Below are 56,979 nucleotides of genomic sequence, written 5' to 3' on the forward strand. Positions count from 1 at the left end.
GAGTGTGGGCCCAAGGTGTGCACCTTGGGCCCGTCACCCGAATCAGCTCAACTCCAGCCAGATCGGCGCATGGTCCGACGGCTTTTCCATCCCGCGCAGCTCATAGTCCACGCCCGCTGCCTTGATGCGCGGCACCAGCGGCTGCGAGGCCATGATCAGGTCGATGCGCAGGCCGCGCTTGGGCTCGTCCTCAAAGCCGCGGCTTCGGTAGTCGAACCAGCTGAAACGGTCGGTCACCTCCGGGTACAGGTGGCGGAAGCTGTCTACCAACCCCCAGCCTTTCAAACGTTCCATCCACTCACGCTCCTCCGGCAGGAAGCTGCACTTGCCGGTCTTCAGCCAGCGTTTGGCGTTGTCCGGGCCAATGCCGATATCACAGTCTTGCGGCGAAATGTTCATGTCGCCCATCACCAGCACTGGCTGGTCGTTGCGGAACTGGCTTTCCAGCAGTGCCTGCAGGTCGCTGTAGAAGCGCTGCTTGGCCGGGAACTTGGTGGGGTGGTCGCGGCTTTCGCCCTGGGGGAAATAGCCGTTCATGATGGTGATCGGGCTGCCGTTGGCATCGGCAAAGGTACCCCAGATGAAGCGGCGCTGGGCATCTTCTTCGTCGGTGGCAAAGCCCTTGTGCAGGCTCAGCGGCGCCTGGCGCGACAGCAGGGCCACGCCGTAGTGGCCTTTCTGGCCATGGTAGTGCACGTGGTAACCCAGTGCCTGCACGTCGGCCAGCGGGAACTGATCGTCGCTGACCTTGGTTTCCTGCAGGCCGATCACGTCCGGCTGGTGCTTTTCGATCAGCGCCGCCAGCTGATGCGGGCGGGCCCGCAGGCCGTTGATGTTGAAACAGACGATCTTCATGGAAAGACAATCCCGGTAAAAGGCGCGATGCTAGCCGACATCGACCTGCATCACCAGCATGGCGGCCAGGCGAGCCTGCTGCTAACGTGCTGTTGGGGGTGAACGAAGCACGCTGGGGCACCTCCAAGGCACTGAACGCCCATTCCAGGAGGTCTGCCCGCAATGCCCGAAACCACAGCCGCCCCGGCCCGTGTCTGCCTGCTCGACGATGGTTACAGCCGCGAGGCACGTTCGCTGCTGTACAACGCCTACCGCCACGAGCCCACCTTCGCCTACATCTTCGAAGCCCAGCGCCCGGGGTATGAGCGGCGCCTGCGGGTGATGGTGCGCGAATGGGTGCGCCAGCACTTCTACCTGCAACTGCCCGCCATCGGCCTGCTGGTCGAGGACCGCCTGATTGCCCTGGCCCTGATCGTGCCACCGCAGCGCCGGCTGGGCGTGGCCGACAGCTGGGCCTGGCGCCTGCGCATGATGCTGGGTACCGGCCTGCGCTGTACGCGGCGCTACATGGACTACCAGGCTGCATTGGCCAGCTGTCTGCCCACTGACCAGGTGCATGTGTTGCCTTTGCTGGGGGTGCACCCGCAGTTTCAGGGCAAGCACTACGGCGAGCAATTGTTACAAGCTGTGCACGACTGGTGCGCGGAAGACCCAGGCACCCAAGGGGTGGTGCTGGACACCGGTAACGAGCACTACCTGGCTTTTTACCAGCGTCAGGGTTACGAGGAAATTGGCGAAGTGGCTGTAGGACCAATCCGAGAGAGGGTGTTCTTTCATCCTAATCCAGTCTCTTCAAAACCCGCTTTTGCCTGAACAGGCCGCCGGGCGGCTCCCTTGAGCGCCTGGCTCTGGTAGCATGCGCCGCATGACGTATTCAGGAAGATTGACCTGGGGCCTGGTTTTCTGGGTCGCCAGTTTCGCAGCATGGGGCCAGAGCGAGTTGTTGGTGAAGGTGAAGCCGGCCAACAAGGCGCTCAAGGCCAATGTCGAAGGCTATATAGGCACATTGGGTGACCGCGACGAAGAAGCTCTTTTACGCTTCAGTCGCGGGGCAGAGGAGCAGGCGCGCAAAGCGGCGCAGGCACTCGGCTACTATCAGGCGCAGATCGATACCGAGGTCAAGCCCGCCAGCGACGCAGACCATCCCCCACAACTGATCATCAGCATCAACCCGGGCGAACCGATTCGCCTGCGCAACGTGACCGTGCGCATCGAGGGCCCTGCCAGCGAGATGAAGGCCTTCCGCGTGCCTGACAGCAAGGCCCTGCGTGCGGGTGAACAACTCAATCACGGCCATTACGAGGATGCCAAGCGGCTGATCCAGAACCAGGCGTCGCGCTATGGCTTCTTCAGTGGGCGCTTCAGTAGCCAGCGCCTGGCCGTCGACCCGCAAGCCGGTGTGGCCGATATCGATCTGGTCTATCAGAGTGGCCCGCGTTATCGCCTGGGCGCCGTCACCTTCGGTGGCGACACACCGCTGGACGAGGACCTGCTGCAGCGCATGGTGTCGTTCAAGCCGGGTACCCCTTACGACTCGGAACTGGTCGCAGAGCTGAACAACGACCTGCAATCGAGCGGCTATTTCGAAGGCGTGCGTGTGGATGCGGCACCCACTGCTGCTGTGGGCGAAGAAGTCCCGGTGGATGTTCACCTGGAAACCCGTAAACCACGCACCATGGGCCTTGGCCTGGGCTTCTCGACCGACGTCGGGCCGCGCGGCAAGGCCAACTGGACCCGCCACTGGGTCAACCCGCAAGGCCACAGCTATGGCTGGGAAACCGAACTGTCGGCCCCGCGCCAGAACGTCGGCCTGTGGTATGACATTCCGCTTGATCCGCCGCTGACCGACAAGCTGCGCTTTGCCGGTGGCTACCAGAACGAGGAGCTTGCCGGCACCGACACGCTCAGCAAGTTGTTGACGGTCGGCCCCGAGTGGCACAGCAAGCTGCCCAGTGGCTGGCAGCGGGTGATTTCGCTCAAGTACCAACGCGAAGAATATCGCCTGGGTGATGACTCCGGATTGAGTAACCTGTTGATGCCTGGCATCAGCTATTCCTTCCTGCGCAGTGACAACCGCATCGATCCGCACAATGGCTATCGCCTGCAGTTCGATGTTCAAGGTGCCAAGGAAGGGCTGGTTTCCGACACCAACCTGCTGCACGGCAACGTATTGCTCAAAGGCCTGACCACGCTCGGCCACAACCATCGCTTTCTCGGGCGCGTACAGTTTGGTGGCAGTGCGACCAATGGCTTCAAGAACAACATTCCGCCGTCGCTGCGTTTCTTCGCGGGTGGCGACCAGAGTGTGCGCGGTTACGACTACCAGACCCTGTCGCCTAAGAACAGCGACGGTGACCGTATTGGCGGGCGCTACCTGGTGGCAGGCAGTGTCGAGTACCAGTATTCGCTGACCGAAAAATGGCGGGTTGCGACGTTCGTCGACCAAGGCAACTCGTTCAATGACCTGGAGCTGCCCAGCCTCAAGACCGGTGTCGGGTTTGGTGTGCGCTGGGTATCGCCGGTCGGGCCGCTGCGCCTGGACCTGGCCAAGGCGTTGGATGACGAAGGGGGCATTCGCCTGCACTTTTCCATGGGGCCCGAGCTGTGAAACGCGTAATCAAACTTACTTCACTGGGCCTGCTGGGGGGCGTCGCGAGCATGGGCCTGGTGCTCGGCTTGCTGCTGGGTACCCAGGCCGGCAGCCGCTGGGCACTGGGCAAGGTGCCCGGGCTTGAAGTGGCCGACTTCCAGGGTCGCCTGGCGGGCAGTTGGCAGGCCAGCCGGCTAACCTGGGCCGACGGCGGCAGCACGGTAGAGATGCAGGCGCCGTCGCTGGCCTGGTCGCCTGCCTGCTTGCTGCGCGCGACCTTGTGCATTGACCGGTTGCAGGCAGACCGCATTGACATGGCCTTTGCGCCAAGCACTGAACCCACCGAGAGCGCCCCGCTGCAATTGCCGACCCTGCGCTTGCCGCTGGCCATCGAACTGGGCGAGGTCAAGGTCGGGCAGCTGCGCCTGGATGGCAGTGATCTGCTTGGCGATTTGCAACTGGCTGCGCACTGGACCAATAGCGGGATACGCATCGACAGCCTGCGGCTGCTGCGCGACGACCTGCAATTGAGCCTACAGGGCGACCTGCAACCCGAAGGCGACTGGCCGGTAACACTACAGGCGCAATTGCAGTTGCCTGCGGTAGACGAAAAACCCTGGCAACTGGCACTGACGGCCAATGGCCAATTGCAGAAGACGCTGGAGCTCGCCGGCACCAGCAGTGGTTACCTCGATGCCACATTGAGCGGGCAGTTGCAGGCATTGGCCGAGCACCTGCCGGCGACCTTGCACATCCGCTCCGAGGCGTTCAAGCCGGCTGGTGCGTTGCCTGACACCCTGCAATTGAACGCGCTCGAGCTCGATGCCAAGGGCGATCTGCTCGATGGCTATCAACTGTCTGGCAGGGCCAGCCTGCCGGCCGAGCAGTCACCGATCGCCTTGGTCCTGTCCGGTCTGGTCGACAGTAAAGGCGCCAGGCTCGATGCCCTGGACCTGACCGCCAGCGACAGCCAACGGGTCAAGCTGCAAGCCACGGCTGACTGGCAGCAAGGCCTGAGCGCCGATGCGCAGCTGGACTGGCAGGACTTCCCGTGGTTGCGTCTGTACCCACTGGAGACACCGCCCGAGGTCACCCTCAAGCGCTTCAATACCCAGGTGCATTATCGTGATGGCAATTACCAGGGGACTTTCACGGGGGACCTGGACGGCCCGGCAGGAGCGTTCAGCCTGGCCAGCCCGTTCGAAGGTGACCTCACCCAGGTGAAACTGCCGCAGTTGGCGCTGACCGCCGGCCAGGGCAAGGCAGCCGGCAGTGTCGCCGTCCGTTTTGCCGACACCCTGGCCTGGGATGTCGACCTGCAGCTCTCCGCGCTCGACCCTGCCTATTGGCTGGCCGAGCTGCCCGGTACCCTGGCGGGGCCACTGCGCAGCAAAGGCGAACTGAAAGGCGATGCACTTACCCTCGATGCCCAGCTTGACCTCAAAGGCCGCCTGCGTGGCCAGCCAGCCATGCTCAAGGCCGAGGCCCAAGGGGCAGGGCAAAGCTGGACCCTGGGCGCACTGGCTATCCAGCTGGGTGACAACCGCATCAACGGCAGTGGCAGCTTGCAACAGCGCCTGGCTGGGCGAATCGACCTTGACTTGCCGCGCCTCGGCCAGTTGTGGCCAAGGCTGCAAGGCCGGGTCAAGGGCCGGCTGGATGTCGCCGGCACCTTGCAGGCCCCGCAAGGTACGCTCACCCTGCAGGGCCAGCGCTTGGCTCAGGGCGAAAACCGCCTGCAGCAGTTGGACCTGGATGCCCGCCTGGACAACGCGCAACGCGGTGTAGTCGGGCTCAAGGCAACCGGTATCCACCTGGGTGATACCGCGTTGGGCACGTTGCAGGCCAACGGCAAAGGCGACATTCGCCAACAGGCCTTGACCCTGGCGCTGGATGGCCCGCAGCTCAAGCTCGACCTTGGCCTGGATGGGCAGTTGAACAAAGGTGACTGGCGCGGGCGCCTGGCCACTGGCCGCATCCAGGCCGGTGGCCAGGACTGGCAGTTGCAGGCGCCCGCACGCCTGCAGCGGCTGGCCAGCGGCCAGCTTGACTTCGGGGCCCACTGCTGGCGCTCCGGCCAGGCAAGCCTGTGTGGCGACGACCAGCGGCTGGCCCCCGAACCGCGCCTGCGCTACCACCTCAAGCAGTTCCCGCTGGGCAGCCTGGCCCAGTGGCTGCCGAAGGACTTTGCCTGGCAAGGCCTGCTCAATGCCGATATCAACCTGGACATCCCGGCCAGCGGCCCCAAGGGCACTGTCGTTGTCGATGCCAGTGGCGGCACCTTGCGCGTACGCGACAAAGGCCGTTGGGTCGATTTCCCTTACCAGGCCCTGCGGCTGGACAGCACGCTGGCACCGCGGCGCATCGATACGCGCCTGGCATTTCGCGGTGAGCGCCTGGGTGAGCTGAACGTCAACGCCCGGCTCGATCCGCTGGGCAAGAACAAACCGTTGTCGGGTGATTTCCGCCTGGCCGGGCTGGACCTGTCGGTGGCCCGCCCATTCGTGCCCATGGTCGAACGCCTGGCCGGGCAGCTCAATGGCAGTGGTCGGCTTTCAGGCACCTTGCTGGCACCTCAGGTCAACGGCAACCTGATGCTCAGCGGTGGCGAAGTCAGTGGCGCCGAGCTGCCGGCCAGCCTTCAGGACCTGTCATTGCAGGCGCTGATTGCCGGCGAGCAAGTGCAGCTCAACGGTAACTGGCGCAGTGGCGAGGCGGGACGTGGCCAGTTGAGCGGCAACCTCACCTGGGGGCAGGCACTGGGCATGGACGTGCGTCTGCAAGGCCAGCAACTACCGGTCGCGGTCGAGCCCTACGCCACACTGGAAGTTGCCCCGGACCTGACCTTGCGCCTGATCGATGACAAGCTGGCGGTGACCGGCAAGGTGCAGGTGCCCAAGGGCAAGATCACTGTACGAGAGCTGCCGCCGTCCACGGTCAAGGTGTCGGATGACACGGTAATCGTCGGTCACCAGACCGAGGAAGGCAAACCACCCATGGCAATGGCCATGGACATCGATGTCGAAGTCGGCCGCGACAAGCTGTCGTTCAGCGGCTTCGGGCTGACTGCCAACCTGCTGGGTCATGTGCACATCGGCGATAACCTCGATACCCGTGGCGAACTGAGCCTGGCAGACGGCCGCTACCGTGCCTACGGCCAGCGCCTCACCATACGCCGGGCGCGTCTGCTGTTCGCCGGCCCGATTGACCAGCCATACCTGGACATCGAAGCGATCCGCAAGGTTGACGATGTGATAGCCGGCATCCGCCTGAGCGGCAGCGCCGAGCAGCCGACGACCAAAGTGTTCTCGGAGCCGGCCATGAGCCAGGAGCAGGCGCTTTCGTACCTGGTATTGGGGCGGCCATTGGGCAATACCGGCGAAGATAACAACATGCTCGCCGAGGCGGCCCTGGGCCTGGGCCTTGCCGGGAGCGCCGGCATAACCGGCAGCCTGGCGTCGAGCCTGGGGATCGACGACTTTCAGCTGGATACCGAAGGTTCTGGCAACAGCACCAGCGTGGTCGCCAGCGGTAACCTTACCGAGAAACTCAGCCTTCGTTACGGGGTGGGCGTGTTCGAACCGGCCAACACGATCGCGTTGCGTTACAAGCTGAGCAAGAAGGTTTACCTCGAGGCCGCCAGTGGGCTGGCAAGCTCTCTGGACATCTTCTACAAGCGCGACTTCTAGGCCCGTAGCGTGGCGGCCATCAACGGACGGTGGCCGCCTCGATGAACTCGTTGGTGTCGGGTGAGGGCGATGGAGTGGTGGCGCGTACCGGGACGATCAGGTTGGTGTATTCCTCGATCAACCGGTTCAGGGCCTCTGGCGGTTCGCTCGCCTGGAACTGCATGCGGATCTGCACTTCGTCGGGGTCGCGGTTTTCGCCCTGGCGGCCTTGGCCACCAATGGTGACCTTGAAGCTCGCGGCCTTGCTCTCGCTCGCGGTCAGCAGTGCCTGCTGCGCCTCGGTGCCTTTGACCCTTACCGACAGGTCGACCTGCATGCGCTCAAGGGCCAGGCCTTTCGGTGACACCAGCGCAAACAGGGGGACGCGCATGATGTGCTGCCCATCCATGGCCACCTCGACCATCTTGGCTTTCATGGGGGCGCCCAGCGCTTCTGTGTCGCACTCGAAAAACTGGTCGAACAGGTTGATGTACTGTTGGGCAATCAGGCTGTTGGTGGCACTGGCGGCTTCTTGCAGGCCGCGGGTAATTTCACGCAGGTCAATGGAGGTCATGGGGGCGGGGGGCTTTTGCAACGATTCGACTCCTCAGGCCAGGGTGTGCCCCTCCGGCTACCGGCAGGAGGGGCTATGGGTCAAGCGCTAGCGTTTTACGGGGTCGGTAGGTTTGCAGGCGCGGCCCGTTTCAAGGTGTCCGCCTGGGATATTTCGTCGGGGCTTTCCAGTGCGGCGGTTCGGACAATGGTTGGCTTGGTTGCGGCGTCAGTGAGGAACTCGATTACCCTCATCATCGCTTCGGGCGGTTCCTGACGCTTCAGGGTCGTGTTGAAGGCATAGCGGGCACGGGTGTCTGTTTTACGGGTTTGTGTGGATTTGTGGCTCACGCTGCCTTTCACGTTAAGCCTGAACGGCCCCCATCCCAGTGAGCCGGTAGCTTCTGCACTCATGTCCTTGTTGGAAACATCTTCCGACATCTGGTTGATAACCAGCTCGAACTCTACATTACCCTCTTCGATGGAAATGTTCGGGTGGGTAATGGCCGCCATCAGCGGCACTTTCATGGTCTTGCTGACCACCCCTTTGTATTCGCCCTGTTCGTCGACGATGGTTTCGTCGTAGTCGAACTGAATGGCTACTGCCTTGCCATCCTGGACGCATACCTGCATCAGGAAGTCGGCGTAGGATTTGCTGGCGGTGACCTGCGCCTGGACCATGGCCTGCAAGGGACCGGCGATCATGCGGTCCATCGGCAGGGCATTGATCACGGAGCCTATAAGGCTGTTATCTAACGACATATCGGGAAGCTCGCTTTATCTAGTGGGGTAAGGCCGCCGCGAATAGCAGCCAAGGTGTCCGGACGTCAGCGCGTGCAAAGCTCCTGGCGCCGGATGTTGCCGATCTGTCGCAGGCTCAGGCCGTACTTGTTGGCCAGCAGGCTGCGGGACAAACCGTTGGCGCTTTCCTTCTGGATCTGCTGGTTGCGCAGCTGACGCAGAAAGTGGTCAGCCTTGGGGATCTCCAGGGCGACCCCGGCAAAGCGCTTGATCAGTGCGTCGAGCGCTTCGGCCGGCAGCACGTCAGCGAGCTTGGTGCGCTCGCGGTGCTTGGGGATGTACTTGGGCCTGCCGCCGTAGGCGCAGGTCAGTTGGTAGGCGTTTTCGATGCCGATACAGTCGATCAGTGCCTGCAGCGAGTGGGGCAGTTGGCTGATATCGATCTGGCTCAAATCTGGCATTTGCATATGGCGCTCCTTCGGGGTAGATGGGATGTGCGACCCGATCACCCGCGGCGTTATGTCGAAGGTGTGAGCAAATTCTGTGCGACAGCCGAGGCGCGTCGCTAGGCGGCATATGGGTTGGGGGTTGTAGCTTCGGTGAACAGGATTTGCAGGCAGCGATATCTGGCGCTGTAGGAAATGGCGTCGACATCTGGCTGTGCTTCCTGGTTTCCTGTCGGGTCGCTCGCGATGATGCGGAGCGGGTGCGGCACCCCTCAATCGCACGGGTAGCTGCTCAGCAAGCTGGCGCTACCCAGATAGGCTTGAGGGGTGGCGCGCATGCCCGGCGGCAACGTGCGCCAATCGACCAGCAGGCACAGCGCGTGCAACGGCTGGCCGTTGCGCTGGCCGATGACCTGGTCGGCAAAGTGGCGGCGGTACAGTACCTGGGTCTGATTCAGAGGCTGTGCCTGGTCGGCCTGCGCCAGCGTTTGTCGGGCCAGGTCGGGCAAGCGGGCTGTGGGCACGCTGAAATGTACCGGTGCGGCGTCGGTCTGCAGGTAGCCGGCCTGGCGTACGCGTTGCCACAGTTGTTGCCATTGGCTGGCACCGGCATGGGTGGCCAACTCACGGCCCAGTTCGAGCAGGTGTTCGGTTGGCGTCTGCTGGGTGTCCAGTGCATGAAGGGAGAGCGGGGTCAGTAACAGCGATGCGAACAACAGGGGTTTGTACATGGTGCCTCCGGCGTGGGTGCTAGGAAGCCCCATGCTTTCAGGCTGACGTCACCCCACCCAGCAGGAAATCCAGCGCCGGGGGCGGTGACCGTTGTATCATTGCCGCGGCTCGTTGCGAGCCATTTGCCCCTGATGTTGCAAGGAACATTCGATGACACACGTGCAGCGCCTCAAATATTCACTTCTGATCATCCTGGTGGTACTGGGCCTGATGCTGGGCCTGTCCCACCTGCAGAAGCAGGGCACGATCAGTGAGCAGACCTTCCAGATGCTGGCCATCGCCATTGCCGTGGTGGTCGTGGTGATCAACGGCATTCTGCGGCGCAAGGTCAAGCCCTGATCTGCGCGGGCCGGCCAGGTATGGCCGGCCATGCGCTCAGCGCGAGGGTGTTTGCTCCAGTACGGCGCGCGCCTGGGGGTTGAGCCTGTAGCACTTGTCGCTACCCAGTTGTATGACGCCTTCGGTGCACAGGCGCTTGAGCACTTCACGCACACTGAGGAACGACAGCGGGATATCCAGTTGTTCCAGTTGTGCGTGCACCCCGCGTACGCCAATACTGCGGCCATTGCGGTCGGCGGCGTGCAAGGCATCGATAACCTTGAGGCGGATCAGGCTGGTGCGCAGGCCGAAGGTGCGCAACAGTTCGCGGATCTGTTCGTTGCCGATTCGTTCTTCAGCAAATACGTCCTGTCCCTTGGACGTTTTGCCTGGCGCGCGCCCGGCCTGGATCGAGGTTTGCGGGTTGTACATGCGAATGCTCCTTTTCGTGGACGAACCCGAAATGTGGGTGGCTCACTTACTAGGACGAATGAGCACGCAAAAACTGCAACCCATTCGTGAAAAAAATGCCTGTTTCTCATCAAGACGTTCCATCGCCTTGTAATACGTAAAATATTCATCTGGCCATTCGTCTGATCGGGATGACCCCCGAACCCGAGGAGTGCCCGTGTTTCCACTTTGCCGTCCCATGACTTGCGTCGGCCTGGCCGCTGCCCTGGTGGCCTTCAGCGTCGGTGTGCAGGCGCAGCCCGCGCCAGCCGACGCCAGTGCCCAGATCCGCTATACCCGATACGGCGTACCGCATATCGTGGCCAAGGATGAGCGTGGCCTGGGCTATGGCGTCGGCTATGCCTACGCCCAGGACAACCTATGCCTGCTCGCCAATGAAGTGCTGACCGTGAGCGGTGAGCGCTCACGCTATTTCGGCGCCAAGGGCAAGACCCTGGAGCAGCGTGACAACCTGACCAGCGACCTGTTCTTCACCTGGCTCAATAGCCCAGCGGCGGTCGATGCCTTCCTGCAGGCGCAACCCGCGCCGGTGCAGGCGTTGCTGGCGGGTTACGCCAGCGGCTACAACCGGGCGTTGGTCGAACGCCGTCGTCAAGGGCTGCCCGCCGAGTGTGGCGATGGTGAGTGGGTGCGGCCCATCAGCAGCCAGGATCTGGTCAAACTGACCCGCCGTTTACTGGCCGAGGGCGGTGCCGGGCAGTTCGTCGAGGCGTTGGCAGGGGCGCAACCGCCAACGCTGGCCCGTGCGCAATCGTCAGCGGGCTTTGCCAGCGCGTTGGCCCGGCAGGAGCGGTTCGCCGCGGAGCGCGGCAGCAATGCGGTGGCAGTAGGCGCGCAGCGTTCAGCCAATGGCCGCGGCCTGTTGCTGGCCAACCCGCACTTCCCGTGGATGGGCGGCATGCGCTTCTACCAGATGCAACTGACCATTCCTGGTCAGCTTGATGTGATGGGCGCGGCGCTACCGGGACTGCCGGTGGTCAACATCGGTTTCAACCAGCACCTGGCGTGGACGCACACCGTCGACACTTCCAAGCACTTCACGCTCTACCGCCTGCAACTCGACCCCAAAGACCCGACGCGCTATATGTTTGATGGCAAGTCGCTGCCGATGGCCCGGCAAACCATCCGTGTGGCGGTCAAGGGCACGGATGGCAGCCTGAGCCAGATTGAGCGGCCGGTCTACAGTTCGCAGTTCGGCCCGGTGGTGCAATGGCCAGGCCGCCTGGACTGGGATGCGCAGGCGGCCTACAGCGTGCGAGACGCCAACCTTGAGAACTCGCGGGTGTTGCAGCAGTGGTACCAGATCAACCGAGCCGACAGCCTGGCGGCATTGAAGGGATCGGTCGAGCAGTTGCAAGGTATCCCTTGGGTCAACACGCTGGCCGTGGACGAGGGAGGGCGGGCCTTGTACCTGAACCAGTCGGTAGTGCCCTATGTTGACCAGCAACTGTTGGATACCTGCAGCAGCCCGCAGGCACAAGGGCGCCTGGTGGTGCTGGATGGCTCGCGTAGCGCCTGCCAGTGGAAGGTTGACGCGCAGGCGGCGCAACCGGGCATCTTCCCGGCGCGGCTGCTGCCAAGCCTGGAGCGTGAAGACTTCGTTCAGAATTCCAACGACCCGGCCTGGATGGCCAACCCGGCGCAGCCGCTGACCGGCTACTCTCCACTGATCAGCCTCAATGATCAGCCGCTGGGCATGCGTGGCCGCTTTGCCTTGCAGCGCCTGCAGGGCAAAGCCCGGTTAGGTGCTGATGAACTGCAGCGCATGGTCACCGATGATGAGGTGTACCTGGCCAGCCTGGTGTTGCCGGACCTGCTGCAATGGTGCAAGGGTGCCAGCGCAGATGTGCAGGGCGTGTGCAGCAGTCTGGCCGCCTGGAACGGCAAGGCCGACCTCGACAGTGGCATGGGCCTGGTGCACTTCCAGAACCTGTTCAATGCGCTGGCCGAGCACCCGGAAAGCTGGCGAGTGGCATTCAACCCGGCCGACCCGCAGCACACCCCGCGCGGCCTGGCTGTCGAGCAGGCGGTGGTGAGCAGGTTGGTACATCAGGCAGCACTGGCGTCGCTCAAGCAGGTCAGTGAAAGTGGCGTTGCCGGGGAAGCGCGCTGGGGGCAGGTGCAACAGGCCCTTGATGGTACGCCGGTACCAGGTGGCCCGCAGGCGCTAGGGGTGTACAACGCGATCTACAGCGTGCCGCACGGGCAGGGCAAGCGGCTGGTGGTGAGTGGCACCAGCTACCTGCAACTGGTCAGCTTTACCGACAAGGGGCCAGAAGCCCGTGGCCTGCTTGCGTTTTCCCAGTCGAGTGAAAAGTCTTCGGCGCATGCCAGTGACCAGACCAAGGCATTTGCGGCCAAGCAACTGGCGGTGATTCCGTTTACCGAGGCGCAGATCAAGGCAGACCCGGCGTATCGGGAAGTGGTGATCAGTGAGCGGGACAAGGGGGTGGTAGTCAGCCAGCCCTGAAGCGTCAGCCTGCGCCGGCCCATTCGCGGGTAAACCCGCTCTCACAGGAATCGCTCCGCTTGCAGCGTTGATGCGGAGCCTGTGGGAGCGGGTTTACCCGCGAAGAAGGCGACCCGCCGGGTCAGGAAAACTCGAACGGCGCCAGCTGAAAGCCCTGCTCGTCAACCTGCAAGGCCCAACCGCGGCGGTCCCAGTCGCCCAGTACGATACGCCGTGCCGGCTGGCCATCGACCACCAGCTTGTGAATCGCTGGCCGATGGGTATGGCCATGCACCAAGGTGCGCACGCCATGCGCCGCCATTACCTTGGGGACTTCCTCTGGCGTGACGTCGACGATTTCGGTGGACTTCATCCGCACTTGCGTGCGGCTTTCGCTGCGCAGCTTGCGTGCCAGCTTGTAGCGGGCCGACAGCGGCAGGTGGCGCAGGATCCACAAGCTCAGCGGATTGCGCAGCAGGCGGCGCATCTTCATGTAGCCCAGGTCGCGGGTGCACAGGGTGTCGCCATGCATCAGCAGCACCTGTTCACCGCCCAGCTCGATCACGCTGGGGTCGCTCAACAAGGTGCAACCAGCGGCATCGCAGAAGGCCTGGCCAATCAGGAAGTCACGGTTGCCATGCATCAGGTAGATGGCCGTGCCACTGTCGCTCAGCCGGCGCATGGCCTGGCAGATCGACTGCTGGAAGGGCGTCATGGCATCGTCGCCAATCCACGCTTCGAAGAAGTCACCAAGGATGTACAGGGCCTTTGCGTGGCGGGCGCGGCCATCGAGCAGATCAAGAAACGCCCGGGAAATATCCGGGCGTTCTTCTTGCAGGTGCAGATCAGAGATCAGCAGAATCACTCAATGATCTCGGCTTTCTCGATGATCACGTCGTCCTTCGGTACGTCCTGGTGGCCAGCTTTGGAGCCGGTGGCCACTTTTTCGATGGCGTCGACCACTTCACGGCCTTCGATCACTTCGCCGAATACGGCATAACCCCAGCCTTGCACGTTCTTGCCGCTGTGGTTGAGGAAGTCGTTGTCGGAGGCGTTGATGAAGAACTGCGCCGAGGCGGAGTGCGGCTCCATGGTACGGGCCATGGCAATGCTGTACTTCTTGTTCTTCAGGCCGTTGTCGGCTTCGTTCTGGATGCTGGCGCGGGTTTTCTTCTGGCTCATGCCGGCCTCGAAGCCGCCGCCCTGGATCATGAAGCCTTTGATCACACGGTGGAACACGGTGCCATTGTAGTGGCCGTCCTTGACGTACTGAACGAAGTTTTCGGTAGTCAGTGGCGCTTTCTCGGCGTCCAGTTGCAGGACGATGTCGCCGTGGTTGGTGCTCAGTTTGACTTTGGACATGCTGAAACTCGCTCTTTCAAGGCAATCAGAAATTAGGGTGCGCAGGGCGCCGGTTATCACCTGACGTATGTTCAGGCGATCACGACACATGGCGCGCACTGGCCATTTTGCCAGGCTGCGGCAAAAAGCCGTGATAAATCACATCAGTTTGTCCGGGCGCGGCTGTCAGCAGCTTGACTGCTTCGGCTATGATAGGCCCTTTGATTCAATCGGCCTACCCAGGCTGGACACACGCATTCAAGGATCCTATGAGCAAGCCCACTGCCGACAACGCGCCCAACGCCGCTGCCAAAGGCGCCCCCGCTGTCCCTGCGAACTTCCTGCGGCCGATCATCCAGGCCGACCTGGACTCGGGCAAGCACAGCAGTATCGTCACCCGTTTCCCGCCGGAGCCCAATGGTTATCTGCACATTGGCCACGCCAAGTCGATCTGCGTCAACTTCGGCCTGGCCAAGGAATTCGGCGGCGTCTGCCACCTGCGCTTCGACGATACCAACCCGGCCAAGGAAGACCAGGAGTACATCGACGCCATCCAGAGCGATGTGAAGTGGCTGGGCTTCGACTGGGCCGGCGACGTGCGCTATGCCTCCGACTATTTCGACCAGTTGCACGACTGGGCGGTCGAGCTGATCAAGCGCGGCAAGGCCTACGTCTGCGACCTCACCCCTGAGCAAGCCAAGGAATACCGCGGCAACCTCAAGGAGCCGGGCAAGAACAGCCCGTTCCGCGAGCGTAGCGTGGAAGAAAACCTCGACCTGTTCGCCCGCATGAAGGCTGGCGAATTCCAGGACGGCGAGCGTGTGCTGCGGGCCAAGATCGACATGGCCTCGCCAAACATGAACCTGCGCGACCCTATCCTGTACCGCATTCGCCATGCCCACCACCACCAGACCGGCGACAAGTGGTGCATCTACCCCAACTACGACTTCACCCACGGCCAGTCGGACGCCATCGAGGGCATTACCCACTCGATCTGCACCCTGGAGTTCGAAGGTCATCGTCCGCTGTACGACTGGTTCCTCGACAACCTGCCGGTGCCGGCACACCCGCGCCAGTACGAGTTCAGCCGCCTGAACCTGAACTACACCATTACCTCCAAGCGCAAGCTCAAGCAGCTTGTGGACGAAAAGCACGTCGATGCCTGGGACGACCCACGCATGTCGACCTTGTCCGGCTTCCGTCGCCGTGGCTACACGCCGGCTTCGATCCGCAACTTCTGCGAAATGATCGGCACCAACCGCTCCGACGGTGTGGTCGACATGTCGATGCTCGAGTTCAGCATCCGTGACGACCTGGACCGCACCGCGCCACGCGCGATGTGTGTGCTGCGCCCGCTGAAAGTGGTCATCACCAACTACCCTGAAGGCCAGGTCGAGCAGCTTGAGCTGCCACGTCACCCGAAGGAAGACATGGGCGTGCGTGTGCTGCCGTTCTCCCGCGAGCTGTACATCGACCGCGACGACTTCATGGAAGAACCGCCGAAGGGCTACAAGCGCCTGGAACCGGCCGGTGAAGTGCGCCTGCGCGGCAGCTACGTGATTCGTGCTGACGAAGCCATCAAGGACGCCGACGGCAATATCGTCGAACTGCGCTGCTCGTACGACCCGGACACCCTCGGCAAGAACCCGGAAGGCCGCAAGGTCAAAGGTGTGATCCACTGGGTTCCGGCTGAAGGCAGCGTCGAATGCGAAGTGCGCCTGTACGACCGCCTGTTCCGCTCGCCCAACCCGGAAAAGACCGAGGAGGGCGGTAGCTTCCTGGACAACATCAACCCGGCTTCGCTGCAAGTGCTCAGCGGTTGCCGTGCCGAGCCGTCGCTGGCACAGGCGCAGCCCGAGGACCGCTTCCAGTTCGAACGCGAAGGCTACTTCTGCGCCGACCTGAAAGACAGCCAGCCGGGTCGCCCGGTGTTCAACCGCACTGTCACCCTGCGTGACTCCTGGGGCAGCTGAGGAACCGCCGTGCTTACCATCTACAACACCCTGAGCAAAACCAAGGAAGTCTTCAAGCCGCTGGATGGCAACAAGGTGCGCATGTACGTGTGCGGCATGACCGTGTACGACTACTGCCACCTTGGTCATGGCCGCAGCATGGTGGCGTTCGACCTGGTCACCCGCTGGCTGCGCAAGAGCGGCTACGAGTTGACCTATGTGCGCAACATCACCGACATCGATGACAAGATCATCAATCGGGCCAACGAGAACGGCGAAACCTTCGACGCCCTCACTGCCCGCATGATCGACGCGATGCACGAAGACGAGCGCCGCCTGAACATTTTGCCGCCGGACCAGGAGCCGCGTGCCACCGACCATATCGCTGGCATGCACGCGATGATCCAGACCCTGATCGACAAAGGGTACGCCTACGCGCCAGGCAATGGCGATGTGTACTACCGGGTCGGCAAGTTCGTCGGCTACGGCAAGCTGTCGCGCAAGAAGATCGAAGACTTGCGTATCGGTGCACGCATCGAGGTCGACGAAGCCAAGCAGGACCCGCTCGACTTCGTCCTGTGGAAGGGTGTCAAGCCGGGCGAGCCAAGCTGGGAATCGCCATGGGGCCCGGGTCGCCCGGGCTGGCACATCGAGTGCTCGGTCATGTCCACCTGCTGCCTGGGCGAGAGCTTCGACATTCACGGCGGCGGCAGCGACCTGGAGTTCCCGCACCACGAGAACGAGATTGCCCAGAGCGAGGCGGCCACTGGCAAGCAGTACGCCAACGCCTGGATGCATTGCGGCATGATCCGTATCAACGGCGAGAAGATGTCCAAGTCGTTGAACAACTTCTTCACCATCCGCGACGTGCTCGAGAAGTACCACCCGGAGGTGGTGCGCTACCTGCTGGTGGCCAGCCACTACCGCAGCGCGATCAACTACTCGGAAGACAGCCTGCGTGACGCCAAGGGCGCGCTGGAGCGCTTCTACCACGCGCTGCGCGGCCTGCCACGGGTGGCGGCCAAGGGTGGCGAAGCGTTTGTCGAGCGCTTCAGCGTGGCGATGAACGACGACTTCGGCACCCCGGAAGCCTGTGCCGTTCTGTTCGACCTGGTGCGCGAGATCAACCGCCTGCGCGACAGCGACCCGGAAGCGGCTGCCGGTCTGGCCGGTCGACTGCGCGAGCTGGGGGATGTGCTGGGTGTGCTGCAGCTGGAGGCCGATGACTTCCTGCGTGCCGGTGCCGAAGGCAAGGTCGATGCGGCTGAAGTCGAGGGCTTGATCCAGGCGCGCCTGCAGGCGCGTGCGGACAAGAACTGGGCTGAGTCCGACCGCATTCGCGATCAGCTGACCGCCATGGGTGTAGTGCTGGAAGACAGCAAGGGCACGACGACCTGGCGCCTGGCTGACTAAAGCAACTGGGGCTGCGCTGCAGCCCTTCGCGGGCACGCCCGCTCCCACAGGGATAGCGCACACTTGAGATGTCGCGCCAACCAGTGGGAGCGGGCGTGCCCGCGAAGGGCCGCAAGGCGGCCCCCGCTTTTACTTCGCTAGACCCGCAAGCGGGCAGTGCAATACCAGCCTGGCCCACAGGGATAGCGCACACTTGAGATGTCGCGCCAACCAGTGGGAGCGGGCGTGCCCGCGAAGGGCCGCAAAGCGGCCCCAGCTTTTGTTTACCTAGACCCGCAAGCGGGCAGTGCAATACCAGCCTGGCCCACAGGGATAGCGCACACTTGAAATGTCGCGCCAATCCTGTGGGAGCGGGCGTGCCCGCGAAGGGCCGCAAAGCGGCCCCAGCTTTTATTTGCCTAGCCCCGCAAGCGGGCAGTGCAATACCAGCCTGGCCCCACCCAATTCGCTTTCGCCAATCTCCAGCCCGAACCCATGCAGGTCGACAATTGCCGCCACGATCGACAACCCCAGCCCGAAGCCGGCATGGCGGTGGCCTTCATCGCTGCGATAGAACCGTTTCAGTACGGCCGTCCGCTCTTCTTCGGGAATACCTGGCCCGCTATCCTCGATCGCCATGTGCACGCCGTTGTCATCCAGCGTGGCGCTTATGCGCACCCGACCACCCTCGGGCGTAAACTTGATCGCGTTGCCCACCAGATTCGCCAACGCCTCGAACAGCAGTTCGCGATCACCGTGCAGTGCCGGTAGCTGCGCAGGTTGGTGCAATTGCAGTTGAATGCCGCCATCCTCGGCCAATGGCAGGTAAAAATCGTGCAGCTCTACCAGCAGTTCATGCGGGTCAAGCTGGACGAAGCCGGCGCGGCGCTGGCGGTCTTCCAGCTCGCTGATGCGTAACAACCCGCGAAAGCGCGCCATCAAGGTGTCGGTTTCGCCAATGGCTTGGTCCAGCGCTTCGGCTTGCGCAGAATCCACGTCGCTTTGCTGGCGAATACGGTACAGCTGGGCGCGCAGGCGGGTCAGCGGTGTGCGCAGGTCATGGGCAATGTTGTCGCATACACCCTTGACCTCATGCATCAGCCGTTCGATACGGTCAAGCATGGCATTGACGATCGCCGCAAGCATGTCCAGCTCGTCGCGGCGGGCCGACAGTGGCAGGCGGTGGGTCAGGTCGCCGGCGACGATCAGTTCGGCCTGGGCCTGGATCGCCCGTATACGCTTGAGCGGCCTGCGCCGTAGCAGGTACCAACCGGCAAAACCCGGGATCAGGGTCAGCGAGATGCCCCAGAGCAGGGCGTGCAGGATGATCCGGGTAACCACGAACAGCGAGCCATTGTCACGCACCAGCACCAGCCACCGGCCATCCTGTACCTTGATTGCCACCGCGTCGCAGCTGTCGCGGGGCATGCGTGGGTCGTCGGCATCCAGGCAGCGTTCCAACTCATGGATCTTGCCGTCCAGTCTGAGTTCTGGGGGCAAGGCCCGCACGGTGCCGCCAATCGGGTTGAGCTGGCTATCGAACAGGCCGTAGGCGTCAAAGCTGCGCTCCTCGAAGGCCTGGCTGGCAATCAGGGCGTCGTCCAGTTGCTTGCCGCTCATGTGGGCGAACAGGTGCTGGCGCTGCAGCATGGAGTGACGGGTGAGTTTGTTCAGGTAGCTGGATACCTCGAAGTACAGCACCCCCATGAGGATGCTGCTCCAGGCCACGAACAGAAAGCTGTACAGCGCCAGCAGGCGGCTGGTAGAAGAGCTCCAGCCTTTAGACGGGTTCAGCAATGGCATAGCCGGAGCCCCGTACCGTACGGATCAGCGGCGACTGGCCGGGTGAGTCGATCTTCTTGCGCAGGCGGCCGATGTGCACGTCGATCAGGTTGGTGCCCGGGTCGAAGTGATAGCCCCAGACCTCCTCGAAAATCATCATCCGCGTGATCACCTGGCCGCTGTGGCGCATCAGGTACTCCAGCAGCTTGTACTCGGTGGGCAACAAGTTGAGGGTGTTGTCACCGCGGCGTGCCTCGTGGCTGATAAGGTCCAGCTGCAGATCGGCAACCTGCAAGCGGGTCTGAGTCGTGGGTACGCTGTTACGGCGCAGCAATACCTCGACTCGCGCGGCCATTTCGTCGGAGGCGAACGGCTTGGTCAGGTAGTCGTCCCCGCCTGCACGCAGGCCGCGCACCCGCTCATCGACGTCGGAGAGGGCGCTGATCATCAGGATCGGCGTAGCGATCTTGAGGTTGCGCAGGGTGGTGACGATGGTCAGGCCGTCGACCTCGGGCAGCATGCGGTCCAGGGTGATCAGGTCGTAGCCGCCCGCAATGGCTTTGGCCAGGCCTTCGCGGCCATTGTCGGCCCAATCCACTTCCAGACCGTGGCTGGTCAGTTCGGCGACGATTTCCTGGCCGGTGACGGCGTCGTCTTCGATGGTCAGTACGCGAGGCATGCTGGTTCCTGGGCATCTAATGGAGATCTGATTGTGCCAAAGAATAGACAACCGGCGATTTAAGAAAAATTCATCTAGCGGGCACCGATGCCTTCGGCATGCATGATCTGCGCAATGATCGGTACCGGTGTCATCAGGTGCGAGCGCATCATGGCGCTGGCAGTTTTGGCATCCCGGGCGAGGATCACCTCGACCAGTGCCGCATGCTCCTGGCGCTTGAGCGCCAGCGCCTGTTCGGAAAACACCGTCTGCGTCAGCCACAGGTGGCGGTAGCGCTCGGCCTGATCGAACAGGTAGGTGCGTGCCTGCAGCAGGTGCTTGGAGCCGCAGCCCGAGGCAATGGCAGTATGGAACGCCTTGTGCCGCTCGTCCCACACATCCAGCCGCTGCTCGCGAGTTTTCACTTCCACCACCTTGGCCAAGGTATGCGAGTGGGCCAGCACCGACGCCTCCCAGGCATCGTCACCGCGCTCGATGGCCAGGGCAATGATCATCGCTTCCAGGTTGGCGCGGGCGTCGTAGATGTCGTTCATCTCATCCAGCGACATGGGCGCTACCCGGTAGCCTTTCTGGCTGATCGCGTTGACCAGGTGCTCGGCCACCAGTTGCGACAGTGCTTCGCGCAGCGGGCCCACACCCAGGTCGTAGCGTTCCTTGAGGGTGCTCATCAACAGCTTTTCACCGGGCTTGAACACCCCGCGGATGATGTCCTTCTTGAGCCTCTCATACCCGCTGAATGCTGAGTTTTGTCGGGGGGCGAGCGCTTCCAAGATCCTGTTCCTCAAAACGTTTTGCCGATCATACCGAAACCCTCTGCCGACGAAAAACAATGGACAAACGTGGTTATTGTCGTTGAAATATAAAAATGTAGACATTTTTAGTTAGTAGCGATATTTTTACCTCGCCCGCACTGATCCAGGTCATGACCGGACGGCGCCACCTACTTTTTTAGCCAGGACACTGCCATGAACGCCTTTACGCAGATCGACGAACTTGTCATGCCACTGCCTCTCGAACCGCAGGGCTACACCATCGCCCCCTCGAAACAGTCGCCGCGCCTGCTGGAACTGACCTTTGCCCGGGAAACCGTCGAAGCGTTCGTGCAGGCCGTTGCCCAATGGCCGGTGCAGGCATTGGAGTACAAGTCGTTCCTGCGTTTTCGTGTAGGCGAAATCCTTGACGAGCTGTGCCAGGGCACGCTGCGTCCGGTGCTGCTCAACACCATCCTCGACCGTGCCACAGGCGGTATGCTGATCACCCCGATCGGCCTGGATGACGTGAGCCAGGCCGAGGACATGGTCAAGTTCACCACCGCCTGCGCTCACCTGATCGGCCGTTCCAACTATGACGCCATGAGTGGCCAGTTCTATGCGCGCTTCGTGGTGGTCAACAGCGACAACTCCGACAGCTACCTGCGCCAGCCGCACCGGGTCATGGAGCTGCACAACGACGGCACGTTCGTGAACCAGATCACCGACTACGTGCTGATGTTGAAGATCGACGAAAAGAACATGGAAGGCGGCAACTCGCTGCTGCTGCACCTGGACGACTGGGAGCAGTGCGAGGCGTTCTTCCGTCACCCTTTGGCCCGCCGCGAAATGCGCTGGACCGCACCGCCGAGCAAAAAGGTTGCCGAAGATGTGTTCCATTCGGTATTCGACACTGATGCCGAAGGCCGGCCGACCATGCGCTACATTGACCAGTTCGTGCAGCCGGAAAACTACGAGGAAGGTATCTGGCTGAACGCCTTGTCCGAGTCGCTGGAAGGCAGCGGCAAGAAGGTCTCGGTACCGGTAGGCGTAGGCAGTTTCCTGCTGATCAACAACCTGTTCTGGCTGCATGGCCGCGATCGCTTCACCCCGCACGAGGGCCTGCGCCGCGAACTGATGCGCCAGCGTGGTTACGTCGCCTTCCCCAAGCCGCTGTACCAGCGCGGGCAATAATGACAGGGCGCGGGGCGGGCGCCCGCCCACGCGTTTTTGCACAAAACTATGCCACCAGGCCCCGTGCGGGCTTTGGTGAGCCTGCCAGGCAATGCCTGCGTGTGAGGTAAGGCTGTGTACGATTTCATCATTATTGGCGGCGGGATTGTGGGCATGTCCACGGCCATGCACCTGATCAAGGTCTACCCGGACGCGAAGATGCTCCTGCTGGAGAAAGAGTCTGGCCCGGCCCGCCATCAGACCGGCCATAACAGCGGCGTGATCCACGCCGGCGTGTATTACACCCCCGGCAGCCTGAAGGCGCGCTTCTGCCTGGAAGGCAACAAGGCGACCAAAGCCTTCTGCACCCAGCACGGCATTCGCTTCGATGAGTGCGGCAAGCTGCTGGTAGCCACCAACGATCTGGAAATGCAGCGCATGAAGGCGCTGTGGGAGCGTACGGCGGCCAATGGCCTGGAACGCTACTGGCTGTCGGCCGACGAGTTGCGCGAGCGTGAGCCCAACATCGTCGGTATGGGGGGCATCTTCGTGCCGTCCAGCGGTATCGTCAATTACGCCCAGGTGACGGCTGCGATGGCCGCTGAGTTCCAGCGTGCCGGTGGCGAAATCCGCTATGGCGCCGAAGTGGTCGGCCTGCAGGAGCAGGCAAATGAAGTGATCGTGCGCACCCAGCGTGATGAACTGCACAGCCGTTTCCTGGTGACCTGCTCGGGGCTGATGGCTGACCGCGTGGTGGGCATGCTCGGGCTGCGTACCGAGTTCGTGATCTGCCCGTTCCGTGGCGAATACTACTTGCTGCCCAAGCAGCACAATCAGATCGTCAACCACCTGATCTACCCGATTCCCGACCCGTCGATGCCCTTCCTGGGGGTGCACCTGACCCGCATGATCGATGGCACCGTCACCGTAGGCCCCAACGCTGTGCTGGCGATGAAGCGCGAGGGCTACCGCAAGACCGATGTCAGCCCCAGCGACCTGTTCCAGACCCTGACCACGCCCGGCATCCTCAAGGTGCTGGCGAAGAACTTCCGCCCGGGCCTGATCGAGATGAAGAACTCGCTGTTCAAGGGTGGGTACCTCAAGCAGGTGCAGAAGTACTGCCCGAGCATAACCAAAGCCGACCTCACGCCTTACCCGGCCGGCGTGCGTGCCCAGGCGGTGTCGCGCGACGGCAAGCTGATCGACGATTTCCTGTTCGTCAACACCGCGCGCAGTGTCAACGTGTGCAACGCACCGTCGCCAGCCGCGACCTCGGCCATACCGATCGGCGCCTACATCGTCGAGAAAGTGTGCGAGCAGGTTGGCCTGCAGGGCGGCAGCTTCCCCAAGGCCGACCGGTCGGCCAACCATAGGGCCGCCAGCTGACCCCCCGGTAACACCTTCTGCGGTTTCGTTTTACTCAACCCGTACTGCCCTGCTCACCATTCAGGGCAGGGCGGGCTTTTTTCGCGCCTGCGTCGGTGACGTGCAGCCGGCGGCCCCTGCGTGGGCATGACAAAAACAACAAGGTAGCGCCATGCAAACCCACAAGAACAATTTGAGTCATGGATTGAAATCCCGGCATGTCACCATGCTGTCCATTGCCGGCGTGATCGGCGCCGGGCTGTTTGTCGGCTCTGGCCGCGCCATCGCCGAAGCGGGGCCTGCCACCATCCTGGCCTATATCCTGGCGGGCGGCCTGGTGGTGCTGGTCATGCGAATGCTGGCTGAAATGGCTGTTGCCTCCCCGGACACCGGCTCGTTTTCAACCTACGCTGACCTCGCCATCGGCAAATGGGCCGGTTACACCATCGGTTGGCTGTACTGGTGGTTCTGGGTGCTGATCATTCCGATCGAGGCCAATATCGCCGCTACCATCATCAACTCCTGGGTCCCGCAGCTGGAGATCTGGGTGTTGTCGTTGGTGATCACGTTGCTGCTGACGGCCACCAACCTGTTCAGCGTGAAGAATTACGGTGAGTTCGAGTTCTGGTTGGCACTGGTCAAGGTGGTGGCCATCGTCAGCTTCATCGCCCTGGGTGTTTGCGCCATTTTCGGCCTGTTGCCGGGGTCCGGCGTCAGCGGCGTCTCGCGTTTGTGGGATACGGGGGGCTTCATGCCCAACGGCTTTGGTGCGGTGCTGAGCGCGATGCTGATCACCATGTTCTCGTTCCTCGGGGCCGAGGTGGTGACCATTGCTGCGGCTGAATCCGACGAGGCGGGCAAGCATATTTCCAAGGCCACCAATTCGGTGATCTGGCGGATAACGCTGTTCTACATCCTGTCGATCTTCATCGTCATCGCACTGGTACCGTGGACCGACCCACGCCTGGCGACCGAAGGCTCTTATGTCACGGTGCTGGACACCCTCGGCGTGCCAAATGCCAAGGCCATCATCGACTTCGTGGTGCTGACGTCGGTGACCAGCTGCCTCAACTCGTCGCTGTACACCGCCTCGCGCATGGTCTATTCGCTTAGCCGCCGTGGTGATGCCCCGGCCTGTGCCCAGATAACCAGCCGCAGTGGTACACCCGTGGTGGCAGTCTTGTTGTCGACGGGGGCTGCATTCCTGGCGGTGATCGCCAACTACCTGGTGCCGGCCCAGGTATTTGGCTTCCTCATGGCAAGCTCCGGTGCCATTGCCTTGCTGGTGTATCTGGTCATCGCCATTTCCCAGCTGCGCCTGCGCCAGCGCCTGACGGCACAGGGCAAGACACTGGGTTATCGCATGTGGCTGTTCCCGTGGCTGACCTGGGGGGTGATCCTGTTCATCAGCGGTGTACTGGTATTGATGCTGTTCCGCCCGGATCATCGCCTGGAAGTGGTCTCGACGATGGTGCTGGCGGTGTTGGTGGTGTGCTCGGGGGTGCTGGTGACCCGGCGCCGGGCGCGTGGCGGGGCCGTGGCTGGCGTAGGGCAGGGCGCCTGATTCGTCCGGCCTGAAGACAGACGAGCAAGACGCATCAGGCTGTGAGAGGATGTCCGCCAACAAAGCCAGGACCCTGAACGCAGCCTGATGAAGACACCTAAAAGAATCGAACCGTTGATCGAAGACGGCCTTGTCGACGAAGTACTACGGCCGTTGATGAGTGGCAAGGAAGCCGCTGTGTACGTGGTGCGCTGTGGCAGCGAGGTACGCTGCGCCAAGGTCTATAAAGAAGCCAACAAGCGCAGTTTCCGCCAGGCCGCCGAATACCAGGAGGGCCGCAAGGTACGCAACAGCCGTCAGGCCCGGGCCATGGCCAAGGGCAGCAAGTACGGCCGCAAAGAAGCCGAAGATGCATGGCAGAACGCCGAAGTGGCAGCGCTGTTCCGTTTGGCCGCCGCCGGGGTGAGGGTGCCCAAGCCTTACGACTTCCAGGACGGCGTGCTCCTGATGGAGCTGGTCACCGATGCCGATGGCGATGCGGCCCCACGGCTGAACGACGTACACCTCGAAGCGGAGGATGCCCGCGCGTTCCACGCCTTCGTCATTCGCCAGGTCGTGCTGATGCTGTGTGCCGGAATGGTGCATGGCGACCTGTCCGAGTTCAACGTGCTGCTCGGCCCGGACGGGCCGGTGATCATCGACCTGCCGCAGGCAGTGGATGCAGCCGCCAACAACCACGCCTTCAGCATGCTGCAGCGCGATGTGGACAACATGGCCCATTATTTCGGGCGCTTTGCCCCGGAGCTGAAAAGCACCCGCTATGCGCAGGAGATGTGGGCGTTGTACGAGGCCGGCGAGTTGCTGCCCGACAGCCCGTTGACCGGGGTGTTCGAGGATGACGAACATGAAGCTGACGTAACCGGGGTGATGCGCGAGATCGACGCCGCCCGGATGGACGACGCTCGCCGCCGTGCAGCACGCGCCGAGGCCGAGCATGGGCCGGCCAAGGCAGAGGAGGTAACGCCGCCCTGGCTGCAGTAGTTTATTCCTGTACCGCCTCTTCGCGGGTTTACCCGCGAAGAGGCCAACACAGGCAAACCCCGGCCGTTGCCATTGACGCAAGACACAATCTCGTCATTTAGCCTTTTCACTGGCGCGCGACAGGCATAAGGTATACGCCGTTCAAATTCCCTGGAGCTGTCATGTCCAACCAATTCCCGTCCGTTCGTCCCCGCCGCCTGCGGCAGAACGAGTCCCTGCGCACGATCTTCCAGGAAACCGAGTTCCGCCTTGAAGACCTGATCCTGCCGATCTTCGTCGAAGAGGGCATCGATGATTTCGTGCCGATCACCAGCATGCCTGGTGTCAACCGTATCCCCGAGAAGCTGTTGGCCCAGGAAATCGAGCGCTATGCCCGCGCCGGTATCAAGTCGGTGATGACCTTTGGCGTATCGCACCACCTGGATGCCGATGGCAGCGACACCTGGAACGAAAACGGCCTGGTTGCGCGCATGTCGCGTATCTGCAAGGACACCGTGCCGGAAATGGTGGTGATGTCCGACACCTGCTTCTGCGAATACACCAGCCACGGCCACTGCGGCGTGCTGCATGACCATGGCGTGGACAACGACGCCACCCTGGCCAACCTGGGCAGGCAGGCAGTCATCGCCGCTGCTGCCGGTGCCGACTTCATTGCCCCCTCGGCGGCGATGGACGGCCAGGTGCAGGCTATCCGCAGTGCCCTGGACGGTGCTGGCTTCCACGACACCGCGATCATGGCCTACTCGACCAAGTTCGCCTCGTCGTTGTATGGCCCCTTCCGTGAGGCCGGCGGCACCGCACTGAAGGGCGACCGCAAAAGCTACCAGATGAACCCGATGAACCGCCGCGAAGCGGTGCGCGAGTCGCTGCTCGACGAGCAGGAAGGGGCGGACGTGCTGATGGTCAAGCCGGCCGGTGCCTATCTTGATGTGATCGCCGACATCCGCGCCGCTTCGCGCCTGCCACTGGCGGCGTACCAGGTGAGTGGCGAGTATGCGATGATCAAGTTCGGTGGGCTGGCCGGTGCCATCGACGAAGGCCGGGTGGTGCGCGAAAGCATTGGCGCAATCAAGCGTGCCGGTGCCGACCTGATCCTGACCTACTTCGCCATGGACCTTGCGCGCGAAGGTATCTGAAGCCAGGCCTTGGTCATGAAAGCCGCTGCCATTGCAGCGGCTTTTCTTTGGGCGCCGTTGAATAGTGCCGCAAACGCACAAAAAAACAGTAAGCGCTGAATTATTTAGTGTCCTGTTGTATCTGATCCCTTAGAGCATTCATCGACAGGGATACGGGTATGAAACCTCGCAAGAAAAGCGTCCAGCCAATCGGCCTGAAGGACATTACCATCGTCGACGACGCCAAGATGAAGAAGGCGATCACAGCCGCCGCGCTGGGCAACGCCATGGAGTGGTTCGACTTTGGGGTATATGGCTTCGTCGCTTATGCCTTGGGCAAGGTGTTTTTCCCCAACGCCGACCCCAGCGTGCAAATGATCGCGGCCTTGGCCACCTTCTCGGTGCCGTTCCTGATCCGGCCTCTTGGCGGGTTGTTCTTCGGCGCCTTGGGCGACAGGTTCGGGCGGCAGAAAATCCTCGCCGCGACCATCGTGATCATGTCCCTGAGCACCTTCGCCATCGGCCTGATACCGTCCTATGCAAGCATTGGTATCTGGGCGCCGATCCTGTTGCTGCTGGCCAAGATGGCCCAGGGCTTTTCGGTGGGTGGCGAATACACCGGTGCCTCGATCTTCGTTGCCGAGTACGCGCCTGACCGCAAGCGCGGCTTTCTCGGCAGCTGGCTGGATTTCGGTTCGATTGCCGGCTTTGTCCTGGGCGCAGGGGTGGTGGTGCTCATTTCCACGGTGCTGGGTGAAGAAAAGTTCCTCGAATGGGGCTGGCGCCTGCCGTTCTTCCTGGCCCTGCCGCTGGGCATCATCGGCCTTTACCTGCGCAATGCGCTGGAAGAAACACCTGCGTTCCAGCAGCACGTCGACAAGCTGGAGCAGGGCGATCGTGAAGGCCTGGCGTCCGGGCCCAAGGTGTCGTTCAAGGAGGTGGCCACCCAGCACTGGCGCAGCCTGGTGACCTGCATCGGCGTGGTGATTGCCACCAACGTCACCTACTACATGCTGCTTACCTACATGCCCAGCTACCTGTCGCACAACCTGCACTATAGCGAAGACCATGGCGTGCTGATCATCATCGCGATCATGGTCGGCATGCTGTTCGTGCAGCCGATCATCGGCCTGCTCAGCGACAAGTTTGGCCGACGGCCGTTCATCATCGTCGGCAGTGTCGGCCTGCTGGCCTTGGCCATTCCGGCATTCATGCTGATCAACAGTGGGGTGCTTGGGCTTATTTTCGCCGGCCTGCTGATCATTGCCGTGCTGCTGAACTTCTTCATCGGCGTGATGGCCTCGACGCTGCCGGCCATGTTCCCCACGCACATCCGTTACAGCGCCCTGGCCAGCGCCTTCAACATCTCGGTGCTGATCGCCGGCCTTACCCCAACCCTCGCTGCGTGGCTGGTGGAGACCACAAACGACCTGTACATGCCTGCCTATTACTTGATGGTGATCGCTGCTGTCGGCCTGGTCACCGGCCTGACCATGAAGGAAACCGCCAACAAGCCCCTGCGCGGCGCCGCACCCGCGGCGTCAGACATCGAAGAGGCGCGTGAACTGCTGCAGGAGCACCACGACAACATCGAGCAGAAGATCGAGGACATCGATGCGCAGATCGCCGAGTTGGAAGCCAAGCGCGAAAAACTGGCACAGCAGCACCCGCGTATCGAATGATCAGCGCGGCATGTAGCCACGCTGCCAGGAACGCGGTATGAACCGCGATACCAGTGCCAGCACGCAGGCCAGCGCACAGCTGCCGGCCAGCGCCTGCAGGCCCAGGTGTTGTTGCAACCAGGCGCCGAGCGCGGCGCCCAGCAACATCCCGGCCCAAGGTACCAACTGCACCCGCCAGCCATTGCGCCGCTCGCCCAGCAGCCAACGCCCCAGGCCGCGGCCGAAACGCGACAGGGCGCCCGTTACGTAAGTCAGGCCGATGGGCAGGCCATTCACCTGCTCGACTACTGCATTGATCATGCCCATGGCCAGCGTGGCCGCCAACAGCGCAGGGAAGGTGGCCGGCAGCGGCCACGCTGCCGCGAAAGCCAGCAGTGCGGCAACCACCAACAACACCGGCCAGGCTCGACGGCGCAATCCGTGAGCCAGGAGCACACCCAGCGCATTGCCCGCGACAAAGCCCAGTACCGCGCCACTGAGGCGTAGCACCAGGGCCAGGTCTGCTTCACTGATGGCCACCGCCAGGCGTGTGGTGTTGCCACTCATGAACGACACGAAATCGCCCAGTGCCAGCAAGCCGATGGCATCGGTCATGCCGGCCAGCACCGACAGGGCGGCGACCAGGCCGAGGCCGACGCGACCACGCATTACCTGCAGGCGCAAACGCCTGGCTGAGCGCGCGGGGAGGGCGTTAGGGAGCATGTGCAGGCCTCAGGGCAGCAGTTTTTCGCGGGCCAGGGTACCTTTGATGGTGCGCTCTACCACATCGACCAGCACCATGGTCTGATGGTCGACCTCGATGTTGAGCAGCTCACCTGGGTGGTAGCTGGCGAAGGTGGTCTGCCGCAGGGTTTCCGGGATCAGGTTGATGGTGATCACGTTGTCCTCCACGTCAGCGACCGTCAGGCTGCAGCCATTGACCCCGATGAAACCACGCGGGAACACGTACTTGCCCCATTGCGGCGGCATGCGGAACTTGATGAAGGCGCCGGTTTCCTTGATCGACAGCTCGACGATCTCGGCGGTGGTGGCGATGTGGCCAGCCATCAGGTGGCCGCCGACTTCGGCGTTCATCTTCGCCGAACGTTCGATGTTCACGCTCCGGCCAGGCTTGAAGCTGCTCAGATTGGTGCGTTCGAGGGTAGCGGTCATGGCGTCGAACCTGACTTGGCTGCCGTTGATTTCGGTCACGGACAGGCAGGTACCTTCGACACTGACGCTGGCACCGATTTTCAGCTCGTCGAGCAGTTCCGGGGTGAGGTCGATGGTGAACTGGTTGTGGCCCGGGTAGGTGGTCACATCAAGCAGAGGGCGGACGGCCTGGACGATGCCGGTGTACATGGAGTTGCTCCTGGGCACGGAAAAGAAAACTTCCGAACGCTATGCCCGTAGCGCAGTAAATGCAAGACCGGCTTCCTGGCTGGCAAGCCGGCTTGCGAGTCTGGCGCCTGCGCGGGGCAGGCGGCGTGCTTGTGGGCGAAACCGGTTTGCCGACGGCAGGGCCACTGCAGATTCAAACATGCCCGCTGCTGTTGACGATCCGCAGGCACAGCGCCTCGTACGGATCCAGGTTCACCATCAGGCGCCCGTCCTCGGTCAAATCGCCTTCGACCGTCTCGTTGATCATGTCGACCACCGGCCCAGGTGTGAACCCGGTCAACAGCAGTTCCTCGGCAATCGCGTCCTGGCCGAAGTTCAGCGCAGTGATCTGGATACCGCGCCCGGCTGGCAGCTCGTGCACCATCACCAGCAGCCCCGGGCTGCTCACCTCAGGTACCAGCACCTGACGGCTGGTGGCGATGCCGTAGGCCTGGCGCACAGCCAGCAGTTTCTTCACCTTGCAGGCAAATGAATCACTCTCGTCCAGCTGCCTGTCCAGGCTGCCGTACAGCGCCCGGGCACGCGGCATGCCCCGCACAGAAGCCTCTGCCTGTGGGTCAAGCCCGGCCAGGTCATAGCCGCCCCGGTGAATCCAGCGGGTATCGCCATCGAGCATGCGTTCGGCAACCGCTTCGGCGGGCAAGGGCAGGGCACCGACCAGGTCCCAGCCGGACAAGGCGACCACCCCCGGCTGCATGGCGTTGTACATGACCAGCAGCAGGTGCACCTTCTTGATCAGTTCGATATCCGCTACGCCAATCTGTTCGAGGTCGCGAATACCCAGTGCAGCAGCGATCAGGCTGGCGGTGGTGCAGGCAATGCCGTTGGTCACGAAGCGCAGGTTGTACGGCGCATGTTCCCCCGACAGCCGTTCGTAGATTTCTTCGCGGATATGTTCACGCAGGATGCTGCCAGGCAGGGTCTGGCCCTTGTACAGGTACATGTCGTGCGCGTGCAGTGTCCAGAAGTGCACCAGCTCCACGGTCAGCTCGTCATGGTTTTGCAGGGCATGGATCAGCGAGGCCGGGTCGATGCCGAAGGCGTGCATCTCCTTGAGCATCAGGCGCAGGAACTCGGTGTCGCCCGTCAGCAGCGCATGCTGGTAGGCCGGCCGGGTAATGAAATCGTAGGACAGGTCGGCACCACCCTTGGACATCTGCGCAATGTCATCGAGGGTCAGGTTCAGCTCCTGGAAGCTGAAACCGCCGGCCTTGCGGATCATGCCACCGATCAGCTGGTTGCCGACGAGCGACAGCGGGTGGCTTTCTGACCAGGCGGTGCCGCTGGCGCGGGTTTCCACGCCGAGAAAGCCGTTGGCGTCCAGGCGCAGGCCGCGTGCACCCAGGCAGTCTAGGGCGTGCAGCGCGTCACCAATGATCATCTGTTCGGCGGCGAAGGTAGGGTCCAGCCAGTTCAATGAGGGCTGGCCTTCTTTGAAGTAGTGCAGGTACACCCAGCGGCGGGTCTTGCCGTCGACGCCTGTGATCGGCGGCGTGGCGCTCCAGTCGGTTTCCTTCACGCCCGGCTCGAAGAAGATTACCCGTTGCAACTGGCCAACGATGTAATGGCGCGCCTTCAGCTCGTCACACTGCGCTGGCAGGAGATTGACCGCATCGCGCCCGGCGGGCACCTCGGGCAGCAGCGTCCAGTCTTCTTCACGGATCTCGACCATGTGGTACAGCCCCGGGTAGGGGCCATGGGCGAGCTCGGCCAGGCGGAAGTCGGCGCCCTTGCCGGTGTGCGAGGGGATCAGGTCGTCGATGGTCACGGCATTGTGCGCAGCGGCCATGCGGCTCATCTGGATCAGTTCCTGCTCGCTGCCGTACAGTGGGTCGATGTCGAAGCTGATGCGGTCGAAGTTGCCGTCCACGCTGGGGGTGAGTTCGCGGCCGCGGATGCCACCGGACAGTTTGATCGGGCCGGTGTGCAGGCCCTGTACGCCGATCTCCGACAGTCGCTTCCACAACGCTTCGTGGGCCAGGGCACCGAGCACCGAGCAACCCTCGGGCGCGATGATGGCGTCGGGGTAGACCGTCAGCCACACCGAGGCGATTTCGGTGGCGCGGCGGGGCTGGGCCTCGGCATAGGGTTGCTGCCACAGGCGCGACTGGCCTGAGTACAGGCTGGCGCGCGCCTGGGAGGCCTTGAGCATGGCGCGGTCTTCGAGCCATTTGACGTACGACGGGTCGGGCTGGGTCATTTCGCGTCCTCTTTGCGTGTCGGCACCGGCTCAGGTTATGACGGCGCTGCGGCCTGAACGTTCGGCTCGAGATGGGTGTTGGTTTCTTCGCGGGCTTGCCCGCTCCCACAGGCTGTCATACCGCTGAAGATTTGCGCTGCACCTGTGGGAGCGGGCGCGCCCGCGAAGAGGCCGGGCCTGCAAAGGCAGGATCAGCGCCGGGCCGACAACTGCTGCGGTGCCAGAAACGCATCATGGAAGTAATTGCGCACCGCCTGCATCGCCGGGCTGAATGCCCGTTCCCGGTGCCAGGCCAACCCCACGCTCATCGGTGTGACCGGGTCGCTGATGGTCACCGTCTCGATGCGCTTGCCCTCCAGCGACCACGGCCGGTGCACCAGGTCCGACAGGATCGCCACTCCGCTGCCATTGGCGACCATGCTGCGCACGGCCTCCACCGAACTGGTCCGCACCCTTACGCTTGGTCGTTGCCCGGCCTGCTCCCAGTAGCGCATGGCACTTTGCTCGGCCTCATCCACGGTCAACAGGATGAACGGCTCACAGGCCACCTCGGCCAGGCTCACGGCCGAGCGCTCGCACAGCGGGTGATGCCCGGGCAGCCACAGCCGGCGCTCGGAGTTGAACAGGGTTTCCGAGACGATGTCGGGGTGGGTGAGGTTGGCGGTGAGCACCACCGCCATGTCAAAACGCCCCTCCAGCAGGCCTTGCTCGATGGCGCTGCGCTCCTGCTCGTACAGCTCCAGGGTCACGCCTGGATGCCAGTGCTCCAGGCGCTGCAAGTGGTGTGGCAGGAAGTAGCCGATCACCGTGTAACTCGCCGCCAGGCGCAACAGGCCACTGGCACGCACGTCCGGTAGCGGGCTGTTCAACGCATCGTCGACACTGCGCAGGATGACGTAGGCACGGTTCAAGAAGTGGCGGCCGGCTTCGGTCAGGCTCATGCCTTGGGCCGAGCGCTGGAACAACAGCACGCCGAGCATCGCTTCCAGCTCCTTGATGGCTGTGGTCACTGCCGACTGGGAGATGTTCAGGTGGATCGCCGCTTGGGAGATCTGGCCGATTTCAGCGGTGGCAACGAAGTAGCGGACCTGGCGCAGGGTGAGTGACACGGTAGGCTCCCGGGGTATCTGTTTTTCAGAAGGTACCCCATCTGTTTATAGATCTTCCCAAGGGGGTGCAGAGAATCTAACGTGGCTTGCATGCAGTCACAAGTGCCAGGAGACGCGGTCATGCAAGCAGTGGATTTCAACTCGGACATGGGGGAGGGCTTTGGCCCGTGGACCATTGGCGATGGCGTCGATCACGAACTGATGGGCTACATCAGCAGCGCCAACATCGCCACCGGTTTCCACGCCGGCGACCCCGGCACCATGCGCCGCACCGTCGAGCGCGCCAAGGCACTGGGCGTTGCTGTGGGGGCACACCCGGGGTTCCGTGACCTGGTCGGCTTTGGCCGCCGGCATATCAATGCCTCGGCGCAGGAACTGGTGGACGACATGCTCTATCAATTGGGCGCGTTGCGTGAAATCGCCCGTGCCCAGGGCGTGCGTTTGCAGCACATCAAACCGCACGGGGCGTTGTACATGCACCTGGCGCGTGACGAAGAAGCCGCGCGCTTGCTGGTGGAAAACCTGCGGGTGATCGAGCCGGAACTGCTGCTGTTCTGCATGCCAGGTTCGGTGATCTGTCGCATTGCCCAGGAACTGGGGCAGCCGGTGATTCGCGAGTTCTATGCCGACCGCGAGTACGACCTGAGCGGGTCGATCGTGTTTACCCGCAATGTGCGTGGCTACGAGCCCCAGGCCGTTGCCGAGCGGGTGCTGCGTGCTTGCCGGCAAGGCGTGGTGCGCACGGTCGAAGGCCAGGACCTGGCGATCGAATTCGATTCCATTTGCCTGCACAGTGACACCCCGGGCGCGCTGGACCTGGTCGAGGCCACGCGCAGGGCACTGGATGCGGCCGGCATCGTGGTGCGGGCACCGCGCTGAACCCGTCAGGCATCCGGCAAACCGACACGCCGGAGCCCGTGCATCTTGTTTTCGCCTGCCTTTCTATAAAGATTTCAAGAAAAGGAACTGTCATGGCCGAACCGCTTGCTACAACCCCGATCCGTTACAGCTTCGGCGCCGACGAGCACCTGTTTGCCGAAGTCAGCGAAAGCATGTCGCTGGAGGCCTTTTTCAAGGGTATGGCCGTCACCCGTGCGGTGGAGCGCATGGCCCTGGATGGCGTACTTGATGTGTGCCTGGCCAATGCGTCGTTCCAGGTCCGCTTCGACCCGGACCGTATCGCCCCCGAGGCACTGCTCGAAGCCGTGCGCGGCGCCGAGGCGCAGGCGGAGGCCGAGCGTTCGTTGCAGACGCGGATCATCGAGATCCCGGTGCTGTACAACGACCCCTGGACCCATGAAACCCTGATGCGCTTTCGGGATCGCCACCAGGACCCGACCAGCACTGACCTGGAGTACGCCGCGCGCATCAACGGCCTGGCCGATGTCGAGGCCTTCATCGCCGCCCACAGGGGCGCGCCATGGTTCGTGTCGATGGTGGGCTTTGTCGCCGGCCTGCCGTTCATGTTCCAGATGGTCGAGCGCGAGCGGCAGCTGCAGGTGCCCAAGTACCTGCGACCCCGTACCGACACGCCCAAGCTCACCCTGGGCCATGGCGGCTGCTTTGGTTGCATCTACTCGGTGCGCGGGGCGGGGGGCTACCAGATGTTCGGCGTCACCCCGGCACCGATCTACGACCCGCAGCAGACCTTGAATTACCTGAAAGAGCACATGGTGTTCTTCCGCCCGGGTGACATCGTGCAGTTCAAGCCTATCGACCGCCGCACCTACGACCGGGCGGTGGCGGAGGTGGAGGATGGCTGCTTCGACCTGCGCATTCGCCCGGTGACGTTTTCCCTGGACGCCTTCCTCGCCGACCCGGTCGGCTACCCCAAATCGTTGCAGGAGGTGCTGGCATGATCAAGGTACTCAAACCGGGCTTGGCCACTTCTGTACAGGACCTGGGCCGCGAAGGTTACTACCACCTGGGCATTCCACCGTCCGGCGCACTCGACCAGTACGCCTTGAGCGCAGCCAACCACCTGGTGGGCAACCCGGCCGGCGCTGCGGGCCTGGAGTGCGCGCTGGTGGGGCCGGAGCTGGAGTTTCGGCAGGACGCACTGGTCGCTGTGTGCGGCGCGCAGATGCCAGCGTTGCTCGATGGCCGCGAGCAGCGCCCGGACACTGCGTTTGCCGTGCGGGCCGGACAAGTGTTGCGTTTCGGCTTTCCAACAGCGGGCGCCCGGGCCTACCTGGCAGTGGCCGGAGGCATCGATGTGCCCGAGGTACTGGGTAGCCGGTCCACCTACGCGCTGGGCGCGTTGGGTGGCTTTCATGGGCGCAAACTGATGGCGGGCGACCTGCTGCCGGTCGGCGTGCCCAGCGGCAAGACCCGTGCCGGTGCAAGCTTGCCCATGGCCCTGCGTCAGGCCTTGGGGGGCGAGGTGGTGTTGCGGGTGGTGCCTGGGCTGTACTTCCACCGCCTGACCGAAGCTGCAGCGCAACGTTTCTTCACCGACGCCTGGACCGTTGGCTCCGAAGCGGACCGCATCGGTTATCGCTACAAAGGCGGCAGCGCCTTGAGTTTCCAACCGCGCGAGCAGCCGTTCGGTGCGGGGTCGGACCCGTCCAATATCGTCGACAGCTGCTACCCGATCGGATCGATCCAGGTGCCGGCAGGGTTGGAACCGATCATCCTGCATCGCGATGCAGTGTCGGGGGGCGGCTACGCCATGATCGGCACGGTGATCAGTGCCGACCTCGACCTGATCGGGCAGATGCAGCCCAACCAGCAGGCGCGGTTCCTGCCGGTGAGCCTGGAGCAGGCACTGGAGGCGCGGCGTTCGTACAAGAAGAAGCTGGCCTGCCTGGCCAGGCTCTTCAGTTGAGCATGATGTTTTCGCTGTAGCAGCGGCCTTGTGCCCGACGGGGCCGCAACGGGCTCCGCGGCTACGCCGAGCGCGCAGGTTTGCTGATGGTCTTGCCGGTTTGCGAGGCCACCTCAGGGGCTTGGCCGTCCCGCTGTTTGCCTTGGCGCGCCAGGCCTTCAAGTTGCGGTATCAGCATGCCTTCCGGCAAATGCCGCCAGAACCGCCCAGGCATGTGCAGGCGCAAGGCGTCCGGGTTGAGGCGGGCCGGGTTGAAGGTGTGGCGGTAGTAGGTGCGCCAGAGTTCGGCGCCGGGGTCTTCGGCGTTGCGGGCCCACTGGCGCCAGGGCTCGGGGCACTGTCGCTGGTAGTCGAACGACTGGCCGTCGAAGCGAATGCCATCCTGTGGCGTGGCAATCAACCAGCGCAAACGCCCCAGGCGGTCGGCAAAATGCGCGCTGGCACTGTGCAGAATGTCGTGTGCCGGCTCGTGATAGGCCACCAGCTCCAGTTGCAAGTGCTCAGCCAGTTCATCAGGCAGCGGCACGAAGCGTACAAACGCGTGCAAGTGATGTGCCTCGCGGGTTACCTGCTTGATGCGCCGTTGCAGCTCACTGCCCAGCCGGTCACCGGCCAGCATTGCCGTGCGGTCGCCATGGGCGACGCGCCACAGCACTTCATACAGCAGGTTCCAGCGCTGTTCGCCACGGTAGCGCGAGGCCTGCTCCAACTGGCTCAGCAGTGCGGCCGGGACTTTGGCCCGGAAAGGGCCAGGCCCTTCAGGCGGCGCTGCCGGCACGGCCAGCAGGTCCGCCATCGGGCCTTGCGACCAGGTGACTTCCGACGGGTCGATGCCATGGCTCAACAACACCCGGGCCTGGTCGCGCCAGGTGGCGAACAGGTCGTCGCAGTCGAGTGCGATCACCCCCATAACCCCATCTGCACGGGCGCTGGCGGCTCACTCAAGCGCGCGCGCAGCAAGCCGCTGCGCAGCTCGGCCTGGGCGGGGCGGTAGTCGCTGGTGACGATGAACGGCCGTGCCTTGTCCAGCACGCAGCGCAGCTGGATCAGGTCGTCATAACGGATGCGCCGCTCCCGCCGCAGGGCGACCAGGCGCTGTACGCTGCGCAGGCCGATGCCGGGGATACGCGCCAGTAGCGCCGGCTCGGCGCGGTTCACGTCCAGCGGGAAGACTTCGCGGTTGGCCAGCGCCCAGGCCAGCTTGGGGTCGATGTCCAGTGCCAGGTTACCGCTGTGGCCCAGCAGCTCGCCAGCCTTGTAGCCATAGCCACGCAGCAGGAAGTCGGCCTGATACAGGCGGTGTTCGCGTAGCAGCGGTGGTGCGGCGAGGGGCACGCTGCCGGGGCTGTCGGGGATCGGGCTGAAGGCGGAGTAGTACACGCGCTTGAGGCCGTAGCCCTGGTACAGCGACTCGGCATTGCGCAGCAAGGTACTGTCGTCGGTGCTGTCGGCGCCGACGATGACTTGGGTGCTCTGCCCGGCTGGGGTAAAGCGCGGCGCCCTGGGCTCGTTGGCCACGGCCTGCTGGCCCTGATGAATCACGCCCATGGCCTGGCGAATGGTGCGCCCTTGCTTTTCCGGCGCCAGGCGCTTGAGGCTGGCGTCGGTGGGCAGTTCGATGTTGACGCTGAGGCGGTCGGCCAGGCGCCCGGCCTCTTCGATCAGCAGCGGGTCGGCATCGGGGATGGCCTTGAGGTGGATGTAGCCGCGGAAGCTGTGCTCTTCGCGCAACAGCCGGGCCACACGGATCAGCTGCTCCATGGTGTAGTCCGCCGAGCGGATGATGCCGGAGCTGAGGAACAGGCCGCTGATGCAGTTGCGCCGGTAGAAGTCCAGGGTCAGGCGTACCACTTCCTCGGGGCTGAAGCGCGCGCGTGGCACGTTGCTGGAGCGGCGGTTGACGCAGTACTGGCAGTCGTACAGGCAGAAGTTGGTCAGCAGTACCTTGAGCAGTGATACGCAGCGGCCGTCGGGGGTGTAGCTGTGACAGATACCCATGCCATTGGTAGCACCCAGGCCGTCAGCGCCGCGCGAGTTACGCTTGGGCGCGCCGCTGCTGGCGCAAGATGCGTCGTACTTGGCGGCATCGGCCAAGATGCCGAGTTTGGCGATGAGTTGCATGGCGCTGTCTCGCAATACTGAATATTCATACAGTATTTTGAGATTTGATGGATTGCAAGCAGTTTGCGCCAGCCATGCCCGACCCTAACCGTCAGCTAAGCTTTGGCTGAGTCTTGCAGGGCAACGAGGCATGGGAGAGGTTATGAAGATCACCATCAAGCCAACATTGGCGCTGGCCGGTCTGGCGTGGGCAATCGCTATGCTCAATGCCCAGGCTGCAGAAACCCGAAAGGTCGATGTGCTGCTGGTAGGCGGCGGCATCATGAGTTCCACCTTGGCTGTGTGGCTCAACGAACTGGAACCCGGCTGGTCGATGGAAATGGTCGAGCGCCTGGACAAGGTGGCCGAAGAAAGCTCCAACGGCTGGAACAATGCGGGTACCGGCCACTCGGCCCTGGCTGAGCTGAACTACACGCCGGAAAAAGACGGCAAGATCGACATCAGCAAAGCGGTGGAAATCAACGAATCTTTCCAGGTGACCCGGCAGTTCCTTGCCTGGCAAGTGAAACAGGGCGTGCTGAAAAACCCGCATTCGTTCATCAACACCACCCCGCACATGAGCTTTGTCTGGGGCGATGACAATATCCGCTTCCTGAAGAAGCGCTACGAGGCGCTGCAGGCCAGCCCCCTGTTCAAACCCATGCAGTATTCCGAAGACCACGAGCAGATCCGCAAGTGGGTACCCTTGATGATGGAAGGGCGTGACCCCAATCAGAAGCTGGCCGTGACCTGGACGCCGATCGGCACCGACGTCAACTTTGGCGAGATCACCCGGCAGTATGTGGGTTACCTGCAGACGCGGCCGAACTTCGATCTCAAGCTGTCGAGCGAAGTGCAGGACATCACCCGTAACGACGACGGTTCCTGGCACGTCGAGTACAAGAACCTGAAGAATGGCAGCAAGGCAGCCACCGATGCCCGGTTCCTGTTCATCGGCGCTGGCGGGGCGGCACTGCCGCTGCTGCAGAAGTCGGGTATCGACGAGGCCAAGGACTATGGCGGCTTCCCGGTCGGTGGCTCGTTCCTGGTCACTGACAACCCGGCTATCGCCCAGCGTCACATGGCCAAGGCCTATGGCATTGCCGCAACCGGTGCACCGCCCATGTCGGTGCCGCACCTGGACACCCGGGTACTTGATGGCAAGCGCCTGATCCTGTTTGGGCCGTTCGCCACCTTCTCGACCAAGTTCCTCAAGCAGGGCTCATTGCTTGACCTGCTCGCCAGTACCAGCGTGCACAATGCCTGGCCGATGGTGCGGGTAGGGGTACGCGAGTTCGACCTGGTGCAGTACCTGATCGGGCAGGTGCTGCAATCGGACGATGACCGCTTCGAAGCGCTGCGCACCTACTTCCCCGAGGCGAAGAAAGAAGACTGGCGGCTGTGGCAGGCGGGCCAGCGGGTGCAAATCATCAAGAAAGACGAAGCGTTGGGCGGTGTGCTCAAGCTCGGTACCGAGGTGGTGACGTCCAGGGACGGCAGTATCGCCGGCTTGCTGGGGGCCTCTCCCGGTGCGTCGACCGCTGCGCCTATCATGCTCGACGTGTTGAACAAGGTGTTCAAGAACAAGGTGGCGTCGCCCGAGTGGCAGGCCAAGATCAAACAGATCATCCCGTCCTATGGCATCCGCCTGAACGACCACCCGGACCAGCTAGAGAAGGAGTGGGCATATACCAACGAGGTGCTGCAGCTTGAGCCGCCTGTCAGTCCACAGCGCCCTGAGTCCATAAGACCGGCTGACGGCCAGGGAGTGGCCAGCCGGTAATCATTGCAGTCAAGCTGGCGCAATCTTGCCACGTCCGATGCCGTAGTAAGTCAGCCCTGCCGAGGCCATGTGCTCGGGTTCGTACAGGTTGCGGCCATCGAACACCACCCGGTCGGCCAGCTGCTGCGGCACCTCGTCCAGGTTGAGCACACGGTAGTCCTGCCATTCGGTGACGATCACCAGGGCATCGGCGCCCCGCAACGCATCGTCCTTGCAGGGCACCAGTTGCAAGTCGGCACGCGGGCCGTAGTGGCGCCGGATTTCTTCCATGGCCTGAGGGTCGTGGGCCTGCACCCGTGCGCCCGCGGACCACAACGCTTCCAGCAGGACCCGGCTGGAGGCTTCGCGGATATCATTGGTATTGGGCTTGAACGACAACCCCCACAGGGCAAACACCTTGCCCCGCAGGCCGCCAGGGTAGTGGCGCTGGATCTTGCTGAACAGCCGGCCCTTCTGCTGCTCGTTGACCGACTCTACTGCGCGCAGCAACTGCGTCTCGAAGCCTTCTGCCTCGGCACTGTGGCGCAGGGCTTGCAGGTCTTTGGGGAAGCACGAGCCGCCAAATCCGCAGCCGGCGTAGATGAAGTCATAACCGATGCGCGGGTCCGAGCCGATGCCACGGCGCACCATTTCGATGTCGGCCCCCAGGTGCTCGGCCAGGTTGGCGATTTCGTTGATGAAAGAAATCTTGGTGGCCAGCATGCAATTGGCTGCGTACTTGGTCAGCTCGGCACTGCGCGCGTCCATGACCATGAACTTTTCGCGGTTGCGGTTGAACGGCAGGTAAAGCTCGCGTAGCAACTCCACTTCGGCCGCTTCTGCGCCGCCGATGATGATGCGCTGGGGGCGCATGCAGTCATCCACCGCAGACCCTTCCTTGAGAAACTCCGGGTTGCTGATCACCTGGAAGCGACTGGTATCGGCCACGGCCTGGGCGATGCGTGCCTTGATGCGGTGTACGGTACCCACCGGCACGGTGGACTTGTTGACGATTACTTTGGGCCCGTCAGCATGCTCGAGGATGCTGTCGACCACGGCGAAAACGTGCTTCAGGTCGGCACTGCCATCGGCTTGCGGCGGAGTACCGACGGCAATGAACTGCAACCGGGCATGGTTGGCAGCCACTGCGGCATCCGTGGTGAAGCGCAGCCGACCGCAGGCGAGGTTCTTCTCCAGCAGCGGCGCAAGGCCGGGCTCGAAGATCGGGCAATGGCCCTCACTCAGGCTGGCCACCCGATCGGCATCGACATCCATGCACAACACCGAATGGCCCACCTGGGCCAGGCACACCGCCTGGGTCAGGCCGACATAACCGGTTCCGAAAACCGTGACCTTCATTTGACAGCTCCTTGATAGGAAAGCTGAAAAAAAATGTCACATCGTTGTTTAGGAATTGTGACCTGAAGGATGTGCGCGTGGACCATATGGCCGTTATTCCACGTCGCCCAGGCAGAGCATCTAAACTTAATGACAGCTCGCGTTAGCGCGTTGTACCGCGAACGAAAACCCTTGAACCGACCACCGCCTTCCCGGAGCGGATGTCCCTCGTTGGCGATGGCCTTCTTGCAGAGGAGGGCAGGTCATGGACGAGGCAAGGCTTCACGATTTCATGGGCAAGCTGGTGGGCGACATGGGCGCAGCGGCGACGCTGGCCAATGTCATTCTCGGCGATGAACTGGGGCTGTACCGGGCCATGGCCGACAGCCAGGCGGTCACCCCAGAGCAACTGGCGGAAAAGACCGGCTGTCACCCGCGGCTGGTGCGAGAATGGTTGAATGCCCAGGCGGCATCGGGCTACATGGTCCATGACAAGGGCCGTTTTGTGCTGCCTGAAGAACAGGCCATGGCCCTGGCGCTGGAGGATTCTCCGGCCTACATGGCCGGCGGCGCGTCAGTGGTGGCGGCGCTGTTCCATGACAAGGACAAGCTGGTAGCCGCCATGCGCGGCGATGGCGGGTTGGCCTGGGGCGATCACCACCCGTGCATGTTCAGCGGTACCGAGCGGTTTTTCCGGCCGGGGTATCGCACCTTCCTGGTAGCGGATTGGCTGCCGGCACTGGAGGGTGTGGTGGCCAAGCTGCAGGCGGGCGCCAAGGTGGCGGATGTGGGGTGCGGTCATGGTGCCTCGACGCTGGTGATGGCGCAGGCGTTTCCGGCGTCGACCTTCGTGGGGTACGACTATCATCAGCCTTCGATCGTCACCGCCAACGCGCGTGCGCGTGAAGCGGGGTTGGAGTCGCGGGTGAGCTTCCAGCAGGCCAGCGCCAAGGAGTACCCGGGGCATGACCATGACCTGGTGTGCTTCTTCGATTGCCTGCACGACATGGGTGACCCGGTCGGGGCAGCCAGGCATGCCTACCATGCTTTGAAAGCGGATGGCACGGTCATGCTGGTGGAGCCTTATGCCGAGGACTCGCTGGAGGGTAACCTGACACCGGTCGGGCGCTTGTTCTATGCGGCGTCGACGTTTATCTGCACGCCCAATTCGTTGTCGCAGGAAGTGGGGCTGGGGTTGGGTGCGCAGGCCGGGGAGGCGCGATTGCGGGCGGTCTTCGAGGAGGCAGGGTTCAGCAGGTTCCGGCGGGCGACGCAGACGCCGTTCAACCTGATTCTGGAGGCCCGCAAGTAGAGCGTGATCCTGCACCGGCCTCTTCGCGGGCTCGCCCACACAGGTTACGTGCTTGTTTCAGGCCTGTGGAGCGCCTGGGCTGCCCGCGAAGTGGCTGGGCCTGGAAAGCAGAAGGGGCGCCATGTGGCGCCCCTTCTGTTTGTTGCTTAGGCTTCAGCGTCCCAAGGACGATCGCCTTTTTCATCTTTGACACGGGTCGGCAGGCCCATCACGTCCAGCGCCTTGAGGAACGGCTCGGCTGGCAGCTCCTCGACGTTGACCATGCGCTTGGCATCCCACTCGCCACGGGCTACCAGCAGGGCGGCAGCCACTGGCGGTACGCCGGCGGTGTAGGAAATGCCCTGGCTGTCGGTCTCGGCGTAGGCTTCTTCGTGGTCGGCCACGTTGTAGATGAACACTTCGCGCGGCTGGCCATCCTTGGTGCCTTTGACCAGGTCGCCGATGCAGGTTTTGCCGGTGTAGCCAGGGGCCAGCGAGGCCGGGTCTGGCAGTACAGCCTTGACCACTTTCAGCGGTACCACTTCCAGGCCTTCGGCGGTTTTCACCGGTTGCTCGCTGAGCAGGCCCAGGTTTTTCAAAACCGTGAACACATTGATGTAGTGCTCGCCGAAGCTCATCCAGAAGCGCACGTTCGGGACGTTGAGGTTCTTCGAAATCGAGTGAACTTCATCGTGGCCGGTCAGGTACAGGTTTTGCGAGCCTACCACTGGCAGGTCGTCGGTACGCTTGACCTCGAACATGGTGTTGCTGGTCCACTGGCTGTTCTGCCAGCTCCACACTTGTCCGGTGAACTCGCGGAAGTTGATTTCCGGGTCGAAGTTGGTGGCAAAGTACTTGCCATGTGAACCGGCATTGACGTCGAGAATATCGATCGAATCAATGCTGTCGAAATACTGTTGCTGCGCCAGCTTGGCGTAGCTGTTCACCACACCCGGGTCGAAACCGACGCCGAGAATGGCGGTAATGTTCTTTGCCTGGCACTCTTCGAGGTGTTTCCACTCGTAGTTGCCGTACCACGGTGGGGTCTCGCAGATCTTGCCCGGCTCTTCGTGGATGGCGGTGTCCAGATAGGCGACACCCGTATCGATGCAAGCACGCAGCACCGACATGTTGAGGAAGGCGGAACCCACATTGATCACGATCTGCGATTCGGTTTCGCGGATCAGCGCCTTGGTTGCCTCGACATCGAGGGCATTGAGCGAGAAGGCCTGGATGTCGGCGGGTACCTTGAGGCTACCCTTGGCCTTGACGCTGTCGATGATGGCCTGGCATTTGGAGATGTTCCGTGACGCGATGGCGATACGACCCAGTTCGTCGTTATGCTGCGCGCACTTGTGGGCCACCACCTTGGCGACACCTCCTGCACCAATGATAAGAACGTTCTTCTTCAATTTACCCTTTGCTCCTTACTTGAAAGCCGGTCTTACGACAGGCTGGAAACGTAGTCTTCGAAACCGAACTCGCGGACGACTTCGACGCTGCCGTCGAGCTGCTTGACCACGATGGAAGGCATCTTCAGCCCGTTGAACCAGTTTTTCTTGACCATGGTGTAACCCGCCGTGTCGATGAACGACAGGCGATCGCCAATGGCCAGCGGACGGTCGAATTGGTACTCGCCGAAGATGTCACCGGCCAGGCATGACTTGCCGCAGACCATGTAGGTATGCTCGCCGTCATTGGGGGCCATCTTGGCGTTGAGGCGGTAGATCAGCAGGTCGAGCAGGTGCGCTTCGATCGAGCTGTCGACCACGGCCAGGTGCTTGCCGTTGTACAGGGTATCGAGCACGGTCACTTCCAGCGAGGCGCTGTTGGTGATGGCGGCTTCGCCCGGCTCCAGGTAAACCTGCACGCCGTATTTTTCCGAGAACGCCTTCAGGCGCGCGCAGAAGGCGTCTACTGCATAGTCTTCACCGGTGAAGTGAATGCCACCACCAAGGCTGACCCACTCGACCTTGTGCAGGAGGTGGCCGAATCGCTCTTCGATGTGCGTGAGCATCTTGTCGAACAGGCCGAAGTCACCGTTCTCGCAGTTGTTGTGGAACATGAAGCCGGAGATGTGTTCGATCACCTGCTCGATCTTGGCCGGGTCCCATTCGCCCAGGCGGCTGAACGGGCGGGCCGGGTCGGCCAGCAGGTAGTCGGAGCTGCTGACCTGCGGGTTGACGCGCAGACCACGCACCTTGCCTTCGGACTGTTCGGCAAAGCGTTGCAGCTGGCCGATCGAGTTGAAGATGATCTTGTCGCAGTTCTCAAGCATCTCCTCGACCTCGTCGTCGGCCCAGGCCACGCTATAGGCATGGGTTTCGCCGGCGAACTTCTGGCGGCCGAGCTTGAGCTCGAACAGGGAGGACGAGGTGGTACCGTCCATGTACTGCTGCATCAGGTCGAACACCGACCAGGTGGCGAAGCATTTGAGGGCGAGCAGCGCCTTGGCACCGGAGTGTTCGCGCACGTAGGCGATCTTCTCCATGTTGCTGAGCAGCTTGGTTTTATCGATGAGGTAATACGGCGTCTTGATCATTTAAAGGCCCCCGGCCAGGCCGGCCAAAAAAAGGACACGCATTGTGCCTTCACTTGCCGCAGACCGAAAGGGCGGGATACGCATTTCGTCAGGGTTGACGCCATTGCGTGGGCTTTTCGGTTGCGGCGAGCCTAGTAGATCAGGTGCATGTGACTGTCGTAATCACCCCCGACAGATGGCAGCTTCAGTCTGCCTGCTGCAGCCAGGCCTGGATCTGCTCCAGTGTTGCGGTAGCGCCGCCACAGACCACCACCAGGACATTGCGCAAGGCGCCCAGTGCCTTGGCATCATAGGCCACTGCCAACGCCGCCCCGCACGCGGGCTCGACCAGCACACGGTGGTCCAGCAAGAACCGCTCACAGGCCTCCAGCGCTGCGCGATCGCTGACCAGATGGCTGTGCACCGGATGCTGCTGCACGCACGTCAGCGCCTGATCAGCCACACGCTTGGCCCCCAGCGACGTGGCCACCGAGGCGATGCGCTCCAGCTCCACCGAATGCCCAGCCTGCATGGCCGCATGCAGCGACGCCGCGCCCTCGGTTTCTACTGCCAGCACCGGCACATCGCCCCAGCCATTGCGCTTGAGCCCCTCTACCACGCCACTGAGCAAGCCGCCCCCGCCGACTGACAACACCACCGCGTCCGGCTTCAGGCCGGCTTCGGCCACTTCATCCACCAGGCTGGCATGCCCGGCCCACAGCAGTGGGTCGTCGAATGGGTGGATGAAGGCATCGTTCGGGCCTACCAGTGTCTGTGCCAGGGCGTTGGCCTCTTGCCAGGAACTGCCGTGCACCACCACCTTGGCGTCTTCCAGGTGCAGCAGCTGCTTGGCCCGTTCGGTGGTGGTTTCGGGTACCACCACGGTCACCGGCACCCCCAGCTTGCGTCCGGCGTAGGCGACTGCCAAACCGGCATTGCCACCTGACGAGGACACAAAGTGCCGGGCGCCACGCGCGTGGTGTACCTCGCAGGCGTAGCCTACACCGCGCAGTTTGAACGAACCGCAGGGTTGCAGGGCGTCGAGCTTGAGCCAGATATTACGACCGGCCGCCAACGACAGCGGGCGCGACTCGATCAGGGGGGTATGAATGTGCAAGGTCATTGGCTGGCTCCGCGTAGTTGCTCGAGGTAGTTGTAAATGGTGTAGCGCGTCACGCCTAGAGCGCTGGCAGCCTTCTCGACGCCGCCCTTGACGATGAACAGGCCGCGCTCCTGCATGACGCGCACGGCCTCGACCTTGGCCTGTTTGTTCATCCGCCCCTGGCCGCTGCGCTGCAGGGCAGCCTGGATGATCTCGCTCATCAGCAGCTCCATGTCGGCCGGTTCGTTGACCGCCGGTATGGCCCCCAGCGGCTGCAACTGCTGGAGAAAGCTCATGGCAGCATCCAGGCCGGTGACGTCGGTGTTGACGCACAGGCTGGCGAAGGGGTGGCCGCTGCTGTCACGGAAGATTGCCGTGGCACTCCGTAGCGTGCGGCCTTTGAGCGTAGTGGGGTAATCGGGCAGCACCACCGGCTCACAGCCGTGCTGGTCGGCCGAGGCCTGCATCAGTGCCTTGAAACCCTGGTCCTGCTCCGGTGCGGCGAGGATCGGGCTGCCCACGCTGCGGCCGGAAAGATGACCGTTGACGATCGCCACCACCGAGTGTTCGGGGTGGTCAAGGTCGTGCAGGAGTATTTCCATGTTGCGCGCGGCAACGCTGCCCAGGGCCTGGATCGCGGCCTTGAGCACGGTGAGGGTGAGTTGGCGTTCTTCGCTGGGGGTGATAGGCATGGCAGACCGCTAAATCAACTGTTTGTGCATTTTTACACATATGGTTGAAATTCGCGATCTGCTTTTGCGGGCCCTGTAAGACTCAGCCGAGCGCCGGCGTGCGCGGCGGAACCATCCGGCGCGAGCCGGTGGCCTCGAACGCGGCAGCAAAACTCAGCAGCGCGTTGTCGCTATAGGCCTTCCCGGCAAAGGTCAGCCCCACCGGCATACCGATATCGGCCATCACGCCCATCGGCACGGTCACGGTCGGCACGCCCAGGTGACGGATTGCCAGGTTGCCGTTGGCTACCCAGACACCGTTGCTCCAGGCGATGTCCGCCGATACCGGGTTGATATCGGCATCGGCCGGGCCAACGTCGGCTACGGTGGGGAACAGCACCGCGTCCAGGCCCAGCTTGTCCATCCAGTCTTCCAGGTCCAGCTTGCGGGTCTGCTCCAGCCCGCGCAGGCCGTCGGGCAGGGTCTCGATCTGGTCCCAGGTCTTCAGGCCACGTTTGGCCATGTTGACGTACTCGTCCATGCCGGCAGCCAGGTCATCTTCACGGTTGGGCAGGGTGCCCGGGTCGTGGGGGAAGATCTTCAGCCCGTCGACATCGGCCAGGCGGTTAAGCTTGGGGTCATCGTTGGCGCGCAGGAAGTCGTCAAAGGCCCAGCCCGACAGTTCCCACAGTTCGTCATGCAGGAATGCCTTGCTGACGATGCCTCGGTTGTACACGGTCGGCGCGCCTGGGCGGTCGCCTTCGCAGTTGGACACCAACGGGAAGTCCACTTCCAGCACTTCGGCACCCGCCGCTTCCAGGGCCTGGCGTGCTTGTTGCCACAGGTCGATCACCGTGGCGCGGGTGTTGATGCGTTGGCCGGTCGGCCCGCCGATGCCTGGCTTCTCGGCGGTGCCCGCTTCGGGATCGGCATTTATATACATGCGTGGTACGCCAAAGCGCTTGCCCTTGAGCGCGCTGGCATCTACCGCCAGTTCAAGGTACGAAGCCGGACGTACCGTCGAGGCAGCGGGGATTGGCACCCACGGCTGCAGGCGCCACAGGTCGCCGCGCTTGTCGGCGTCATCGGCGACCACCACGTCGAGGATTTCCAGCAGGTCGGCCATGGTGCGGGCGTAGGGCACCACCACGTCCATGGTCGGCGTCAGCGGCCAGTTGCCACGCACCGAAATCACCCCGCGCGACGGGGTATAGGCGCACAGGCCGTTGTTGGACGCCGGGCCACGGCCGCTGGACCAGGTTTCTTCGGCCAGGCCAAAGGCGCTGAAGCTGGCGGCGGTGGCGGTACCGGCACCGTTGGACGAGCCCGAGGCGAAGGGCGCGGTCAGGTAGTTGGCGTTGTACGGGCTTTCGGCGCGGCCATAGACGCCGCGCTGCATGCCACCGTTAGCCATGGGCGGCATGTTGGTCTTGCCCAGGCACACGGCACCGGCGGCGCGCAGGCGCTCGATGGTGAAGGCATCGCGCTGGGCGACCAGGTCCTTGAAGGCAGGGCTGCCGGAGGCAGCAGTCAAGCCTTTGACCAGGTAGCTGTCCTTGGCGGTGTAGGGGATGCCGTCCAGCGGACTAAGCACCTGGCCCTTGGCACGACGGGCATCGGAGGCCTCGGCCTCTTTGAGCGCCTCCGGGTTGCGTACCACTACGGCGTTAAGGGCTGTGGCCGTGTCGGCGCCATCGTAGGCGTCGATGCGCGCCAGGTAGGCCTTGACCAGCTCGACCGCTGTCGTGCGGCCCGACTCGAGCGCGTCGCGCAGCTCGGCAATGGAAACCTCGGTTACCTCGATCATGCGTTCACCAAAAAAAAATGTGCAGGTGGGGGCTAATGCGAGGAGTGTACAAGAAGGGCTTGGCGGACGCAGGTTTGCGCAGGGGCAAATGGTTTTATGCAGGGGGGCATTGTCGGGGGCATTCGCAGGTATTACCCGGCCCATTGTGGGGGCGGCCTTTCAGTCACCAAAGGGCCGCCCACAGGCTGGTGCTCAGCCTCAGCCCTGCGCGATATCGAGAAACATCATCACCGCAAACCCACCCACAACCCCAGGGTCGCCGTTGTTTCCCACAGGTATGAACTGCAGATGGTCATGGTAGGGCAGCAGGACCTGGCGCGGGTAATGGACCTGGGGGCAGTGCTGGGCATCAAGGTCGAACCGGCGCTGGAAGTCCTGAAAGTCGTCGTCCACATCTAAAGCCTGGCGCAGTCCCTGTGGGAGCGGCCTTGTGTCGCGAAAGGGCTGCACAGCAGCCCCAGGATTTCAGCGTCGATGCAAATAATGCTGGGGCCGCTTCGCGGCCCTTTCGCGACACAAGGCCGCTCCCACACGGATCGCGCCAGCTTATGGAAATTGAGCAAGACAGTTGCTCCACACGGTTTGCGTCAACCTGCCAGGTCGGCGGCGCTATGGCGCTCCGGCACCTGGCTGTGTTCATCTCCCCAGGTACGGTTCACGCGTGTACCGCGCTGCACAGCAGGGCGCTGGGCGATGTCCTCGGCCCAGCGCTGTACGTTCGGGTACTCGTCAACCGCCAGGAACTGCGCCGCGTCATACAGGTTGCCGCGTACCAGCTGGCCATACCACGGCCACACGGCAATATCAGCAATACTGTATGCCTCGCCGCCCAGATAACGGCTTTCGGCCAAGCGACGATCAAGTACGTCCAGCTGACGCTTGGCCTCCATGGTGAAGCGGTTGATGGCGTACTCGAACTTTTCCGGTGCATACACGTAGAAGTGGCCAAAACCACCGCCCAGGTAAGGCGCCGCACCCATCTGCCAGAACAACCAGTTCAGGCATTCGGTGCGCGCAGCCGGCGATTTTGGCAGCAATGCTCCAAACTTTTCTGCCAGGTACAGCAGGATCGAACCTGATTCGAACACCCGCACCGGCGGCTCCACGCTGCGGTCGAGCAGGGCGGGAATCTTCGAGTTGGGGTTGACCTGGACGAAGCCACTGGAAAACTGATCACCCTCGCCGATGCGGATCAGCCAGGCATCGTATTCGGCACCGGCGTGGCCCAGGGCAAGCAGCTCTTCAAGGGCAATGGTGACCTTGACGCCGTTGGGCGTAGCCAGGGAATACAGCTGCAGCGGGTGTTTGCCCAGCGGCAGGTCCTTGTCGTGAGTCGGGCCGGCGACCGGGCGGTTGATGCTGGCGAACTGGCCGCCGGAGGCTGCGTCGTTGCGCCAGACTTTGGGTGGCACGTAGGCAGGCTTGCTCATGCATGAATCTCCTTCAAAGGCGCGAAAACGGTCACGTGAAAACGTTGACCTGCATCTATGCCATGGGTTCGACGCAATGCGCAAATGCACAGGGTGCAGGCGCAGCTTGCATGACGGCGGTTTCATCCAGTTTTCATCCGGCACAACGCCAGCCGGTTTTATGCTGGGTTATCCCTTCGTCCTGCAAGGAACCGCTGGCCGATGACCCTTGCACGCTGCGTGTTGGCGCTGGTCCTGCTCGGCGGCCTGTTGGCCCGCGCCGAGGCCGCGCCGTGGGTTGCCGGCCTGCACCTTATGACCTTGACCGACCCGGTCGATAGCCGCCCGATGCAAGCGCTGGCGTTCTACCCGGCCGTTGGCAAAACCCGTATCAGCCGTATAGACGGGTATCCCGTCGACGTGGCCGAAGAGGCGCCCGTCGCCATGGGGCGATTCCCGTTGCTGGTGCTGTCTCACGGCAATACGGGCAGCCCATTGGCTTTGCATTACCTGGCCACGTCGCTGGCGCGGCAAGGGTTCGTGGTGGTGGCGGTGGTGCACCCGGGGGACAACGTGCGCGACCACAGTCGCCTTGGCACCCTGAGCAATCTTTATGGGCGGCCGCTGCAAGTCAGCGCGGCGATCACCGCAGCGCGTGATGATGCAGTGGTCGGGCCTTATCTGAATGAAGGCAAGGTGGGCGTGATTGGCTACTCGGCCGGCGGAGAAACCGCGTTGATCCTGTCTGGCGCACGCCCCGACCTGGACCGTCTGCGTCAATACTGCCTGGAGCGCCCGCATGACACAGACGCCTGCAAGACCCACGGCATCCTGATTGCCGACCGTAGCGAACTGGCGCCCGAGACCGACCCGCGAGTGGGGGCGGTCATGTTGATGGCGCCGCTGAGCCTGTTGTTCGGGCGCCATGCGCTGGCCGGGGTGCAGGTTCCTGCACTGATCTACAGTGGCGACAGCGATCAACTTGTCGCGGTAGACCGTAATGCCGAGGCCCTCGCCCGCAAACTGCCGGTCACACCGGACTACCGCCTGTTGGCCGGTGCCGGGCATTTCGTGTTCATGGCCCACTGCGATGCCGAGCAGTACGCGCGAATGCCGGCGCTGTGCAAGGACGCCGATGGCGTCGACCGCCGGCATATCCATCATTCGCTGCAGGGAGAAACGGCAGCGTTCTTCAGCCAGGCGCTGGGCGCGCCAGCGCCGGCTGAGCGTTCAGCTACGGCGGGCGCGCCGCGCCAGCCACAACGTTAGGCCGACCCCGGCCAAGGCGAGCAGGGCCGCCACGCAGAAGATCGAGGCATACCCCAGGTGTACCGCCACGGCGCCCATCACCGGTCCGGCAATGGCCAAGGCCATGTCGAAGAACACAGCATAGGCACCCAGCCCTGCGCCGCGGCTGCTGCTGGGGACTTGCTTGATCGCCTCCACGCCCAATGCCGGGTACACCAGCGACAGCCCGAAACCGGTCAGCCCGGCGCCAACCAGCGCCCAGGGCGGCGAGGGCGCCAGCCACAGAAGGCCCAGGCCCAGCACTTCGGTGGCCATGCAGGCGACCGCCACGTTGTAGCCACCAAAGCGGTTGACCGCGTTGACGAACAACAGCCGCGAGATGATGAAGCACACACCAAACGCACTCAGGCACCAGGCCGCACCGGCCCAGCCGCGCTCGAGGTAGTACAGGGTGACGAAGGTGGTCAAGGTGCCGTAGCCGATCGAGGCCAGGGTCAAACCCAGGCCACACGGGGCAACCCGGCCGAACGCCGACCAGAAGGGCAGGCGCTCGCCGCGCACCACGACCACGTCGGGGCGCTTGCGAAGCACCAGCAGGGCAAGGGTTGCCAGCACCAACAAAGCCGGCCCCAGCACGCTGAAGTTCAGCCCGTCCACGGCCAGCACGCCGATCGGCGCACCGATGGCGATCGCGCCATAGGAGGCGATGCCGTTCCACGAGATCACCCTGGCAGTGTGTTCGGGGCCGACCTGGCTGATGCCCCAGCTCAAAGTAGCCACGCCGATCAGCCCTTGAGCGATGCCCAGCAGCAAACGTCCACCGAGCAGCAGTGCCAGGCTCAGCAGCGGTAAGGGGAGGGTCCAGGCTGACAGCAACGTCAACACCCCGCAACCGGCAATCCCCAGCAGGCCAAAGCGGATGGCCTGTTTCCCTCCCAAAGTGTCCGCCACCCTGCCTGCAAACGGGCGGCTCAGCAGCGTGGCCAGGTACTGCAGGCCAATGGTTACACCGGCGATCACTGCGCCAAAGCCGAGCTGGTCGTGCACATAGCTGGGCAGCACCGCAATCGGCAGGCCGATGCAGAGGAAGGCAATGAAGGTATAGAAAACGATCGACAGGATCTGCAGGGTGATGTGCAGCGTGTGACTGGCGGGGGCAGGTTGTTGCGCGGTCATGGGCTCTTTCGCGGGCGGGCGGTTGGGCGTGGACCCATCATGGCCGTTGCGCGAAGGAAAAGAAAGCAGGCTAACGAATTATTCGTCGGGTAGTGTCAGTCGGTGGGAGGGGGCTACGCCGGCAAGCCCGCGAAGCGGCCCAGCCACACAAGGTGGCCAGGCCTTGGCCTTCAATCAGACCAGCACACCCTGGCTACGCAGGTAGTCATCGTAAGTACCGCTGAAGTCCACCACACCATCGGGCGACAGCTCGATGATGCGCGTGGCCAGCGACGACACGAACTCGCGGTCGTGGCTGACGAACAGCAGAGTACCCGGGTAGTTTTCCAGCGCCAGGTTCAGCGCTTCGATCGATTCCATGTCCAGGTGGTTGGTCGGCTCGTCCATCACCAGCACGTTCGGTTTCTGCAGGATCAGCTTGCCGAACAGCATGCGACCTTGTTCACCACCGGAAATCACCTTCACCGACTTGAGGATTTCGTCGTTGGAGAACAGCATGCGCCCCAGGGTGCCGCGGATAACCTGCTCACCAGAGGTCCACTGGCCCATCCAGTCGAACAGGCTCATGTCGTCTTCGAAGTCGTGGGCGTGGTCCTGGGCGTAGTAGCCCACTTCGGCGCTGTCGGTCCACTTCACCGAGCCCGCATCCGGGGTCAGCTCGCCGACCAGGGTGCGCAGCAGGGTGGTCTTGCCAATACCGTTGGGGCCGATGATCGCAACGCGCTCGCCCGCTTCGACGGTGATGTCGAAGTTCTTGAACAGCACCTTGTCGTCGAAGGCTTTGGCCATTTTTTCGACGACCACGGCCTGGCGGTGCAGTTTTTTCGTCTGTTCGAAGCGAATGAACGGGCTGACGCGGCTGGACGGCTTGACCTCGGCCAGCTGGATCTTGTCGATCTGCTTGGCACGTGAAGTGGCCTGCTTGGCTTTGGAGGCGTTGGCCGAGAAGCGGCTGACGAAGGTCTGCAGCTCGGCGATCTGGGCTTTCTTCTTGGCGTTGTCCGACAGCAGCTGCTCACGCGACTGGGTGGCTGCGGTCATGTACTCGTCATAGTTGCCCGGGAACAGGCGCAGCTCACCGTAATCCAGGTCAGCCATGTGGGTGCAGACGCTGTTGAGGAAGTGCCGGTCGTGGGAAATGATGATCATGGTGCTGTTACGCGCCGTGAGGATCGTTTCCAGCCAGCGGATGGTGTTGATGTCCAGGTGGTTGGTCGGTTCGTCGAGCAGCAGCACGTCCGGGTCCGAGAACAACGCCTGGGCCAGGAGGACACGCAGCTTCCAGCCCGGTGCCACTTCGCTCATCGGGCCGAAGTGCTGGTCCAGCGGAATACCCAGGCCCAGCAGCAGTTCACCGGCGCGGGACTCGGCGGTGTAGCCGTCCATTTCGGCGAATTCGGTTTCCAGCTCGGCGACGGCCATGCCGTCTTCTTCGGTCATTTCCGGCAGCGAGTAGATACGGTCACGCTCGGCTTTGACTTTCCACAGCTGGCCGTGGCCCATGATCACCGTGTCGATCACGGTGAATTCCTCGTAGGCGAACTGGTCCTGGCGCAGCTTGCCCAGGCGGGTGTTCGGCTCGAGCATGACCTGGCCTGCGGACGGCTCCAGGTCACCGCCGAGGATTTTCATGAAGGTCGACTTGCCGCAACCGTTGGCGCCGATCAGGCCGTAGCGGTTGCCGTTGTTGAATTTGACGGAAACGTTTTCGAACAGCGGCTTGGAGCCGAACTGCATGGTGATGTTAGCGGTGGAGATCAAGGAGCTTACCTATCAATAACTTACGTGGCTTCTTCGCAGCTACGGACCAATTTCGGACCAATTTGGAGCTTTTCCAGCTCCTGCCAGTCGTTGGACGAGTTAATCCAGCGCGCATAAGTCGATAAGAGCATCTGCACGCTATGCCCGAGCTGTTGGGCGATAAATGCGGGGTTGAGACCAGACATTAAGCATATTGTCGCATAGGTGTGGCGGCAGTTATACGGGGGGCGGTATCTGATCCCCAAGCCTTTAAGGATCGGGCGCCACTGATGGTGCAGGTCCGACGTCTGCTTGACGTGCTCCCCATTCTTCCCAGGCGGGAAGACGAACGGCGATTCGGTGAATTGGCCTTTGCCCAGCCTGCGGCGTTCTGCGTACTGCTTGGCGAACTCCAGGGCGTGCAAGGCCCTGTCGTTGAGCAGCACAAACCTGTCCCTCCCTGTCTTCGTCCTTTCCTCAACTACCCCGAGCGCAATCGTTCGCCGCACGTGAGCTGTCTTCTTGGTCGTATCCACCGCATCCCATCTCAGTGCCAGGCCTTCGGACAGGCGTAGGCCAGTGAAGAATATGAACTCGAAGAACGCTGCATAGATCTGGCTCGGCCAATGAGGGTGCTTGTACAGCTCGGCAATGATCAGATTCGCCTCGTCCAGGGTAAAGGGATCGACCTCTTTCCTCGAGCGTGCTGGCAGCTGTATTGCTTCAGCCGGGTTCCTCGTGATCAGCCCGTCCAGTACCGCTGAGCGCAGGATGGTCGACAGCTTCACCATTGCGTTGCGTTTGACCGACGGTGAAGTCCAGGTGATGGAGGCGACGATTCGCCTCAGGAGCGTCGACGTAATCAGATCAATACGCACCAAGGCGAGGTGGGGCACCCAGTACAGGTTCAGGGTGCCCTTATAGTTCAGCCTGGTACCAGCTGCGATCTCACGACTGTCCAGCCACAACTGGGCGTACTCACCGAATGTTGGAACGCCGCCCACAACCGCGGCGGAACTGGGGAACAACTCCGCGTACTTGTCGTGGTCGAGGAGGTTGAGCTTGATCAGGCTGTTTACTTTATCGCGAAGCTGGGATGCAGCCTTGATGCCTTTTTGTGTCGGGGGGTAGGGAAGGGTCTCACTTCGGCGAGTACCTTCCCACATGAACCTGAGCCGGAGCGAGCCATAGTGGACGTCGATTCCAGGGGGTAAATCCATTGGCTTTCCAGCCATTCGTCATACCTCTTTTTGCTGTAGATGATGCGTCCGCCGTGCTTCATCCAGACGCCTTCAGGTATCGCTCCGCGGAGGCGCCGGCCTTCCAGGGCGCGCTTGGTGCAGCCGAGCAGGTCAGCCATTTTCTGTTCTGTGACCTTGTCGACGTCACCGGTACTTTCGGTTTCCATGGGATGGTCTCCACGCCGCCGGTGGCGGCAGGTTGGTGGTCAGGCTGGGGTCTTGGCCAACACTGCGTCGGTGATCTTGATCGCGGCCTGGGCATCATCGACGTAAGCTGGATCGAAGCCTCCGGCGTAGTGGATCACCCGCTGGCAGGCGTCCAGCTCTTTGCGAGCCAGGCGGAGTGCTTGAACCAGTTCTTCCTGCAGCTCTCCCTCGGCCCGGCCGATATCCCAAAACCGCTGGCCCCAGTGCCCCTCGGGCGGCTGGTTATTGTTCTGTTTCCCGGCCGCCATTGCCCCTACGGCTACATCGCATACCCCGGACTTGTAGGCGTTGTCGCCATCAAGGCTCAGCGCAGCACGCCGGCGTAGGGTATTCACGACCTCATCAGTAGCGACACCGCGGCCCATCAGGACGATGTCTTGCTCAGGTTCGCCTGGTACGTAGATCACTAAGGTGAGCTTGGCTCCTGGCACCAGATGGTCGCTGATCTGCACCAGGGCATCGTTGGCTACTTCGTGGAAACGGTTTATTGCGGACATAGGTGATCCTCGACCGACAGCCATTGCCGCCAGCCTTGAGTGGAAGAGGGGAGTTACTTGGTCAGTTCGTGGCCGAACGGCACGCGGAAGCCGGAAGCGTTGCGGTGGCCACCACCGCCGTATTGCTTGGCGATCTCCGACACATCCATGCCATCGTCTGTGCTGCGCAGGCTGAATACGCGGCCATCAGGGGTATCCCAGTAGCAGGCGGCGAAAGGTTCACCCTGGGCCATGAGGTGACCCGCATCGCTGGTGAGCGTGTATGGCAGGCTGGCCACCGGCACATTGTGACCGCCGATGACCAGGCGGCGCTTGGTCACGGCCACCAGCTCGGCAACGTCCTTCTGGTGCTTTCGCTCAATCGCGGCGCCGTCCGAGCGGAGGGACTGCACATCAGTCGCCATGAGCGTGTCCCAGACTTCGAAGTCGTAGGGGTAGCTGAAGAGGTTGGCCTGAATCTCGCGGGTGCCATCCAGCTGGAACAGCCACAGGTCCCGGTCCTCGATGTGGCGCAGTAGCATTGGCGGCTCCTGCCCGGGGAAGAAGTGGTCCCAGGCGAGCATGGCGCCGCTGCGGTTCATGTCGAAGCAGCAGGCGATAGCGGGGGAGTTCTGCGAATTCATGGAGATGTGGGCGCTTTCCCAGCCCAGTGCGACCGACCCGTCGGGGTGCCGACCATCCACCCGAACGCCGGCGTGGAAGGGCGGGAACTTGCCAAGGTCCTCGGCCGCCGATTTGTGGTGGTCCAGGATGATG

Annotated in this window: 48 protein-coding genes (1 of these 48 only partly in view); 19 read left to right on the forward strand and 29 right to left on the reverse strand. The window is 62.8% G+C overall.

Annotation, left to right across the window (positions count from 1 at the left end; all coding sequences use genetic code 11):
• Positions 1-42: 42 nt before the first annotated feature.
• The gene (gene xthA, locus AC3WLP_RS13620) at positions 43-855 is read right to left on the reverse strand and encodes an exodeoxyribonuclease III (RefSeq protein ID WP_012052545.1); all 813 of its coding nucleotides are present in this window, start codon (positions 853-855) and stop codon (positions 43-45) included.
• Between the two features lie 162 nt (positions 856-1,017).
• Here xthA and AC3WLP_RS13625 point away from each other — a divergent pair, with 162 nt between their 5' ends.
• Genes AC3WLP_RS13625 through AC3WLP_RS13635 form a run of 3 tightly spaced genes read left to right on the forward strand, consistent with a single transcriptional unit; the run spans position 1,018 to position 7,134 of the window.
• Entirely contained in the window at positions 1,018-1,668 is a 651-nt protein-coding gene (locus AC3WLP_RS13625) for a GNAT family N-acetyltransferase (RefSeq protein WP_004576713.1), read from the forward strand.
• Positions 1,669-1,720: 52 nt separating this feature from the next.
• Entirely contained in the window at positions 1,721-3,463 is a 1,743-nt protein-coding gene (locus AC3WLP_RS13630) for an autotransporter assembly complex protein TamA (protein WP_088512537.1), read from the forward strand.
• The gene (locus AC3WLP_RS13635; RefSeq protein WP_088512234.1) at positions 3,460-7,134 is read left to right on the forward strand and encodes a translocation/assembly module TamB domain-containing protein; all 3,675 of its coding nucleotides are present in this window, start codon (positions 3,460-3,462) and stop codon (positions 7,132-7,134) included. Before AC3WLP_RS13630 ends, AC3WLP_RS13635 begins: the two co-directional genes overlap by 4 nt.
• 19 nt (positions 7,135-7,153) lie before the next feature.
• Here AC3WLP_RS13635 and AC3WLP_RS13640 read toward each other — a convergent pair whose 3' ends face one another.
• The 4 genes from AC3WLP_RS13640 to AC3WLP_RS13655 form a co-directional block, all read right to left on the reverse strand.
• A complete protein-coding gene (locus tag AC3WLP_RS13640) occupies positions 7,154-7,708 on the reverse strand; it encodes a DUF2589 domain-containing protein (protein WP_017147663.1) in 555 nt (184 codons plus the stop codon).
• 74 nt (positions 7,709-7,782) lie between these two features.
• Entirely contained in the window at positions 7,783-8,427 is a 645-nt protein-coding gene (locus tag AC3WLP_RS13645) for a DUF2589 domain-containing protein (protein WP_012052541.1), read from the reverse strand.
• Between the two features lie 65 nt (positions 8,428-8,492).
• Complete coding sequence (locus tag AC3WLP_RS13650; RefSeq protein ID WP_003248057.1) at positions 8,493-8,873, reverse strand: Mor transcription activator family protein; 381 nt, start codon at positions 8,871-8,873, stop codon at positions 8,493-8,495.
• Positions 8,874-9,124: 251 nt separating this feature from the next.
• Positions 9,125-9,583 carry a hypothetical protein gene (locus AC3WLP_RS13655; protein ID WP_012052540.1) on the reverse strand — a complete coding sequence of 153 codons (459 nt, stop codon included), beginning with the start codon at positions 9,581-9,583 and terminating at the stop codon, positions 9,125-9,127.
• A 151-nt stretch (positions 9,584-9,734) separates the two neighbouring features.
• Between AC3WLP_RS13655 and AC3WLP_RS13660 the strand changes: the two genes are divergently transcribed.
• Positions 9,735-9,923, forward strand: a complete 189-nt coding sequence (locus AC3WLP_RS13660; protein ID WP_003248064.1) for a hypothetical protein — start codon at positions 9,735-9,737, stop codon at positions 9,921-9,923.
• Between the two features lie 36 nt (positions 9,924-9,959).
• On the opposite strand, the gene AC3WLP_RS13665 is transcribed toward AC3WLP_RS13660, so the two are convergent.
• On the reverse strand, positions 9,960-10,334 hold the full coding sequence (locus AC3WLP_RS13665; protein ID WP_012052539.1) for a hypothetical protein: 375 nt from the start codon (positions 10,332-10,334) through the stop codon (positions 9,960-9,962).
• Between the two features lie 196 nt (positions 10,335-10,530).
• Between AC3WLP_RS13665 and pvdQ the strand changes: the two genes are divergently transcribed.
• Positions 10,531-12,843 carry a bifunctional acylase PvdQ gene (pvdQ, locus tag AC3WLP_RS13670; protein WP_088512233.1) on the forward strand — a complete coding sequence of 771 codons (2,313 nt, stop codon included), beginning with the start codon at positions 10,531-10,533 and terminating at the stop codon, positions 12,841-12,843.
• Between the two features lie 121 nt (positions 12,844-12,964).
• On the opposite strand, the gene AC3WLP_RS13675 is transcribed toward pvdQ, so the two are convergent.
• Together AC3WLP_RS13675 and AC3WLP_RS13680 are read right to left on the reverse strand one after the other, a co-directional pair.
• Positions 12,965-13,687 carry a UDP-2,3-diacylglucosamine diphosphatase gene (locus AC3WLP_RS13675; protein WP_012052537.1) on the reverse strand — a complete coding sequence of 241 codons (723 nt, stop codon included), beginning with the start codon at positions 13,685-13,687 and terminating at the stop codon, positions 12,965-12,967.
• Entirely contained in the window at positions 13,684-14,184 is a 501-nt protein-coding gene (locus tag AC3WLP_RS13680; protein WP_010953805.1) for a peptidylprolyl isomerase, read from the reverse strand. Before AC3WLP_RS13680 ends, AC3WLP_RS13675 begins: the two co-directional genes overlap by 4 nt.
• Before the next feature lie 248 nt (positions 14,185-14,432).
• On the opposite strand from AC3WLP_RS13680, the gene AC3WLP_RS13685 reads away from it, so the two are divergent.
• Together AC3WLP_RS13685 and cysS are read left to right on the forward strand one after the other, a co-directional pair.
• Positions 14,433-16,136, forward strand: coding sequence for a glutamine--tRNA ligase/YqeY domain fusion protein (locus AC3WLP_RS13685; protein ID WP_003248073.1), 1,704 nt, complete (start codon positions 14,433-14,435; stop codon positions 16,134-16,136).
• A 9-nt stretch (positions 16,137-16,145) separates the two neighbouring features.
• Positions 16,146-17,528: a cysteine--tRNA ligase gene (cysS, locus tag AC3WLP_RS13690; protein ID WP_014756440.1), complete on the forward strand. Its 1,383-nt coding sequence runs from the start codon at positions 16,146-16,148 to the stop codon at positions 17,526-17,528.
• Between the two features lie 390 nt (positions 17,529-17,918).
• On the opposite strand, the gene AC3WLP_RS13695 is transcribed toward cysS, so the two are convergent.
• From AC3WLP_RS13695 to csiR, 3 genes are all read right to left on the reverse strand, one after another.
• Positions 17,919-19,310, reverse strand: coding sequence for a sensor histidine kinase (locus tag AC3WLP_RS13695; RefSeq protein ID WP_017147660.1), 1,392 nt, complete (start codon positions 19,308-19,310; stop codon positions 17,919-17,921).
• Positions 19,288-19,968, reverse strand: a complete 681-nt coding sequence (locus AC3WLP_RS13700) for a response regulator transcription factor (protein WP_010953809.1) — start codon at positions 19,966-19,968, stop codon at positions 19,288-19,290. The genes AC3WLP_RS13695 and AC3WLP_RS13700 overlap by 23 nt, the downstream gene beginning before the upstream one ends.
• Before the next feature lie 74 nt (positions 19,969-20,042).
• Positions 20,043-20,738: a DNA-binding transcriptional regulator CsiR gene (csiR, locus tag AC3WLP_RS13705; RefSeq protein WP_088512232.1), complete on the reverse strand. Its 696-nt coding sequence runs from the start codon at positions 20,736-20,738 to the stop codon at positions 20,043-20,045.
• Between the two features lie 195 nt (positions 20,739-20,933).
• Here csiR and glaH point away from each other — a divergent pair, with 195 nt between their 5' ends.
• The 6 genes from glaH (at position 20,934) to proP (ending at position 28,597) form a co-directional block, all read left to right on the forward strand.
• Positions 20,934-21,911, forward strand: a complete 978-nt coding sequence (glaH, locus tag AC3WLP_RS13710) for a glutarate dioxygenase GlaH (protein ID WP_010953811.1) — start codon at positions 20,934-20,936, stop codon at positions 21,909-21,911.
• A gap of 114 nt (positions 21,912-22,025) precedes the next feature.
• Entirely contained in the window at positions 22,026-23,276 is a 1,251-nt protein-coding gene (gene lhgO, locus AC3WLP_RS13715; protein WP_088512231.1) for an L-2-hydroxyglutarate oxidase, read from the forward strand.
• A 151-nt stretch (positions 23,277-23,427) separates the two neighbouring features.
• Positions 23,428-24,819 carry a GABA permease gene (gene gabP, locus AC3WLP_RS13720; RefSeq protein WP_064490700.1) on the forward strand — a complete coding sequence of 464 codons (1,392 nt, stop codon included), beginning with the start codon at positions 23,428-23,430 and terminating at the stop codon, positions 24,817-24,819.
• An 87-nt stretch (positions 24,820-24,906) separates the two neighbouring features.
• Positions 24,907-25,800 (forward strand): PA4780 family RIO1-like protein kinase, encoded by an 894-nt coding sequence (locus AC3WLP_RS13725; RefSeq protein WP_019437052.1) that lies wholly within the window; start codon positions 24,907-24,909, stop codon positions 25,798-25,800.
• A gap of 161 nt (positions 25,801-25,961) precedes the next feature.
• Complete coding sequence (gene hemB / locus AC3WLP_RS13730; RefSeq protein WP_020192985.1) at positions 25,962-26,936, forward strand: porphobilinogen synthase; 975 nt, start codon at positions 25,962-25,964, stop codon at positions 26,934-26,936.
• A gap of 158 nt (positions 26,937-27,094) precedes the next feature.
• Entirely contained in the window at positions 27,095-28,597 is a 1,503-nt protein-coding gene (proP, locus tag AC3WLP_RS13735; protein WP_064490698.1) for a glycine betaine/L-proline transporter ProP, read from the forward strand.
• On the opposite strand, the gene AC3WLP_RS13740 is transcribed toward proP, so the two are convergent.
• The 4 genes from AC3WLP_RS13740 to AC3WLP_RS13755 form a co-directional block, all read right to left on the reverse strand.
• Positions 28,598-29,299 (reverse strand): YoaK family protein, encoded by a 702-nt coding sequence (locus AC3WLP_RS13740; RefSeq protein WP_088512230.1) that lies wholly within the window; start codon positions 29,297-29,299, stop codon positions 28,598-28,600. It lies immediately after the preceding gene.
• A gap of 9 nt (positions 29,300-29,308) precedes the next feature.
• Entirely contained in the window at positions 29,309-29,938 is a 630-nt protein-coding gene (locus AC3WLP_RS13745; RefSeq protein ID WP_088512229.1) for a riboflavin synthase subunit alpha, read from the reverse strand.
• Positions 29,939-30,110: 172 nt separating this feature from the next.
• Positions 30,111-32,177 (reverse strand): maltose alpha-D-glucosyltransferase, encoded by a 2,067-nt coding sequence (treS, locus tag AC3WLP_RS13750; protein WP_088512228.1) that lies wholly within the window; start codon positions 32,175-32,177, stop codon positions 30,111-30,113.
• A gap of 191 nt (positions 32,178-32,368) precedes the next feature.
• Complete coding sequence (locus AC3WLP_RS13755) at positions 32,369-33,286, reverse strand: LysR family transcriptional regulator (protein ID WP_010953821.1); 918 nt, start codon at positions 33,284-33,286, stop codon at positions 32,369-32,371.
• Positions 33,287-33,406: 120 nt separating this feature from the next.
• On the opposite strand from AC3WLP_RS13755, the gene AC3WLP_RS13760 reads away from it, so the two are divergent.
• From AC3WLP_RS13760 to AC3WLP_RS13770, 3 genes are all read left to right on the forward strand, one after another.
• Positions 33,407-34,165 (forward strand): 5-oxoprolinase subunit PxpA, encoded by a 759-nt coding sequence (locus tag AC3WLP_RS13760; protein WP_064490695.1) that lies wholly within the window; start codon positions 33,407-33,409, stop codon positions 34,163-34,165.
• A gap of 92 nt (positions 34,166-34,257) precedes the next feature.
• Complete coding sequence (locus AC3WLP_RS13765; RefSeq protein ID WP_088512227.1) at positions 34,258-35,145, forward strand: 5-oxoprolinase subunit B family protein; 888 nt, start codon at positions 34,258-34,260, stop codon at positions 35,143-35,145.
• Positions 35,142-36,113 carry a 5-oxoprolinase subunit C family protein gene (locus AC3WLP_RS13770; protein WP_003248102.1) on the forward strand — a complete coding sequence of 324 codons (972 nt, stop codon included), beginning with the start codon at positions 35,142-35,144 and terminating at the stop codon, positions 36,111-36,113. The genes AC3WLP_RS13765 and AC3WLP_RS13770 overlap by 4 nt, the downstream gene beginning before the upstream one ends.
• Positions 36,114-36,174: 61 nt before the next feature.
• Here AC3WLP_RS13770 and AC3WLP_RS13775 read toward each other — a convergent pair whose 3' ends face one another.
• Complete coding sequence (locus AC3WLP_RS13775; protein WP_088512226.1) at positions 36,175-37,023, reverse strand: TIGR03915 family putative DNA repair protein; 849 nt, start codon at positions 37,021-37,023, stop codon at positions 36,175-36,177.
• On the reverse strand, positions 37,014-38,234 hold the full coding sequence (locus AC3WLP_RS13780) for a putative DNA modification/repair radical SAM protein (RefSeq protein WP_003248106.1): 1,221 nt from the start codon (positions 38,232-38,234) through the stop codon (positions 37,014-37,016). The genes AC3WLP_RS13775 and AC3WLP_RS13780 overlap by 10 nt, the downstream gene beginning before the upstream one ends.
• A 142-nt stretch (positions 38,235-38,376) precedes the next feature.
• Between AC3WLP_RS13780 and mqo the strand changes: the two genes are divergently transcribed.
• Positions 38,377-39,996, forward strand: coding sequence for a malate dehydrogenase (quinone) (gene mqo, locus AC3WLP_RS13785; protein WP_017147658.1), 1,620 nt, complete (start codon positions 38,377-38,379; stop codon positions 39,994-39,996).
• A 9-nt stretch (positions 39,997-40,005) separates the two neighbouring features.
• Here the strand turns inward: mqo and AC3WLP_RS13790 are convergent, their stop codons facing one another.
• Complete coding sequence (locus AC3WLP_RS13790) at positions 40,006-41,334, reverse strand: UDP-glucose dehydrogenase family protein (RefSeq protein WP_012052521.1); 1,329 nt, start codon at positions 41,332-41,334, stop codon at positions 40,006-40,008.
• A 244-nt stretch (positions 41,335-41,578) separates the two neighbouring features.
• On the opposite strand from AC3WLP_RS13790, the gene AC3WLP_RS13795 reads away from it, so the two are divergent.
• Entirely contained in the window at positions 41,579-42,625 is a 1,047-nt protein-coding gene (locus tag AC3WLP_RS13795) for a class I SAM-dependent methyltransferase (protein ID WP_003248119.1), read from the forward strand.
• A 146-nt stretch (positions 42,626-42,771) separates the two neighbouring features.
• Here the strand turns inward: AC3WLP_RS13795 and AC3WLP_RS13800 are convergent, their stop codons facing one another.
• From AC3WLP_RS13800 to yghU, 6 genes are all read right to left on the reverse strand, one after another.
• Complete coding sequence (locus tag AC3WLP_RS13800; RefSeq protein ID WP_003248123.1) at positions 42,772-44,016, reverse strand: saccharopine dehydrogenase family protein; 1,245 nt, start codon at positions 44,014-44,016, stop codon at positions 42,772-42,774.
• A gap of 32 nt (positions 44,017-44,048) precedes the next feature.
• Complete coding sequence (locus AC3WLP_RS13805; RefSeq protein WP_014756455.1) at positions 44,049-45,146, reverse strand: carboxynorspermidine decarboxylase; 1,098 nt, start codon at positions 45,144-45,146, stop codon at positions 44,049-44,051.
• A 184-nt stretch (positions 45,147-45,330) separates the two neighbouring features.
• Positions 45,331-46,248, reverse strand: a complete 918-nt coding sequence (locus tag AC3WLP_RS13810; RefSeq protein ID WP_003248127.1) for a pyridoxal-phosphate dependent enzyme — start codon at positions 46,246-46,248, stop codon at positions 45,331-45,333.
• Positions 46,245-46,919: a helix-turn-helix transcriptional regulator gene (locus AC3WLP_RS13815; protein WP_003248128.1), complete on the reverse strand. Its 675-nt coding sequence runs from the start codon at positions 46,917-46,919 to the stop codon at positions 46,245-46,247. The genes AC3WLP_RS13810 and AC3WLP_RS13815 overlap by 4 nt, the downstream gene beginning before the upstream one ends.
• A gap of 82 nt (positions 46,920-47,001) precedes the next feature.
• Positions 47,002-48,705 carry an amidase gene (locus AC3WLP_RS13820; protein ID WP_088512225.1) on the reverse strand — a complete coding sequence of 568 codons (1,704 nt, stop codon included), beginning with the start codon at positions 48,703-48,705 and terminating at the stop codon, positions 47,002-47,004.
• Positions 48,706-49,292: 587 nt separating this feature from the next.
• Positions 49,293-50,135 carry a glutathione-dependent disulfide-bond oxidoreductase gene (gene yghU, locus AC3WLP_RS13825; protein WP_003248134.1) on the reverse strand — a complete coding sequence of 281 codons (843 nt, stop codon included), beginning with the start codon at positions 50,133-50,135 and terminating at the stop codon, positions 49,293-49,295.
• Between the two features lie 201 nt (positions 50,136-50,336).
• Here yghU and AC3WLP_RS13830 point away from each other — a divergent pair, with 201 nt between their 5' ends.
• Positions 50,337-51,383 (forward strand): alpha/beta hydrolase family protein, encoded by a 1,047-nt coding sequence (locus AC3WLP_RS13830; protein WP_088512224.1) that lies wholly within the window; start codon positions 50,337-50,339, stop codon positions 51,381-51,383.
• On the opposite strand, the gene AC3WLP_RS13835 is transcribed toward AC3WLP_RS13830, so the two are convergent.
• From AC3WLP_RS13835 to AC3WLP_RS13855, 5 genes are all read right to left on the reverse strand, one after another.
• Positions 51,345-52,538 (reverse strand): MFS transporter, encoded by a 1,194-nt coding sequence (locus AC3WLP_RS13835; protein WP_088512223.1) that lies wholly within the window; start codon positions 52,536-52,538, stop codon positions 51,345-51,347. The two genes, AC3WLP_RS13830 and AC3WLP_RS13835, sit on opposite strands and share 39 nt — an antisense overlap.
• A gap of 174 nt (positions 52,539-52,712) precedes the next feature.
• Positions 52,713-54,299, reverse strand: a complete 1,587-nt coding sequence (locus tag AC3WLP_RS13840; protein ID WP_088512222.1) for an ABC-F family ATPase — start codon at positions 54,297-54,299, stop codon at positions 52,713-52,715.
• Positions 54,300-54,319: 20 nt separating this feature from the next.
• On the reverse strand, positions 54,320-55,513 hold the full coding sequence (locus tag AC3WLP_RS13845; RefSeq protein ID WP_064490683.1) for a site-specific integrase: 1,194 nt from the start codon (positions 55,511-55,513) through the stop codon (positions 54,320-54,322).
• Between the two features lie 212 nt (positions 55,514-55,725).
• A complete protein-coding gene (locus AC3WLP_RS13850; RefSeq protein WP_064490682.1) occupies positions 55,726-56,223 on the reverse strand; it encodes a hypothetical protein in 498 nt (165 codons plus the stop codon).
• 53 nt (positions 56,224-56,276) lie between these two features.
• Positions 56,277-56,979 carry the 3' portion of a phosphohydrolase gene (locus AC3WLP_RS13855; RefSeq protein WP_232862742.1) on the reverse strand. 218 nt of this gene lie beyond the right edge of the window, so only the last 703 of its 921 coding nucleotides appear in the window; its start codon lies beyond the right edge, outside the window; its stop codon occupies positions 56,277-56,279.

Source organism: Pseudomonas sp. FW305-E2 (assembly GCF_058782925.1).

Excerpts from the sequence above, each read along its gene's own strand:
- xthA (WP_012052545.1), bottom strand. The coding sequence starts at position 855 with ATGAAGATCGTCTGTTTCAACATCAACGGCCTGCGGGCCCGCCCGCAT.
- AC3WLP_RS13625 (WP_004576713.1), top strand. The coding sequence starts at position 1,018 with ATGCCCGAAACCACAGCCGCCCCGGCCCGTGTCTGCCTGCTCGACGAT.
- AC3WLP_RS13630 (WP_088512537.1), top strand. The coding sequence starts at position 1,721 with ATGACGTATTCAGGAAGATTGACCTGGGGCCTGGTTTTCTGGGTCGCC.
- AC3WLP_RS13645 (WP_012052541.1), bottom strand. The coding sequence starts at position 8,427 with ATGTCGTTAGATAACAGCCTTATAGGCTCCGTGATCAATGCCCTGCCG.
- AC3WLP_RS13650 (WP_003248057.1), bottom strand. The coding sequence starts at position 8,873 with ATGCAAATGCCAGATTTGAGCCAGATCGATATCAGCCAACTGCCCCAC.
- AC3WLP_RS13655 (WP_012052540.1), bottom strand. The coding sequence starts at position 9,583 with ATGTACAAACCCCTGTTGTTCGCATCGCTGTTACTGACCCCGCTCTCC.
- AC3WLP_RS13660 (WP_003248064.1), top strand. The coding sequence starts at position 9,735 with ATGACACACGTGCAGCGCCTCAAATATTCACTTCTGATCATCCTGGTG.
- AC3WLP_RS13665 (WP_012052539.1), bottom strand. The coding sequence starts at position 10,334 with ATGTACAACCCGCAAACCTCGATCCAGGCCGGGCGCGCGCCAGGCAAA.
- AC3WLP_RS13680 (WP_010953805.1), bottom strand. The coding sequence starts at position 14,184 with ATGTCCAAAGTCAAACTGAGCACCAACCACGGCGACATCGTCCTGCAA.
- AC3WLP_RS13685 (WP_003248073.1), top strand. The coding sequence starts at position 14,433 with ATGAGCAAGCCCACTGCCGACAACGCGCCCAACGCCGCTGCCAAAGGC.
- AC3WLP_RS13695 (WP_017147660.1), bottom strand. The coding sequence starts at position 19,310 with ATGCCATTGCTGAACCCGTCTAAAGGCTGGAGCTCTTCTACCAGCCGC.
- AC3WLP_RS13700 (WP_010953809.1), bottom strand. The coding sequence starts at position 19,968 with ATGCCTCGCGTACTGACCATCGAAGACGACGCCGTCACCGGCCAGGAA.
- glaH (WP_010953811.1), top strand. The coding sequence starts at position 20,934 with ATGAACGCCTTTACGCAGATCGACGAACTTGTCATGCCACTGCCTCTC.
- gabP (WP_064490700.1), top strand. The coding sequence starts at position 23,428 with ATGCAAACCCACAAGAACAATTTGAGTCATGGATTGAAATCCCGGCAT.
- AC3WLP_RS13725 (WP_019437052.1), top strand. The coding sequence starts at position 24,907 with ATGAAGACACCTAAAAGAATCGAACCGTTGATCGAAGACGGCCTTGTC.
- hemB (WP_020192985.1), top strand. The coding sequence starts at position 25,962 with ATGTCCAACCAATTCCCGTCCGTTCGTCCCCGCCGCCTGCGGCAGAAC.
- proP (WP_064490698.1), top strand. The coding sequence starts at position 27,095 with ATGAAACCTCGCAAGAAAAGCGTCCAGCCAATCGGCCTGAAGGACATT.
- AC3WLP_RS13740 (WP_088512230.1), bottom strand. The coding sequence starts at position 29,299 with ATGCTCCCTAACGCCCTCCCCGCGCGCTCAGCCAGGCGTTTGCGCCTG.
- AC3WLP_RS13745 (WP_088512229.1), bottom strand. The coding sequence starts at position 29,938 with ATGTACACCGGCATCGTCCAGGCCGTCCGCCCTCTGCTTGATGTGACC.
- treS (WP_088512228.1), bottom strand. The coding sequence starts at position 32,177 with ATGACCCAGCCCGACCCGTCGTACGTCAAATGGCTCGAAGACCGCGCC.
- AC3WLP_RS13760 (WP_064490695.1), top strand. The coding sequence starts at position 33,407 with ATGCAAGCAGTGGATTTCAACTCGGACATGGGGGAGGGCTTTGGCCCG.
- AC3WLP_RS13765 (WP_088512227.1), top strand. The coding sequence starts at position 34,258 with ATGGCCGAACCGCTTGCTACAACCCCGATCCGTTACAGCTTCGGCGCC.
- AC3WLP_RS13770 (WP_003248102.1), top strand. The coding sequence starts at position 35,142 with ATGATCAAGGTACTCAAACCGGGCTTGGCCACTTCTGTACAGGACCTG.
- AC3WLP_RS13775 (WP_088512226.1), bottom strand. The coding sequence starts at position 37,023 with ATGGGGGTGATCGCACTCGACTGCGACGACCTGTTCGCCACCTGGCGC.
- AC3WLP_RS13780 (WP_003248106.1), bottom strand. The coding sequence starts at position 38,234 with ATGCAACTCATCGCCAAACTCGGCATCTTGGCCGATGCCGCCAAGTAC.
- mqo (WP_017147658.1), top strand. The coding sequence starts at position 38,377 with ATGAAGATCACCATCAAGCCAACATTGGCGCTGGCCGGTCTGGCGTGG.
- AC3WLP_RS13790 (WP_012052521.1), bottom strand. The coding sequence starts at position 41,334 with ATGAAGGTCACGGTTTTCGGAACCGGTTATGTCGGCCTGACCCAGGCG.
- AC3WLP_RS13795 (WP_003248119.1), top strand. The coding sequence starts at position 41,579 with ATGGACGAGGCAAGGCTTCACGATTTCATGGGCAAGCTGGTGGGCGAC.
- AC3WLP_RS13805 (WP_014756455.1), bottom strand. The coding sequence starts at position 45,146 with ATGATCAAGACGCCGTATTACCTCATCGATAAAACCAAGCTGCTCAGC.
- AC3WLP_RS13810 (WP_003248127.1), bottom strand. The coding sequence starts at position 46,248 with ATGACCTTGCACATTCATACCCCCCTGATCGAGTCGCGCCCGCTGTCG.
- AC3WLP_RS13815 (WP_003248128.1), bottom strand. The coding sequence starts at position 46,919 with ATGCCTATCACCCCCAGCGAAGAACGCCAACTCACCCTCACCGTGCTC.
- AC3WLP_RS13820 (WP_088512225.1), bottom strand. The coding sequence starts at position 48,705 with ATGATCGAGGTAACCGAGGTTTCCATTGCCGAGCTGCGCGACGCGCTC.
- yghU (WP_003248134.1), bottom strand. The coding sequence starts at position 50,135 with ATGAGCAAGCCTGCCTACGTGCCACCCAAAGTCTGGCGCAACGACGCA.
- AC3WLP_RS13830 (WP_088512224.1), top strand. The coding sequence starts at position 50,337 with ATGACCCTTGCACGCTGCGTGTTGGCGCTGGTCCTGCTCGGCGGCCTG.
- AC3WLP_RS13835 (WP_088512223.1), bottom strand. The coding sequence starts at position 52,538 with ATGACCGCGCAACAACCTGCCCCCGCCAGTCACACGCTGCACATCACC.
- AC3WLP_RS13845 (WP_064490683.1), bottom strand. The coding sequence starts at position 55,513 with ATGGCTGGAAAGCCAATGGATTTACCCCCTGGAATCGACGTCCACTAT.
- AC3WLP_RS13850 (WP_064490682.1), bottom strand. The coding sequence starts at position 56,223 with ATGTCCGCAATAAACCGTTTCCACGAAGTAGCCAACGATGCCCTGGTG.